The 56,281-nt window shown below is 72.7% G+C and carries 54 protein-coding genes (2 of these 54 cut by a window edge); 32 read left to right on the forward strand and 22 right to left on the reverse strand.

Annotated features, from left to right (window positions below; translation table 11 throughout):
- The 4 genes from ABUL08_RS26510 to ABUL08_RS26525 all read left to right on the forward strand — a co-directional run.
- Window positions 1-56 carry the final stretch of a Fur family transcriptional regulator gene (locus tag ABUL08_RS26510; RefSeq protein WP_350932737.1) on the forward strand. It extends 373 nt beyond the left edge of the window, so only the last 56 of its 429 coding nucleotides appear in the window; its start codon lies off the left edge, out of view; its stop codon occupies window positions 54-56.
- On the forward strand, window positions 53-1,165 hold the full coding sequence (gene ygfZ / locus ABUL08_RS26515; RefSeq protein WP_350932740.1) for a CAF17-like 4Fe-4S cluster assembly/insertion protein YgfZ: 1,113 nt from the start codon (window positions 53-55) through the stop codon (window positions 1,163-1,165). The genes ABUL08_RS26510 and ygfZ overlap by 4 nt, the downstream gene beginning before the upstream one ends.
- A gap of 127 nt (window positions 1,166-1,292) precedes the next feature.
- Window positions 1,293-2,120: a beta-keto acid cleavage family enzyme gene (locus tag ABUL08_RS26520; protein ID WP_350932741.1), complete on the forward strand. Its 828-nt coding sequence runs from the start codon at window positions 1,293-1,295 to the stop codon at window positions 2,118-2,120.
- A gap of 94 nt (window positions 2,121-2,214) precedes the next feature.
- Window positions 2,215-3,174 (forward strand): asparaginase, encoded by a 960-nt coding sequence (locus ABUL08_RS26525; RefSeq protein ID WP_350932742.1) that lies wholly within the window; start codon window positions 2,215-2,217, stop codon window positions 3,172-3,174.
- Window positions 3,175-3,392: 218 nt separating this feature from the next.
- Here ABUL08_RS26525 and ABUL08_RS26530 read toward each other — a convergent pair whose 3' ends face one another.
- Entirely contained in the window at window positions 3,393-4,190 is a 798-nt protein-coding gene (locus tag ABUL08_RS26530; RefSeq protein WP_350932744.1) for an alpha/beta fold hydrolase, read from the reverse strand.
- A gap of 110 nt (window positions 4,191-4,300) precedes the next feature.
- On the opposite strand from ABUL08_RS26530, the gene ABUL08_RS26535 reads away from it, so the two are divergent.
- From ABUL08_RS26535 to ABUL08_RS26555, 5 genes are all read left to right on the forward strand, one after another.
- Window positions 4,301-4,876 carry a helix-turn-helix domain-containing protein gene (locus ABUL08_RS26535; RefSeq protein ID WP_350932745.1) on the forward strand — a complete coding sequence of 192 codons (576 nt, stop codon included), beginning with the start codon at window positions 4,301-4,303 and terminating at the stop codon, window positions 4,874-4,876.
- Complete coding sequence (locus tag ABUL08_RS26540; RefSeq protein WP_350932746.1) at window positions 4,873-5,565, forward strand: hypothetical protein; 693 nt, start codon at window positions 4,873-4,875, stop codon at window positions 5,563-5,565. Before ABUL08_RS26535 ends, ABUL08_RS26540 begins: the two co-directional genes overlap by 4 nt.
- A 71-nt stretch (window positions 5,566-5,636) precedes the next feature.
- A complete protein-coding gene (locus tag ABUL08_RS26545) occupies window positions 5,637-5,960 on the forward strand; it encodes a DUF2516 family protein (protein ID WP_350932747.1) in 324 nt (107 codons plus the stop codon).
- Entirely contained in the window at window positions 5,957-6,844 is an 888-nt protein-coding gene (locus ABUL08_RS26550; protein ID WP_350932749.1) for an alpha/beta fold hydrolase, read from the forward strand. Before ABUL08_RS26545 ends, ABUL08_RS26550 begins: the two co-directional genes overlap by 4 nt.
- Before the next feature lie 54 nt (window positions 6,845-6,898).
- Window positions 6,899-7,813 carry an SDR family oxidoreductase gene (locus tag ABUL08_RS26555; RefSeq protein ID WP_350932750.1) on the forward strand — a complete coding sequence of 305 codons (915 nt, stop codon included), beginning with the start codon at window positions 6,899-6,901 and terminating at the stop codon, window positions 7,811-7,813.
- On the opposite strand, the gene ABUL08_RS26560 is transcribed toward ABUL08_RS26555, so the two are convergent.
- Window positions 7,804-8,823: a helix-turn-helix transcriptional regulator gene (locus ABUL08_RS26560; RefSeq protein WP_458329388.1), complete on the reverse strand. Its 1,020-nt coding sequence runs from the start codon at window positions 8,821-8,823 to the stop codon at window positions 7,804-7,806. The genes ABUL08_RS26555 and ABUL08_RS26560 overlap by 10 nt on opposite strands.
- 64 nt (window positions 8,824-8,887) lie before the next feature.
- On the opposite strand from ABUL08_RS26560, the gene ABUL08_RS26565 reads away from it, so the two are divergent.
- Together ABUL08_RS26565 and ABUL08_RS26570 are read left to right on the forward strand one after the other, a co-directional pair.
- Entirely contained in the window at window positions 8,888-9,679 is a 792-nt protein-coding gene (locus ABUL08_RS26565; RefSeq protein ID WP_350932752.1) for an EI24 domain-containing protein, read from the forward strand.
- 1 nt (window position 9,680) lies between these two features.
- Window positions 9,681-10,193: an O-acetyl-ADP-ribose deacetylase gene (locus ABUL08_RS26570; RefSeq protein WP_350932753.1), complete on the forward strand. Its 513-nt coding sequence runs from the start codon at window positions 9,681-9,683 to the stop codon at window positions 10,191-10,193.
- A 30-nt stretch (window positions 10,194-10,223) separates the two neighbouring features.
- On the opposite strand, the gene ABUL08_RS26575 is transcribed toward ABUL08_RS26570, so the two are convergent.
- The 8 genes from ABUL08_RS26575 to ABUL08_RS26610 all read right to left on the reverse strand — a co-directional run bounded on the left by ABUL08_RS26575 (window position 10,224) and on the right by ABUL08_RS26610 (window position 18,267).
- Window positions 10,224-11,120 (reverse strand): GNAT family N-acetyltransferase, encoded by an 897-nt coding sequence (locus ABUL08_RS26575; RefSeq protein WP_350932755.1) that lies wholly within the window; start codon window positions 11,118-11,120, stop codon window positions 10,224-10,226.
- 1 nt (window position 11,121) lies between these two features.
- Window positions 11,122-11,526: a RidA family protein gene (locus ABUL08_RS26580; RefSeq protein WP_350932756.1), complete on the reverse strand. Its 405-nt coding sequence runs from the start codon at window positions 11,524-11,526 to the stop codon at window positions 11,122-11,124.
- Between the two features lie 81 nt (window positions 11,527-11,607).
- Complete coding sequence (locus ABUL08_RS26585; RefSeq protein WP_350932757.1) at window positions 11,608-12,615, reverse strand: LacI family DNA-binding transcriptional regulator; 1,008 nt, start codon at window positions 12,613-12,615, stop codon at window positions 11,608-11,610.
- Between the two features lie 19 nt (window positions 12,616-12,634).
- Complete coding sequence (locus tag ABUL08_RS26590; protein ID WP_350932758.1) at window positions 12,635-14,020, reverse strand: GH1 family beta-glucosidase; 1,386 nt, start codon at window positions 14,018-14,020, stop codon at window positions 12,635-12,637.
- 59 nt (window positions 14,021-14,079) lie between these two features.
- Window positions 14,080-14,913, reverse strand: a complete 834-nt coding sequence (locus ABUL08_RS26595; protein ID WP_350932760.1) for a carbohydrate ABC transporter permease — start codon at window positions 14,911-14,913, stop codon at window positions 14,080-14,082.
- Window positions 14,913-15,896 (reverse strand): carbohydrate ABC transporter permease, encoded by a 984-nt coding sequence (locus tag ABUL08_RS26600; protein WP_350932761.1) that lies wholly within the window; start codon window positions 15,894-15,896, stop codon window positions 14,913-14,915. Before ABUL08_RS26600 ends, ABUL08_RS26595 begins: the two co-directional genes overlap by 1 nt.
- A gap of 72 nt (window positions 15,897-15,968) precedes the next feature.
- A complete protein-coding gene (locus ABUL08_RS26605) occupies window positions 15,969-17,282 on the reverse strand; it encodes an ABC transporter substrate-binding protein (protein WP_350932762.1) in 1,314 nt (437 codons plus the stop codon).
- Between the two features lie 226 nt (window positions 17,283-17,508).
- Window positions 17,509-18,267, reverse strand: coding sequence for a maleylpyruvate isomerase family mycothiol-dependent enzyme (locus tag ABUL08_RS26610; RefSeq protein ID WP_350932763.1), 759 nt, complete (start codon window positions 18,265-18,267; stop codon window positions 17,509-17,511).
- A 70-nt stretch (window positions 18,268-18,337) separates the two neighbouring features.
- Between ABUL08_RS26610 and ABUL08_RS26615 the strand changes: the two genes are divergently transcribed.
- Window positions 18,338-19,429 carry a UDP-N-acetylmuramate dehydrogenase gene (locus ABUL08_RS26615; protein ID WP_350932764.1) on the forward strand — a complete coding sequence of 364 codons (1,092 nt, stop codon included), beginning with the start codon at window positions 18,338-18,340 and terminating at the stop codon, window positions 19,427-19,429.
- A 4-nt stretch (window positions 19,430-19,433) separates the two neighbouring features.
- Here ABUL08_RS26615 and ABUL08_RS26620 read toward each other — a convergent pair whose 3' ends face one another.
- Window positions 19,434-20,225 carry a class I SAM-dependent methyltransferase gene (locus ABUL08_RS26620; RefSeq protein ID WP_350932765.1) on the reverse strand — a complete coding sequence of 264 codons (792 nt, stop codon included), beginning with the start codon at window positions 20,223-20,225 and terminating at the stop codon, window positions 19,434-19,436.
- Window positions 20,226-20,227: 2 nt separating this feature from the next.
- Complete coding sequence (locus ABUL08_RS26625; protein WP_350932766.1) at window positions 20,228-20,989, reverse strand: SDR family NAD(P)-dependent oxidoreductase; 762 nt, start codon at window positions 20,987-20,989, stop codon at window positions 20,228-20,230.
- Window positions 20,990-21,160: 171 nt separating this feature from the next.
- On the opposite strand from ABUL08_RS26625, the gene mshA reads away from it, so the two are divergent.
- The 3 genes from mshA (at window position 21,161) to ABUL08_RS26640 (ending at window position 24,133) form a co-directional block, all read left to right on the forward strand.
- Window positions 21,161-22,510 carry a D-inositol-3-phosphate glycosyltransferase gene (gene mshA / locus ABUL08_RS26630; protein ID WP_350932768.1) on the forward strand — a complete coding sequence of 450 codons (1,350 nt, stop codon included), beginning with the start codon at window positions 21,161-21,163 and terminating at the stop codon, window positions 22,508-22,510.
- A gap of 49 nt (window positions 22,511-22,559) precedes the next feature.
- Window positions 22,560-23,102, forward strand: a complete 543-nt coding sequence (locus tag ABUL08_RS26635; protein ID WP_350932769.1) for a type III secretion system chaperone family protein — start codon at window positions 22,560-22,562, stop codon at window positions 23,100-23,102.
- A gap of 77 nt (window positions 23,103-23,179) precedes the next feature.
- Window positions 23,180-24,133 (forward strand): hypothetical protein, encoded by a 954-nt coding sequence (locus ABUL08_RS26640; protein ID WP_377521836.1) that lies wholly within the window; start codon window positions 23,180-23,182, stop codon window positions 24,131-24,133.
- A gap of 358 nt (window positions 24,134-24,491) precedes the next feature.
- Here the strand turns inward: ABUL08_RS26640 and ABUL08_RS26645 are convergent, their stop codons facing one another.
- Window positions 24,492-25,751 carry an MFS transporter gene (locus ABUL08_RS26645; RefSeq protein ID WP_350932770.1) on the reverse strand — a complete coding sequence of 420 codons (1,260 nt, stop codon included), beginning with the start codon at window positions 25,749-25,751 and terminating at the stop codon, window positions 24,492-24,494.
- A gap of 80 nt (window positions 25,752-25,831) precedes the next feature.
- Window positions 25,832-27,112 (reverse strand): MDR family MFS transporter, encoded by a 1,281-nt coding sequence (locus tag ABUL08_RS26650; protein ID WP_350932771.1) that lies wholly within the window; start codon window positions 27,110-27,112, stop codon window positions 25,832-25,834.
- Window positions 27,113-27,262: 150 nt separating this feature from the next.
- On the opposite strand from ABUL08_RS26650, the gene ABUL08_RS26655 reads away from it, so the two are divergent.
- Window positions 27,263-28,030, forward strand: coding sequence for a phosphoglyceromutase (locus ABUL08_RS26655; protein ID WP_350932772.1), 768 nt, complete (start codon window positions 27,263-27,265; stop codon window positions 28,028-28,030).
- 49 nt (window positions 28,031-28,079) lie between these two features.
- Here ABUL08_RS26655 and phoU read toward each other — a convergent pair whose 3' ends face one another.
- Window positions 28,080-28,733 carry a phosphate signaling complex protein PhoU gene (gene phoU, locus ABUL08_RS26660; protein ID WP_242794632.1) on the reverse strand — a complete coding sequence of 218 codons (654 nt, stop codon included), beginning with the start codon at window positions 28,731-28,733 and terminating at the stop codon, window positions 28,080-28,082.
- A 213-nt stretch (window positions 28,734-28,946) separates the two neighbouring features.
- Between phoU and ABUL08_RS26665 the strand changes: the two genes are divergently transcribed.
- The gene (locus ABUL08_RS26665) at window positions 28,947-30,239 is read left to right on the forward strand and encodes a sensor histidine kinase (protein ID WP_350932774.1); all 1,293 of its coding nucleotides are present in this window, start codon (window positions 28,947-28,949) and stop codon (window positions 30,237-30,239) included.
- A 21-nt stretch (window positions 30,240-30,260) separates the two neighbouring features.
- On the forward strand, window positions 30,261-30,944 hold the full coding sequence (locus tag ABUL08_RS26670) for a response regulator transcription factor (RefSeq protein WP_350932775.1): 684 nt from the start codon (window positions 30,261-30,263) through the stop codon (window positions 30,942-30,944).
- 43 nt (window positions 30,945-30,987) lie between these two features.
- Here the strand turns inward: ABUL08_RS26670 and ABUL08_RS26675 are convergent, their stop codons facing one another.
- Entirely contained in the window at window positions 30,988-31,638 is a 651-nt protein-coding gene (locus ABUL08_RS26675) for an NADPH-dependent F420 reductase (protein WP_350932776.1), read from the reverse strand.
- A 169-nt stretch (window positions 31,639-31,807) separates the two neighbouring features.
- Here ABUL08_RS26675 and ABUL08_RS26680 point away from each other — a divergent pair, with 169 nt between their 5' ends.
- Window positions 31,808-32,386: a TetR/AcrR family transcriptional regulator gene (locus ABUL08_RS26680; RefSeq protein WP_350932777.1), complete on the forward strand. Its 579-nt coding sequence runs from the start codon at window positions 31,808-31,810 to the stop codon at window positions 32,384-32,386.
- A 62-nt stretch (window positions 32,387-32,448) separates the two neighbouring features.
- Here the strand turns inward: ABUL08_RS26680 and ABUL08_RS26685 are convergent, their stop codons facing one another.
- Together ABUL08_RS26685 and ABUL08_RS26690 are read right to left on the reverse strand one after the other, a co-directional pair.
- Entirely contained in the window at window positions 32,449-33,123 is a 675-nt protein-coding gene (locus tag ABUL08_RS26685) for a response regulator (RefSeq protein WP_350932778.1), read from the reverse strand.
- Window positions 33,120-34,772 carry a sensor histidine kinase gene (locus tag ABUL08_RS26690; RefSeq protein WP_350932780.1) on the reverse strand — a complete coding sequence of 551 codons (1,653 nt, stop codon included), beginning with the start codon at window positions 34,770-34,772 and terminating at the stop codon, window positions 33,120-33,122. Before ABUL08_RS26690 ends, ABUL08_RS26685 begins: the two co-directional genes overlap by 4 nt.
- Window positions 34,773-34,871: 99 nt before the next feature.
- On the opposite strand from ABUL08_RS26690, the gene ABUL08_RS26695 reads away from it, so the two are divergent.
- From ABUL08_RS26695 to ABUL08_RS26710, 4 genes are read left to right on the forward strand one after another with little or no spacing between them, the layout of a single operon-like run.
- A complete protein-coding gene (locus tag ABUL08_RS26695; RefSeq protein ID WP_350932781.1) occupies window positions 34,872-35,882 on the forward strand; it encodes a Bug family tripartite tricarboxylate transporter substrate binding protein in 1,011 nt (336 codons plus the stop codon).
- Window positions 35,879-36,655, forward strand: coding sequence for a tripartite tricarboxylate transporter TctB family protein (locus ABUL08_RS26700; RefSeq protein ID WP_350932782.1), 777 nt, complete (start codon window positions 35,879-35,881; stop codon window positions 36,653-36,655). Before ABUL08_RS26695 ends, ABUL08_RS26700 begins: the two co-directional genes overlap by 4 nt.
- The gene (locus ABUL08_RS26705; RefSeq protein WP_350932783.1) at window positions 36,655-38,160 is read left to right on the forward strand and encodes a tripartite tricarboxylate transporter permease; all 1,506 of its coding nucleotides are present in this window, start codon (window positions 36,655-36,657) and stop codon (window positions 38,158-38,160) included. Before ABUL08_RS26700 ends, ABUL08_RS26705 begins: the two co-directional genes overlap by 1 nt.
- Entirely contained in the window at window positions 38,157-38,549 is a 393-nt protein-coding gene (locus tag ABUL08_RS26710) for a universal stress protein (protein ID WP_350932784.1), read from the forward strand. Before ABUL08_RS26705 ends, ABUL08_RS26710 begins: the two co-directional genes overlap by 4 nt.
- Window positions 38,550-38,579: 30 nt before the next feature.
- Here the strand turns inward: ABUL08_RS26710 and ABUL08_RS26715 are convergent, their stop codons facing one another.
- Window positions 38,580-39,386, reverse strand: a complete 807-nt coding sequence (locus ABUL08_RS26715) for a hypothetical protein (protein WP_350932785.1) — start codon at window positions 39,384-39,386, stop codon at window positions 38,580-38,582.
- Between the two features lie 74 nt (window positions 39,387-39,460).
- Between ABUL08_RS26715 and ABUL08_RS26720 the strand changes: the two genes are divergently transcribed.
- Both ABUL08_RS26720 and ABUL08_RS26725 read left to right on the forward strand, forming a co-directional pair.
- Window positions 39,461-40,405, forward strand: a complete 945-nt coding sequence (locus ABUL08_RS26720) for a Ppx/GppA phosphatase family protein (RefSeq protein ID WP_350932787.1) — start codon at window positions 39,461-39,463, stop codon at window positions 40,403-40,405.
- A 76-nt stretch (window positions 40,406-40,481) separates the two neighbouring features.
- Window positions 40,482-41,288 (forward strand): sugar phosphate isomerase/epimerase family protein, encoded by an 807-nt coding sequence (locus ABUL08_RS26725; RefSeq protein ID WP_350932788.1) that lies wholly within the window; start codon window positions 40,482-40,484, stop codon window positions 41,286-41,288.
- A gap of 18 nt (window positions 41,289-41,306) precedes the next feature.
- Here ABUL08_RS26725 and ABUL08_RS26730 read toward each other — a convergent pair whose 3' ends face one another.
- From ABUL08_RS26730 to ABUL08_RS26740, 3 genes are read right to left on the reverse strand one after another with little or no spacing between them, the layout of a single operon-like run.
- On the reverse strand, window positions 41,307-41,882 hold the full coding sequence (locus tag ABUL08_RS26730) for a CGNR zinc finger domain-containing protein (RefSeq protein WP_350932789.1): 576 nt from the start codon (window positions 41,880-41,882) through the stop codon (window positions 41,307-41,309).
- A 19-nt stretch (window positions 41,883-41,901) separates the two neighbouring features.
- The gene (locus ABUL08_RS26735; RefSeq protein WP_350932790.1) at window positions 41,902-43,068 is read right to left on the reverse strand and encodes a glutathionylspermidine synthase family protein; all 1,167 of its coding nucleotides are present in this window, start codon (window positions 43,066-43,068) and stop codon (window positions 41,902-41,904) included.
- Window position 43,069: 1 nt separating this feature from the next.
- Window positions 43,070-43,342: a hypothetical protein gene (locus tag ABUL08_RS26740; RefSeq protein WP_350932792.1), complete on the reverse strand. Its 273-nt coding sequence runs from the start codon at window positions 43,340-43,342 to the stop codon at window positions 43,070-43,072.
- A 108-nt stretch (window positions 43,343-43,450) separates the two neighbouring features.
- Between ABUL08_RS26740 and ABUL08_RS26745 the strand changes: the two genes are divergently transcribed.
- The 7 genes from ABUL08_RS26745 to ABUL08_RS26775 form a co-directional block, all read left to right on the forward strand.
- The gene (locus ABUL08_RS26745) at window positions 43,451-44,371 is read left to right on the forward strand and encodes a proline dehydrogenase family protein (RefSeq protein ID WP_350932793.1); all 921 of its coding nucleotides are present in this window, start codon (window positions 43,451-43,453) and stop codon (window positions 44,369-44,371) included.
- Window positions 44,372-44,482: 111 nt separating this feature from the next.
- On the forward strand, window positions 44,483-45,910 hold the full coding sequence (locus ABUL08_RS26750; protein WP_350932794.1) for a hypothetical protein: 1,428 nt from the start codon (window positions 44,483-44,485) through the stop codon (window positions 45,908-45,910).
- 541 nt (window positions 45,911-46,451) lie between these two features.
- Window positions 46,452-52,748: an RHS repeat-associated core domain-containing protein gene (locus ABUL08_RS26755; protein WP_350932795.1), complete on the forward strand. Its 6,297-nt coding sequence runs from the start codon at window positions 46,452-46,454 to the stop codon at window positions 52,746-52,748.
- A 94-nt stretch (window positions 52,749-52,842) separates the two neighbouring features.
- Window positions 52,843-53,637 (forward strand): alpha/beta fold hydrolase, encoded by a 795-nt coding sequence (locus ABUL08_RS26760; RefSeq protein ID WP_350932796.1) that lies wholly within the window; start codon window positions 52,843-52,845, stop codon window positions 53,635-53,637.
- Window positions 53,630-54,199, forward strand: a complete 570-nt coding sequence (locus tag ABUL08_RS26765) for a TetR/AcrR family transcriptional regulator (RefSeq protein WP_350932798.1) — start codon at window positions 53,630-53,632, stop codon at window positions 54,197-54,199. Before ABUL08_RS26760 ends, ABUL08_RS26765 begins: the two co-directional genes overlap by 8 nt.
- Complete coding sequence (locus ABUL08_RS26770) at window positions 54,196-54,531, forward strand: YrdB family protein (RefSeq protein WP_350932799.1); 336 nt, start codon at window positions 54,196-54,198, stop codon at window positions 54,529-54,531. The genes ABUL08_RS26765 and ABUL08_RS26770 overlap by 4 nt, the downstream gene beginning before the upstream one ends.
- 771 nt (window positions 54,532-55,302) lie before the next feature.
- Window positions 55,303-56,281: the 5' portion of a hypothetical protein gene (locus ABUL08_RS26775; RefSeq protein WP_350932800.1), read on the forward strand. It continues 440 nt past the right edge of the window; only the first 979 of its 1,419 coding nucleotides appear in the window; its start codon is at window positions 55,303-55,305; its stop codon lies off the right edge, out of view.

Raw genomic sequence — 56,281 nt, forward strand, 5'->3', positions numbered from 1 at the left:
GGCACGTGGCGCTCTTCGGCGTCTGCGGCCACTGCGAGGACGGGGAACAGAAATGATCGACATCGCGGGAGCGGTGGCCGCCGAGGCGATCGACGAGGAGACCCGGGACCAGCCCGAGCCGGCCCACCGGGCGGCCGGGGTGCGGGGCGTGGCCGCCCACTACGGCGACCCGATGCGGGAGCAGCGCACCCTCTCCACCGCGGTCGGCCTGGTGGACCGGTCGCACCGGGGCGTGCTGGCGGTGCCCGGCGAGGAACGGATCTCCTGGCTGCACACCCTGACCAGCCAGCACCTCGCCGCGTTGAGCGCCGGCCAGGGCACCGAACTGCTGGTGCTCTCCCCGCACGGGCACGTCGAGCAGCACGCGATGGTCGCCGAGGACGGCGCGACCACCTGGCTGGACACCGAGCCGGGGGCCGCCACCGGCCTGCTGACCTACCTGGAGCGGATGCGGTTCTTCAGCAAGGTGGAGCCGCGCGACGTCACCGCCGACCACGCGCTGCTGTCGCTGGTCGGGCCGGCGGCCGCCGACGCGCTCGCCCCGCTCGGCGTCACCGGGCTCGCCGCGCCCGACGTGGTCGCGGTGCCGGGTCCGAAGTTCCGCGCCGGGGAGCTGCCACCACGGCCCACCGTCGTGTACGACGTACGGCCGCTGCCGATCGGCGGGTGGGCCCGCCGGGTGGCACTGGGCGTGGACCTGCTGGTGCCCCGGGCGGCGATGACCCAGGTGGTGGACGAGCTGCGGGGTGCCGGGGTGCCGGTGGCCGGGCTGTGGGCGTACGAGGCGGTGCGGGTGGCCGCCCGGCAGCCCCGGGTGGGGGTGGACACCGACCACCGGACGATTCCCGCCGAGGTCCGCCTGATCGCCCCGGCCGTCCACCTGGACAAGGGCTGCTACCGGGGTCAGGAGACGGTGGCCCGGGTGCACAACATGGGCAAGCCGCCGCGTCGTCTCGTCCTGCTGCACCTGGACGGCGTGACCACCGACCAGCCCCCGACCGCCGGTACGCCGGTGACCCTGGACGGCCGGGCGGTCGGCTTCGTCGGCACCGCCGTGCACCACCACGAGCTGGGCCAGGTCGCCCTCGCGGTGCTGAAGCGGAACGTCCCCGACGACGCCCGGCTGATGGTCGGGGAGACCGCCGCCGCCATCGACCCGGCGTAAGGATGCCGCACTGACAGCCGAAAGGCGGGAAGTTTTCCGTTTCCGGGCGCGCTGGCCAATTGTTCTTACGTGCTGACCCGGCTCCGGCCGTCGACCGGAGCCGGGTCGGGCGGTTAGGATCCCCGGCATGACGACAGGGACGTTGATCACGGTTGCCCCCACCGGCGCGGAGTCGGCCAAGGCGGAGGTGCCGGCGCTGCCGGTCACCCTCGACGAGCTGCTGCTGACCGCCAAGGAGTGCGAGGCGCTCGGCGCCGCCGTGATCCACGTCCACATCCGCGACGACGAGGCGAAGCCGACCCTGGACCAGGGCCGCCTGCGGGAGACCGTGGCGGCGCTGCGGGACAGCACCGACCTGATCGTGCAGCTCTCCTCCGGCGGCGCGGTGACCGACCCCGAGTCGGCCCGGCTGGCCGTGCTGGACGCCGCGCCGGACATGGCCTCCTGCACCATGGGCACGCTCAACTTCGGCGACGACGTCTTCCTCAACCGGTGGGAGTTCATCGTCGACCTGCACACCCGGATGCAGGAGAAGGGCATCGTGCCCGAGTACGAGATCTTCGACCTGGGTCACCTGACCGCCCTGCAACGCCTGCTCGGCAAGCACGGCCTGCCGCACGGCGGGCACGTGCACGTCGACTTCGTGATGGGCGTACCGGGTGGCATGCCGGGCACCACCGGGACCCTGGTCGCCGCCCACCAGATGCTGCGGGACCTGCCCGAGGGCACCACCTTCTCGGCCACCGGGATCGGGCGCAGCACCATTCCGGTGATGCTGGCGTCGCTGTCGGCCGGGGGCCACCTGCGGGTCGGCATGGAGGACACGGTCAGCTACGCCAAGGGTCGGCCGGTCGAGTCCAACATGCAGCTCGTCGCCCGCGCGGTCGGCTTCGCCCAGCTCGCGCAGCGTCCGCCGCTGACCACCGCCGAGGCCCGTACGCTGCTCGGCCTGTAAGGACGCCCCCACCGCCCACCCCTGTACGCGGCACGTCGACGTGCCTGGTCACCCCGCTGCGGACCGGTCCCGAGGCGTCGGTACCGTCCACCTCGTGGGAAAGACGTACGAGGGCGGCGTGCCGCTCGCCGAGGTGGTCCGGTCCGAGTTCGTGGAGGGCGTCCACCGCGGTTCGGTGGTGGTGCTCGACGCGACCGGCGCGACGGTGGCCGGGGCGGGGGACGTCACCTCGCCGATCTTCCCGCGTTCGGCCAGCAAGCCGATGCAGGCCATCGGCATGCTCCGGGCCGGGCTGACGCTGACCGAGCCGGCGGACGTCGCGCTGGTCGCCGCGAGCCACGCGGGCGAGGAGTTCCACCTGGAGCGGGTCGCCGCGCTGCTGCGCGGTGCCGGGCTGGACGACTCCGCCCTGCACTGCCCGCCGGACCTGCCCTTCGGTGAGGACGCCCGGACTGCGGTGCTGCGGGCGGGCGGCGGTCCCACCCGGATCCAGATGAACTGCTCCGGCAAGCACAGCGGCATGCTGCTGACCTGTCTGGCCGCCGGCTGGCCGCTGGACCGGTACTGGCGGCCCGAGCACCCGCTCCAGCAGGCGCTGCGGGCGGCGGTCGAGGAGTTCACCGGCGAGGAGGCGGCGGCCGTCGGCGTCGACGGTTGCGGGGCGCCGGTGCTCGCGGTGTCGTTGACCGGGCTGGCCGAGGCGTTCCGGCGGCTGGTCGAGGCGGAGCCCGGCACCGTGGAGCGGAGGGTGGCCGACGCGATGCGGGCGTACCCCGAGCTGGTGGGTGGCACCCAGGCCGACGACACCCGGCTGATGCGGGGCGTACCCGGGTTGCTGGCCAAGGTGGGCGCGGAGGGTGTCTTCGCGGCGGCGGTCCCCGGCGTCGGCGCCGTCGCCCTCAAGATCGACGACGGCGCGGTCCGCGCGCGGATGCCGGTGCTGGTCTCGGCGCTGCGCCGGCTCGGCGTCGACGCCCCCGTCCTGACCGAGTACGCCGAGGTGCCGCAGCTCGGCGGCGGCCTCCCGGTGGGCGCGGTCCGCGCCGTCTGGTGACCCGCCCGGCCGGGGACCCGGGGCGCAGCGGGGCCGACCTGTCGGCGGTCACGGAAGGTGACCTCCGTGCGACGAGGGGTCGGGTCGGGCGATATGCCTCAGCGGCATGAATATGACGCCGAGGCATATCGCTCCTGATGGCGTACGGCCGTCCGGGTCGACGCGCGGGCGGTGCCGGGCGGAGGTGGTGCCGCGGGCGGCCGGCGGGCGGCCTGCGCTCAGGGCAGGAAGTCGAGCAGGGCGGCGTTGACCGGCTCGGGGCGCTCCAGCGGCAGCAGGTGCCCGGCGTCGGGGACGTCCGGCAGCCGGGTCCCGTGCGGCGCCTCGGCGGCGATCCGGTCGGCGAGCCGACCGATGTCCGGCACGTCGGCCGCGCCGGCGGTGGCCAGCACCGGCATCCGTAGTTCGCCGAGCCGGTCGATCGCCGGCGGGTCGAGTTCGCCGGCCTCGACGGCGCTGAGCGCCAGTTCGGCGGCGAGCGCCCGCCGGTCCATCTCCTCGGCGAACCGGATCAGCTCCGGGTCCACGTCCTCCGGCCGGCGGTGCGGGCCGACCACCCAGAACCGCACCTCACCGGCGGCGCTGGCGGCGAAGTCCTCGGGATCGACCTCGCCGACCAGGGTCTCCCAGAGCTGCTCGGTCTCCTCCGACCACTGGTTGCCGGAGACGGGGCTGCCGAGGAGCGCGAGCGCGCTCACCCGGTCCGGGTGGGCCAGTGCGGTGTCCACCGCCACCTTGCCCCCGAAGGAGCAGCCGACCAGCGCGGCCCGCCCGATGCCGAGCGCGTCCAGCAGCCCGACCACGTCGTCGTGGTGGGCGAAGTCGGCGGGCGGCAGTTCCGAGTCGCCGTAGCCGCGCAGGTCGAGGGCGATCACCCGGTGCCGGGTGGCGAGCGCGGGCACCTGGGCGCGCCACATCCGCCGGTCGGCGATGCCGGCGTGCAGCAGCACCACCGGCGAACCGCTGCCGGCCTCGTCATACGCGAGCAGGGCACCGTTCACTTCGATCTTGGCCACGCCAGGACGGTACGGACCGGACGGCGGGTACGCAACGGCCTTCTGAGACCTTGCTAACTCCCGCTAGCGTTTTGCTTGCAGCAGCTAGCGGGCCGGGATACCGTCGAGTCATGGCCACCTCCAAGGACCTTCCCGACGTCGGCGGGTTCATTCGCGACCTGCGGCGCAACGCGAAGATCTCGCTCCGGCAGCTCGCCGAGCAGGCCGGCGTCAGCAACCCGTACCTCAGCCAGATCGAGCGCGGCCTGCGCAAGCCCAGCGCCGAGGTGCTCCAACAGCTGGCCAGCGCGCTGCGGGTCTCCACCCCGGCGATGTACCTGCGGGCCGGCCTGCTGGACGACAAGGAAGGCCAGGGGGTGCTCGCGGCCATCGCGGTCGACCCCGAGCTGACCATGGCGCAGAAGCAGTCGCTCACCCAGATCTACGAGACGTTCCGCCGGGAGAACGCGCGGCTCGCCGAGGCGACCGCCGCCACCGAGCCGGTCCCGTCGGCCTCCGCGCCGGCCACCGCCCCGGAGGCCCCGGCCACCGTCGCCCCCGCCGCGACCGGCCCCACGACGCCGGACGGCACCCCGACCGAGGCCGTCCTCGAATCGGTCGCCGTCACCGAGGCGGGCACCGCCCCCGCCCCGACCACCGCCGCCCCCAAGAACAAGGCCGCCGGTGCGGCCGAAGAGGAGAAGTGATGACCCAGCCGAAGACCAACCGCATCCCGGCCCCGTTCTACGCCGCCGCCGGCGCCGGCGAGCTGGCCCTCCAGCAGCTGCGCAAGCTCCCCACCGTGGTCACCGACCTCGGCACCAAGGTCGTCGCCGACCTCGGCGGCAAGGCCGTCGTCCACGGCTTCGAGCTGCGCCAGAAGGCCACCGAGACGCTGAAGACCGCCAACGTCACCGCGACCGGCCTGCGCGAGAAGGCCGTCCCGGCCGACCTCGACCTGGACAAGCTCCGCGAGGCCGCCACCCGCAACGCCGCCGTCGTGCTGGCCGCCGCCGAGGCCGCGCAGGAGCGCGCCCTGGCCGGTGCCCAGGCCGCGCAGGCGCGGGCCCTGGCCGCGTACGCCGAGCTGGTCGCCCGCGGTGAGCGGGTCGTCGGCGCCGGCGTGCTGGAGGCCGCCGACACGGTGAACGCGGACATCGAGGCGACCGAGGCCGCCAGCCCCGAGGCCGTCGCGACCCTGCCGGCGGAGCCCGTCGTCGCCCCGGCCGAGGTGCCGACCCCGGCCGAGGTGGCCGAGATCGTCGAGGCCAAGCCGGCCGCCGCGAAGACCCCGCGGACCCGGGCCACCAAGGCCACCGCGGCGAAGGCCGCCACCGCCACCCCGTCGGCGAAGCTGCCGAAGGCCACCAAGCGGACCCGCCCGGCCGCCGAGTAGTCGAACCGGACCGACGGCCCCGGAAGCGTCCTACGGGACGTTTCCGGGGCCGTCGGCATAAGCTTGCCGGCATGGCCTACGCCGCGCCGATCTTCGCCTTCGAAGTCCGCTACGTGATCGAGCTGCTCCTGCTCGTCTTCGCCCTGGTCGTTGAGGGCGTCGCCCTGGTGCACGCGATCACCCAGCGCTCCGACGCGTTCCCCGCGATCGGCACCCTGCCCAAGGGCGGCTGGATCGCCATCCTGGCGGTCTGCCTGGTGCTGACCCTGCCGTTCTTCGGCTTCGGCGGGGTGCTGAGCCTCTTCGGACTGGTCGGCATCGCGGCCGGCCTGATCTATCTGCTCGACGTCCGGGTCGGCCTGCGCGACCTGCACGACGGCAAAGGCTTCTGGTGAGAGGTTTCCGCTGGCCCCCGCCGCCGGACGGCGGGCCCCGCACCTGGGGCCCCGGCCCCGGCGGGCCCCGCACCGGTCGCCCCGCCCTGCCGGAGCCGGAGACCGAGCTGATCACCACCCCGCACGGGGTGTGCCTCGAACGACTGGTCACCGGCACCGGTGACCCGGTGACGGTGTTCGCCCACGGGCTCGGCAACGGCATCGCCACCACCCGCCCCTTCGGCAGCGCGGTCACCGGCCGCCGGATCTTCTTCCAGTTCCGTGGGCACGGGCGCTCCGACTCCCCGCCCGGACCGTGGAGCTACCTCGACCTGGCCCGCGACCTGCGGGCCGTCGCCGACCTCGGCGGCGCGAGCCGGGCCTTCGGCGCCAGCCTCGGTGCCGGCGCGCTCTGCCGGCTGCTGGTGGAGAGCCCCGACCGCTTCGAGAAGCTGGTCTTCTTCCTGCCGGCCGTGCTCGACCGGCCGCGCGGCGAGGTGGCCCGCACCCGGCTCACCGACCTGCTCGACGCGGTGGAGAGCGGGGACGCCTCGGCCGTCGCCGACGTGGTCGCGATGGAGCTGCCGCCGTCGGTGCGGAACACCCCGGCCGGGTGGGCGTACCTGCGGCAGCGGTTGGACCAGCTGCTGCGCGACGGGCTCGCCCCCGGGCTGGCCAGCCTCCCCGAGCAGGTGCCGCTGCGCGACGCCGGCGCGCTCGCCGCGGTCACCGCCCCGGCGTTGGTGATCGGCTGCGCCGGCGACGACCTGCACCCGGCGGCCGTCGCCGAGGAGCTGGCCGCCGCGCTGCCGCACGCCACCCTGCACGTGTACGACCGCCCGGGCGTGCTCTGGTCCGACCGCGCCGACCTGCGCCAGCGGATCTCCTCCTTCCTGAACGACTGACGTCGCCCGCGAATCCGGACCTCGGCTGTCAGGTATCGCTGACAGCCTCGGTGCATGACACAACCGCTGACAGGAAAGATCGCGCTGGTCGCCGGGGCGACCCGGGGTGCCGGCCGGCAGATCGCCGTCCAGCTCGGCGCGGCCGGGGCCACCGTCTACGCCACCGGCCGCAGCACCCGGGCCCGCCGCTCGGAGCTGGACCGGCCCGAGACCATCGAGGAGACCGCCGAGCTGGTCACCGCCGCCGGCGGCACCGGCATCGCCGTCGCCGTCGACCACCTGGACCCTGAGCAGGTACGCCGCCTGGTCGACCGGATCGACGCCGAGCAGAGCCGGCTCGACGTGCTGGTCAACGACGTCTGGGGCGCCGACCCGCTGATCACCTGGGAGAAGCCCGTCTGGGAGCAGCCCCTCGACGCGGGCTTCCGTACGCTGCGGCTGGCCGTGGACACCCACATCATCACCAGCCACTTCGCCCTGCCGCTGCTGATCCGCAACCCCGGCGGGCTGGTGGTCGAGATCGGCGACGGCACCCGGGAGCACAACGACGCCAACTACCGGCTCTCGGTCTTCTACGACCTGGCCAAGGTGTCGGTCAACCGGCTCGCCTTCACCCAGGCGCACGAGCTGGAGCCGCACGGCTGCACGGCGGTCGCGCTGACCCCCGGCTGGCTGCGCTCCGAGGCGATGCTGGAGCACTTCGGCGTCACCGAGGCGAACTGGCGGGACGGCGCGGCGAAGGAGCCGCACTTCGTCATGTCCGAGACGCCGGCCCTCGTCGGGCGGGCGGTCGCCGCGCTGGCCGCTGACCCGGACCGGGCCCGCTGGAACGGCAGGTCCCTCGACAGTGGCGGCCTCGCCCAGGTGTACGGCTTCACCGACCTCGACGGCACCCGCCCGCACTGGGCGCGCTACTACACGGAGATCGTCGAGCCGGGCCGGCCGGCCGACGACACCGGCTACCGCTGACCGTCCACCGGCGGGTCCGGCGCTTCGGGCGGCCCCGGCGGTTCGGCGTACCGGGCGGCGGAGCGGCGGGCCGCCTCGGCGCAGCGGGCCCGTAGCTCCGGCGGGTCGAGCACCTCCACCTCCGGGCCCAGCCGGAGCAGCACGTCGTACGCCACCGGGACGGACTCGACGGGCAGCCGGGTGACCACCCAGCCCTGCCCGTCGGGTTCGCCCGCGGCGGCCACCGCCGCCTCGTACGCGAAGGGGGCCTCGGCCACGTGCCGGAGCGTGCGCAGGCCGGCGGGGCTGAGCCGGACGGTGACCTCGGCCCGCAGCATGCCCCGCAGGAACGCCTCGGCCTGCTCCCGCCAGTACCCGCCGAGGTCGAAGCCGTCGTCCCGGATGAAGGTCTCCTCGCCCACCTCGACGCCCGTCACCCGGTCCACCCGGTACGTCCGGATGTCCGCGCCGACCCGGCCCACCAGATACCAGACCCCGCTCTTGAGCACCAGCCCGTACGGCTGCACCGTGCGGGTGACCTCCCGTTCGCCACGCCGGTAGCGCAGTTGCACCACCCGGTCCCGCCAGACCGCCCCGGCCAGCCCGGTCAGCCACGGCGGCGGTGTCGACTCCCGGAACCAGCCCGGCACGTCGAGGTGGAACCGCTGCCCGGTCCGCGTCGACGCGTCCCGCAGGCTCGGCGGCAGCGCGGCCAGCACCTTCAACTCGGCGGCGGCCACCGCGTCGGCCAGCCCCATCTCGCCGGCCGGTCCGGGCAGCCCGGCGAGGAAGAGCGCCTCCGCCTCGTCGCGGGTCAGCCCGGTCAGCCGGGTCCGGAAGCCGCCGAGCAACCGGTAGCCGCCGGCCCGCCCCCGGTCGGCATAGACCGGCACCCCGGCGGCGGAGAGCGCCAGCACGTCCCGGTAGACCGTCCGCTCGGACACCTCCAGCTCCCGCGCCAGCTCGGCCGCCGTCATCGTCTCCCGCGCCTGGAGCAGCAGCACCAACGAGATCAACCGCGACGCCCGCACCCGTCCCATTGTCCAGGCTCCGGATCCCGGCCCCCGGTGCGCCCGGCGGTTAGGCTCTGCGGTCGTGAACGCACCCCGCCTGGCCGCGCCCGTCACCGGCGCCGTCACCCGGTTCCTCGCCGGCGCCGGTCTGCTGCTGCGCGGCATCGGCCTGTACGTCCGCAGCCCCGGGCTGATGCTGCTCGGCGTCGTGCCCGCGCTGATCTCCGGCGCGCTCTTCCTGGGCGCGTTCGTCGCCCTGGTGTACTTCGTGGACGACCTCGCCGCGCTGGTCACCCCGTTCGCCGACGACTGGTCGTCGACCTGGCGCAGCGTGGTACGGGTGGTCGCCGGGCTGGCCTTCCTCGGCCTGGGCGGGCTGCTCGGGGTGCTCGCCTTCACCGCGGTCACCCTGGTCATCGGCGACCCGTTCTACGAGAAGATCTCCGAACGCGTCGAGGAGCGGTACGGCGGCACCCCCAACGCCGTCGACGTGCCGTTCTGGGCGTCGCTGCGGCGCAGCGTCGTCGACTCGCTGCGGCTGGTGGCGATCTCCGCGCTGGTCGGCGTCCCGCTCTTCGCGGCCGGGTTCATCCCGGTGGTCGGGCAGACCGTCGTACCCGTGATCGGTGCGGCGGTGGGCGGCTGGTTCCTCGCGCTGGAGCTGGTCGGCGCGCCGTTCTACCGGCGCGGCATGCGGCTGCCCGACCGGCGTTCGCTGCTGAAGGCGGACCGGCCGACCACCCTCGGGTTCGGGGTGGCCGTGTTCCTCTGCTTCCTGATCCCGCTCGGCGCGGTGCTGGTCATGCCGGCCGCCGTGGCCGGCGCCACCCTGCTCGCCCGCCGGTCGCTCGGCCAGCCCATCGAGGAGCGCTGACATGGAGATCACCCTGGTCGAGGGGGACATCACCGCCCAGCAGGTCGATGTGATCGTCAACGCCGCCAACTCGTCGCTGCTCGGCGGTGGCGGCGTGGACGGGGCGATCCACCGGCGGGGCGGGCCGGCCATTCTCCAGGAGTGCCGGGCGCTGCGCGCCTCCCGCTACGGCCGGGGTCTGCCCACCGGTCAGGCCGTCGCCACCACCGCCGGCGACCTGCCGGCCCGCTGGGTGGTGCACACCGTCGGCCCGGTCCACTCGACCGGCGAGGACCGGTCGGCCCTGCTGCGCGACTGCTACGCCAACAGCCTCCGGGTCGCCGACGAGCTGGGCGCGGCCACCGTCGCCTTTCCGCTGATCTCCGCCGGCGTCTACGGCTGGCCGGTCGAGGACGCGGTACGCCAGGCGCTGACGGTGCTCCGCGCGGCGACCCCGGCCCACGTCACCGAGGCCCGCCTGGTCCTCTTCGGCCACGACACGTACGCCACCGCCGAGCGGGTCACCGCCGGCTGACCCCGCCGACCGTGCCGGGCCGGGGCGGCGTCAGCCCAGCTCGGCGAGGCAGGACCACTGAGTGGCCACCCTTCGGTACCCGAGCCGCTCGTTGATCGCCAGCATCGGCGCGTTCGTCTCGTCGTTGGAGGTGTAGGCGACGCTGACCCCGGTGGCGCGGGCGCGGTGCAGCGCGGCGAGCTTCGCCAGCCGGGCCAACCCCCGGCCCCGGAACGCCGGCAGGGTGGCCGTCATGTCCGACCACATCCGGTCGCCGTCCCGCTTCACCAGGCTGAAGGACACCAGCTCCTCGTCGACCTCGACGGCGATGCTGGCCGCCCGGTCCAGCCCCAGGTTGTCCCAGACCTCGTAGCGCCAGTTGCGATAGCTGAGCGCGTGGTTGGGCGCGTCACCCGGCTCGTCGGCGGCGGCCGCCACGTGGGCGGCGTGCAGCCGGCGCGGATCGAGCCCGGCCAGCGGCAGCAGCCGTACCCCGTCCGGGGCGGCCGGCAGCGGCGGCGTGTCCCGCAGTTCCAGTGCCGAGTAGCGCAGCTCCCGGGTCGGCGTGAAGCCGTGCCGGCGGGCGAAGGGCAGCGACTCGGTGCGCGCCCAGGCCCGCACCCGGCGGATCCCGAGCGGGCGCAGGTGGCCGAGCGCCGCGTCCAGCAGGGCGTCGCCGACGCCCCGGCCGCGCTGCTCGGGGTGGACGTGCAGCAGGGAGACGTCCCCGGAGTCGGCCGTCGAGGTCTGGCCGTTCCGGTAGGCCGACACCCAGCCGACCACCCGATCGTCGCGCTCGGCGACGAAGGCGGTCCACTCCTCACCGGGCGGCGGTTCGGCGATCATCCGGCGGGTCGACTCGACCCCGCGTACCAGGTAGGGGTGGACCCGCGCGCGCAGCGCCACGACGGCGGGCGCGTCGTCGGGGCGGGCCGTCCGGATCAGCACCTCAGGCCTGCTCGGGCAGGGCGGCGACGGCCTCGACCTCGACGAGCTGGTCGGGATAGCCCAGCACGGTCACCCCGAGCAGGGTGCTCGGCGGGTCGTGGTCGCCGAAGGCGTCCCGGACCACCTCCCAGACGGTCACCAGGTCGGCCCGGTCGGTCGTGGCGACGTACACCGTGGTCTTGACGACGTCGGTCAGCCGGGCACCGGCGGCGGCCAGGGCGGTCTCCAGGTTGGCCATGACCTGCCGGGCCTGCGCGGCATGGTCGCCGGGGGCGACGGTACGACCGTCGGCGTCCAGCGGGCAGGCCCCGGCGGTGAAGACCAGTCGGGCCGGGGAGGCGGTCGCGGCGTACGCGTACTCGGCGACGTCGGAGAGTTCGGGCACGTGGACGAGGGCTACGGTCACCCGCCGACCGTAGTGCCGGGTGCGCCGCCGGGCGACCGGTTAACCGGGCCCCTGGGCAACGACAGGCGTTGCCCAGGGGACTCAGGCGGAGTCGCGGACGACGAGTTCGGTCGGCAGCATGAGGGCGTGCTCGATCGGCTCGCCGGCGGCGATCCGGAGCAGTTGCCGGGTCATCGCCCGCCCCAGCTCCACTATCGGTTGCCGGATCGTGGTCAGCGGCGGCTCGGTGTAGGCCGCCGTCTCGATGTCGTCGAACCCGATCACCGCGACGTCCTGCGGCACCCGCCGGCCCGCCTCGCGGAGGGTGCGCAGGGCGGCGTGCGCCATCAGGTCGGAGGCGGCGAAGACCGCGTCCAGGTCGGGGTGGTCGGCGAGCAGCCGGCGCATGGCCGCCGTGCCGGACTCCCGGGTGAAGTCCCCGTACGCGACCAGCATCGGCAGCCCGGCCGCGGTGACCGTGTCCCGGTAGCCGTCGAGCCGTTCGATGCCGGCGACCATGTCCTGCGGGCCGGCGATGGTGGCGATCCGGCGCCGACCGCTCTCGATCAGGTACCGCACCGCGCGGCTGACCCCGCCGACGTGGTCGACGTCGACGTAGGGCACCTCGGCGCCGTCCAGCGGCCGACCGCTGCACACCACCGGTATGCCGAGCCGGGCCAGTCTGCCGGGCAGTGGGTCCTCGCCGTGCAGCGAGGCGAAGAGCACCCCGTCCACGTGCCGCCCGGTGGTGTAGCGCTCGACCCGTTCGTGACCGGCCGGGGAGCCGGCCAGCATCAGCACGAGCTGCTTGTCGGCGGCCTCCAGCTCCTGGGCCGCCCCCCGGATGATCCCCGGGAAGACCTGGTCGTCGGAGAAGACCCGGGTCGCCGCCTCGGGCATGACCAGGGCGACCGAGTCGGTGCGCTGGGTGACCAGGCTGCGGGCGGCGAGGTTCGGGACGTACCCGAGCTCCTCGACCGCCCGTCGGACCGCCTCCTGGATGGATTCCGCGACGGTGGTGGAGCCGTTGACCACCCGGGAGACTGTGGCCCGCGACACACCTGCGCGTCGGGCCACCGCCTCCAGGGTCGGTCGTTGTGCCGTCGTCATCCCCGTTACCACCACCTCGTCACAGCCCGTTCCGGGCGATCACCTCCCGGTACCAGCGGGCACTTTCCTTCGGTGTGCGCCGCTGGGTCAGGTAGTCGACGTGGACAATTCCGAACCGCTTCCGGTAGCCCTCGGCCCATTCGAAGTTGTCCAGCAACGACCATACGAGATAACCCCGAACATCCACCCCTCGGGCGATGGCCTCGTGCACCGCGCGCAGGTGCCCGTCGAGGTACGCCACCCGGTCGGTGTCGGCCACCCAGCCGGTCCCGTCGGGACCCTCGGTGCCCGTCTTGTCCGGGAACGCCCCACCATTCTCGGTGATCATCAACGGCAGACCCGGGTAGTCGGTGGCGATCCGCTCCAGCAGCCGGGTCAGACCGGCGGGCTCGATCATCCAGCCCATCTCGGTCAGCGGCCCCACCGGTGGCAGGAACTCCACCACCCCGGCCGTGCCCGGATAGGCGCTGCCGCCGGCCCCGCCCGGCTTACCGGCGACGTAGGTGGGGGAGTAGTAGTTGATGCCCAGCAGGTCGATCGGGGCCGCGATGATCTTCTCGTCCCCGTCCTGGACGAAGGTCGGCTCGACGTGCCGGGCGATGTGCTCCAGCACGTCGGCCGGGTAGCCACCGCCGGTCAGCGGGTCCAGGAAGATCCGGTTGTGCAGGCCGTCGACGAGGCGTACCGCGGCGAGGTCCGCCTCGCTCTGCGGGTCCGCCGGCTGCACGTCCGCCGGGTTGACCGTGACCCCGAGGGTCTGCACCCCGGCCGCCCGCAACGCCCGGGCCGCCAGGCCGTGACCCAGCAGCAGATGGTGTACGGCCGCGAAGGCCGCCCCGGCGTCCTGCTCGCCGGGGGCGTGCACCCCGTTGCCGTACCCCAGGTAGGCCGAGCACCACGGCTCGTTGAGCGTGGTCCAGGTGCGGACCCGGTCACCGAGCCGGGCGTGCACGGCGAGCGCGTAGTCGGCGAAGTGCTCGGCGGTGTCCCGGTTGGTCCAGCCGCCCCGGTCCTGGAGCGTCTGCGGCAGGTCCCAGTGGTAGAGCGTGACGACCGGGTCGATGCCCCGGTTGCCCAGCTCGTCCACCAGCTTGTCGTAGAAGTCCAGGCCGCGGGGGTTGACCGGCCCGGTGCCGTCGGGCTGGATCCGGGGCCAGGCGATCGAGAAGCGGTACGCCTGAAGGCCCAGCCCCGCCATCAGGGCCACGTCGTCGGCGTACCGGTGGTAGTGGTCGCAGGCCACGTCCCCGGTGTGCCCCTGGAAGACCTTCCCCGGGGTGCGGCTGAAGGTGTCCCAGATGGAGTCGCCCCGGCCGTCCGCCCGGGCCGCGCCCTCGATCTGGTACGCGGCGGTGGCCGCCCCCCAGACGAAGTTCTCGGGAAATCGCAGCTCATTCGCGCTCACGCTGGGCCTTTCTTCCGTTCGCGACTGCGGGGCTCGCAGAACCGGCTCACTCCTCGCGCTCACGCCTTGACCGCACCTTCCATGATGCCGCCGATGATCTGGCGGCCGAACACGATGAAGACCAGCAACAGGGGCAGGGTGGCGATGGCCGTCCCGGTGAACACCTGTGACATGTCCTGGTAGTACCCGTCGGACAGCGCCCGCAGCGAGAGCTGCACGGTCGGGTTCTCCGGGTCGTTGAGCACGGCGTACGGCCAGAGGAAGTCGTTCCAGGTGGTCATGAAGGTGAGCAGGCCGAGCACCGCGGCGGCGGGGCGCAGCGCCGGCAGCACCACGTTCCAGTAGATCCGGGCCGTGTTGCAGCCGTCCATCCGGGCCGCCTCGATCAGCTCGGTGCTGACCGCCTGGCCGGCGTACTGCCGCATCATGAACACCCCGAAGCCGGTCACCAGGGCCGGCACGATGACCGCCGGCAGCCGGTCGTTCCAGTTCAGCTTCGTCATCAGCATGTACAGCGGGATGACGCCGAGCTGGGTCGGCACCATCATGGTGGCGACGATCGTCAGCAGCAGCGCGTTGCGTCCCCGGAAGCGCAGCTTCGCGAAGGCGAACCCGGCCAGGGTGGAGAAGAAGACCACCGAGACGGTCACCGTGCCGGCCACGATCGCCGAGTTGATCAGACCGGTGAGGAAGTACGCGTCGGTGTTCTCGAACAGCCGGGCGATGTTGGCGCCGAGGTTGCCGCCCGGGGTGACCGGGGGTGGCACCTGTCCCATCGCGTCGCTGGTGCGGCTGGCCACCACGAACATCCAGTAGATCGGGAAGATCGACAGGAACGCGGTGAGGGTCAGCGCCAGGTACGTCAGTCGGCCGGCCGACCAGATCCGGGACATCAGTCCTCCCCCTTGACGCCGCCGCCGAGCCGGCGCAGCAGCAGTACGTTGATGGCCGCGACCACCGCGATCAGCGCGAAGAGCAGCCAGGCGATGGCCGAGCCGTAGCCGAAGTTGTAGTGCGGTGCGAAGGCGTTCTCGAACATGTACATCGTCACCGTCTGCGACTCGCGCAGCGGGCCGCCGCGGATCGCGTTGGTGCCGGAGTTGAAGAGGCGGGGCTCGGTGAAGAGCTGGAGCCCGCCGATGGTGGAGATGATGACCGCGAAGACGATCGTCGGCTTGAGCAGCGGCACGGTGATCGACCAGAACTGTCGCGATCGACTCGCACCGTCGATCGAGGCCGACTCGTACAGGTCGCGGGGGATGGACTGCATCGCGGCCAGGAAGATCAGCGCGTTGTAGCCGGTCCACCGCCAGTCGACCATGGTGGAGATGGCGGTCCAGGCGGCGAGGCGGTTCGCCTTCCAGTCGATCGCGGCGATGCCGACGTGGTCCAGCAGCCAGTTGATCATGCCGAACTCGCGGCCGAAGAGCACCGCGAAGACGATCGCCACGGCGGCGGTCGAGGTGACGTTCGGGATCAGCACCGCCATCCGCCAGGTGGTCCGGGCGCGGAGCTGGCGGTTGAGCAGGTTGGCCAGCCAGAGCGCGAGGAGCAGCTGCGGCACGGTGGAGATGACGAAGATGCCGAGGGTGTTGACGACCGAGTGCCAGAAGTCCGGGTCGGCCAGCAGCTGGGTGTAGTTGTCGAACCCGATGAAGGGGTGCTCGGCACCGAGCAGGTCCCAGTCGTGCAGCGAGACCCAGAACGTGTAGATCAGGGGGTAGATCCCGAACACCCCGAAGAGCAGGAAGAACGGGGCGATGTAGAGGTAGGGCGAGTACCGGGTGTCGAACCGGCTGAGCCGGGCGACCCGGGAGGGGCGGGGGGTGCGGTGCGCCGGTGCTGCCGGCGGCCGGGCGTCGAGCTGGACTGCCATGGCCCGTGACTCCTTTCCGCCGTGCGGGCGGTACCCCGTTGCCGGGGCCCGCCCGCACGCCTGGCTTCTCCGCTACTTGGCGGCGGCCTTCTTGGCGTTGTTGACCGCGTCGGTCCAGCCCTGCTCAGGGCTGCGCTGCCCCAGCTCGACGGTGCGGACGGCGTTCTCGACCTCGGTACGGACGGCCTGGTTCTTCGGGCCCATGTAGACCGGCTTCAGGCTCTTGGCGCCGGTGGCGAAGATCTGGCCCACCGGGGCGTCCGAGAAGTACGCGTTCTTCGAGTCGACGATCGCCGGGTCGTCGAGGGCCTGCGGCGAGGACGGCAGCGGACCCTTGGCCTTGAACGCCCCGATCTGGCCCTTGGCGCTGGTCAGGAACTTGGCCAGCTCGATCGCCTCGGCCTGGTGCTTGCCCTGCTTGGGCACGGCGAGGAACGAGCCGCCCCAGTTGCCGCCGTTGCCGGGGATCTTGGCGATGTCCCACTTGCCCTTGGCGGCCGGGCCGGCGTTGCCCTCGATGACACCGGTCATCCAGGCCGGGCAGGCGATGGTGGCGAACTTCGACTGCTTGAACGCCGACACCCACTCCTCGGACCAGGAGCCGTACTTGCCGGAGAGGCCGGAGTCGATGATGTCCAGCGTGGTGTCGTACGCCTGCTTGACGGCCGGGTTGCTGTCGACGACCAGGTTGTTGCTGGTGTCGTAGTAGCTGTAGCCGGTGCTGTTGCCGGCGGTCTGGAGCAGGATGGTGTTGAAGGTGTTGGTCGCGGCGTCGAGGAACGCGGTGCCGGTGTTCTTCGCCTTGTACTGCTCGCCGACCTTGATGTAGTCCTGCCAGGTGGGCCAGAGCTTGGAGACGGCGTCCCGGTCGGTCGGCAGGCCGGCCTTGGCGAAGAGGTCCTTGCGGTAGCACATGGCCATGCCGCCGACGTCGGTGCCGAGGCCGATCAGCTGCTTGCCGTCGGCGGTGAGGCCCTGGTTCCACTTCCAGTCGAGGAAGTTGCCCTTCAGGTCGGCCGCGCCGTGGTCCAGCAGGTTGACGAAGTTCTGCGGGTTGGCCTTGTACTCGACCAGCAGGCCTTCCTCGATGGCGACGACGTCGCCGGCGCCCTTGCCCGCCGCCAGCCACTGGGTCAGCTTCGGCGAGTACTCGTCGAGGTTGCTGCCGGTGCCCCGCTCGACGATCTTCACGTTGGGGTGGCTGGCCATGTACTCCTTGTACAGGTCGTCGTAGCCGAACTGGCCGAAGACGTCGACGGTCAGGGTGACCGGCCCGTCGGCGGCGGACTTGTCGTCGTCGCCGCCACCGCAGGCGGCGGTGCCGAGCAGTGCGGTGGTGGCGATGAGGGCCACCGCCGCCAGGCGGCGGCGCGTGAAGGTAGCCATCTCTTATCTGACCCCTCTTGGTCGTACGGGTGGTGGAGGTTGTTTCGCTTGACTCAGAGAGCGCTCTCACGAAAGGGTGGTCCCTGTCTCAATTTCTGTCAAGAGAGCGCTCTCAGACCGTTACCAAGAGGTTTCCGAGCGCGCCACGACGACGAAGAGTGGCCTTCCGACGGGGGAAGGCCACTCTCCGTGGTGCTCGGGAAGGGCGGGAACCCGCCCGGTCGGGTCAGCCCACCCGGAGGCCGTCCAGCAGGCGCGGATCGCCGCTCACCCCGAGGGTGTCGAAGCTGACCCGCCCCCACAGGGCCAGCAGCAGGTCGCTGGCGGTGCCACTGACCTGCGCCCGGGCGCGGTGGTCGTCGTGGTCGAGGATGGTGGCGGTGTCCAGCAGGGCGATCCCCTCGCCGCGCAGCCGCAGGTACCACTCCTGCGCGGCGTCGGTCGCGCTCAGCTGCACCACGCCGTGCCACTGGCCGGACGCCTTCCGCCGCCCGGCCGGCAGCCAGGTGTCCAGCACCTCGCTCACCCCGTCGGCCGCGAGCTTGGCCTCGATCGGCTCACCCGCGGCGATGGCGAGCTGGGCGTCCCAGCGGTGCACGGCCGTCTCGTGGGCCATCCGACGCGGCCAGAAGCCCGCCTTCTTCGGCTGCGGTGCCCAGTTCCAGGCCGGCGCCTCCGGGTCGAGCCCCTCCAGCAGCGCGATGAGCTGGTCGTACTCCTGCCGGTACCACTCGGCGGGGGTCAGCCCGGCCGGCACGTCGGGGTGCTGGCCGCGCTCCGGCGACACCGTCGAGCCGGAGCCGGCGACGCCCCGGACCCACGCGTAGACCCGGGCGAGGTGGGTGGCGAGGTCGGCGACCGTCCAGCCGGGACAGGACAGCACGGGTGTCTCCGGAGGCGCCTCGGCGACCGCGGCGGCGAAGGCGGGGCCCTCCGTCCGCAGCGCGCCGATCCAGAAGTCCTTCGTGCCGTGCAGTCTGCTCATCGCAATCCTCCCGGGGGTGACCGGGCCACCAGTGGGTGCCGCGGCTACCCCTCAGCCTAGGGTGAAAGGCGTGTCAGACGTCTACGCCGAACCGACGACCGGAGCCGACCCCACCGACCCGGCCACCCTGGCGAGATACACCACGCTCCGCCTCGGTGGCACCGCCGGCCGGTTGGAGACCGCCACCAGCACCGAGGAAATCGTACAAAAAGTACAGGAAGCGGAACGGCGGGACGACCCGGTCCTGCTCCTCGCGGGCGGCAGCAACGTGGTGATCGGCGACCAGGGCTTCCCCGGCACGGTCGTGCTGGTCCGCTCCCGGGGGCTGCGGGTGGTCACCGAGGAGGCCGACACCGTCACCGTACGGGTCGAGGCCGGCGAACCCTGGGACGACCTCGTCGCCGCCACCGTCGCCAACGGCTGGTCCGGCCTGGAGTGCCTCTCCGGCATCCCCGGCTCCGCCGGTGCCACCCCGATCCAGAACGTCGGGGCCTACGGCCAGGAGGTCGCCGAGACCATCACCGCCGTGCAGGTGTACGACCGCCACGACGGGACCGTCGGCCGGATCGACGCGGCCGACTGCGGCTTCGCCTACCGGGGCAGCATCTTCAAGTACAGCGACCGCTGGGTGGTGCTCTCGGTCGACTTCCGGCTGACCCGCTCCCCGCTCTCCGGCCCGGTCCGCTACGCCGAACTGGCCCGCGCGCTCGGCGTCGAGGTCGGCGACCGGGTGCCGCTGGCCGACGCCCGGGCCACCGTGCTGCGGCTGCGCGCCGGCAAGGGCATGGTGCTCGACGGCGCCGACCCGGACACCTGGTCGGTCGGCTCGTTCTTCACCAACCCGGTCCTCGACCGCGAGGCGTACGAGTTGTTCCGGGAGCGCGCGGCGGACCTGGGCGAGCCGCCGTCCTGGCCGGGAGCCGGCGACATGGTCAAGATCAGTGCGGCGTGGCTGATCGACAAGGCCGGCTTCGCCAAGGGCCACCCCGGCCCGGAGGGGGTGGCCATCTCCAGCAAACACACCCTCGCCCTCACCAACCACACCGGCCGGGCCAGCACCGCGGCCCTGGTCGCCCTGGCCCGCGAGATCCGCGACGGCGTCCATGACCGCTTCGGCGTCACCCTCCACCCCGAACCCGTCCTCGTCAACTGCACCATCTGACCGGTCAATCGGGCGGGGCGGGGGCCACCGCGGGCCAGGGGAGGGTCAGTTCGCCCCGACGCCAGCGGCGGGGGCGGTCGAGGACGGGCCAGCCCTGGGCGCGTACGGCGCGGACCGTCTCCACCCAGCGGTGGCGCGGGCCGAACGGGGCGTAGCCGGCGGCGGCCTGCCAGGCGTCGTCGAGGGCGCGGATCAGGTCGTGCACGCGCTCACCGGGCACGTTGCGGTGGATCAGCGCCTTGGGCAGGCGTTCGGCGAGCTGGGCCGGGCTCTCTAGCGTCCCCAGCCGGGCGGCCAGGGTCAACGTGCGCGGGCCCGCCGCGTCGAGCAGCACCCAACTGCCCAGCCGGCCCAGCTCGTCGCAGGTCCCCTCGACCAGCAGCCCGCCCGGCGCGAGCCGGTCGGTGACCGTACGCCAGGCGTCGGTGACCTCGGACTCGTCGTACTGGCGCAGCACGTTGAACGCGCGGACCAGGGCGGGACGTCGCCCGGCCAGCTCGAACCCGCCCCGGTAGAAGGTCAGCCACGGCGGGTCGGCGGCGGGCTCGGCGGCGGCGACGCGTACCGGATCGATCTCTAGCCCGACCACCCGGACGTCGGCGCGGACCCCGGCCGCCAGCCGGGCCCGCAGCTCGACGGCGGTGACCGGGGTGGCGCCGTAGCCCAGGTCGACCACCAGCGGGTCGGCCGCCGACCGCAGCGCGTCCCCGCAGGTCTCGACGATCCAGTTGTCCACCCGGCGCAACCGGTTGGGGTTCGTCGTCCCCCGGGTGACCACCCCGAGCGGCCGCTGCACGGCTAGACCCGGTGCACCTTGTGCTGGGCGGCCTGGGCCAGCGGGCGCACCACCAGCCGGTCCACATTGACGTGGTGCGGACGGGTGGCGCACCAGGCGATGCAGTCGGCCACGTCGTCGGCGACCAACGGCTCGGCCACCCCGGCGTAGACGGCGGCGGCCCGCTCGGCGTCGCCGTCGAATCGGACCAGGCCGAACTCGTCGGTCTTCACCATCCCGGGGTCGATCTCGATCACCCGGACCGGTCGGCCGGAGAGTTCGAGCCGCAGCGTCCCGGCCATCGCCGTCTGCGCGTGCTTCGCGGCCGTGTAGCCGCCGCCACCCTCGTAGACGGTGAAGCCGGCGGTGGAGCTGACGATCACGACGGTGCCGGCGCCGGAGGCCACCAGTGCGGGCAGCAGCGCCTGGGTGACCCGGAGCGTGCCGAGCACGTTCACGTCGTACATCCACTGCCAGTCGCCCACCGAGCCGGACTCCACCGGGTCCAGGCCGCGGGCCCCGCCGGCGTTGTTGACCAGCAGCGTGACCGGGCCCGGCGCCGCGGTGGCGGCCTCGGCCAGGCCGGCGACCGACTCGTCGGAGGTGACGTCGCAGGCCACCGCGGTCGCGCTGCCGCCGGCCGCCTCGATCTCGGCGACCAGCGCGGTCAGCCGGTCGGCACGCCGCGCGGCGGCGAGTACGTGGAAACCCTCGGCGGCCAGCCGGCGGGCGGTGGCCGCACCGATCCCGCTGGACGCCCCGGTGACGATAGCGACTGAGCTCATCCGGCCATTCTCTCCCGGCCCTGTTCCCCGTGCCGTGATGAGGTCCGTCACGCCCGGGGGCCGGCGGCACGCATTTCCGAAGCCCGATGGGGAAGATGACATCCGGCGCGGAGGTTGACCGAGGAGCGCCGGTCGTGCGGGACGGCATCAACCGTGACAGAGGGAGCGGACGTGGCGGAGTTGCACACCGGTGTCGGTCGTCAGCGAGGTGCCCTGCCGTGGCCCCGGCCCCGGCGGATCGCCACGGTCTCCGTGCACACCTCGCCGCTGCACCAACCCGGCACGGGCGACGCCGGCGGGATGAACGTCTACATCCTGGAGGTGGCCCGCCGGCTGGCCGAGGCCGACGTCGAGGTGGAGATCTTCACCCGGGCCACGTCCGGTGACCTGCCCCCGGTGGTCGAGATGGCACCCGGCGTGCACGTCCGGCACGTCACCGCCGGCCCGCTGGAGGGGCTGACCAAGGAGGAGCTGCCCGGCCAGCTCTGTGCCTTCACCGCCGGCGTGCTCCGCGCCGAGGCGGCCCGCCCGCCGGGCCACTACGACCTGATCCACTCGCACTACTGGCTCTCCGGCCAGGTCGGCTGGCTGGCCAAGGAGCGCTGGGGGGTGCCGCTGGTGCACACCGCGCACACCCTGGCCAAGGTGAAGAACGCCCAGCTCGCCGCCGGTGACCGGCCCGAGCCGAAGGCCCGGGTGATCGGCGAGGAGCAGGTGGTCGCCGAGGCCGACCGGCTGGTCGCCAACACCCGGGTGGAGGCCCGCGACCTGCTCGACCGCTACGACGCCGACCCCGCCCGGGTCGCCGTGGTGGAGCCCGGCGTCGACCTGGACCGGTTCCGCCCGGCCGCCGGGGATCGGCAGCGCGCCGCGCTCGCCGCTCGCCGCCGGCTCGGGCTGCCCACCGACGGTTACGTGGTGGCCTTCGTCGGCCGGATCCAGCCGCTCAAGGCCCCCGACGTGCTGATCCGGGCGGTCGCCGCGCTGCGCGAGCGGGATCCCGCGCTGGCCGACGAGCTGACCGTGGTGATCTGCGGCGGCCCCAGCGGCACCGGTCTGGACCGGCCGACCGCGCTGATCGAGCTGGCCGCCTCGCTGGGTGTCGCCGACCGGGTGCGGTTCCTGCCGCCGCAGACCGGCGACGACCTGCCGGCGCTCTACCGGGCCGCCGACCTGGTGGCGGTGCCGTCGTACAACGAGTCGTTCGGGCTGGTCGCGCTGGAGGCGCAGGCCTGCGGTACGCCGGTGCTGGCCGCTGCCGTCGGTGGTCTGGTCACCGCCGTCCGGGACGACGTGAGCGGGGTGCTCATCGACGGCCACGACCCGGTCGACTGGGCCCGTACGCTCGCGAAGCTGCTGCCGGACCGGGTGAGCCGGGCGGCCCTGGGCCGCGGTGCCGAGCGGCACGCGCGCGACTTCTCCTGGCACCGGACGGTCTCCGGCCTGCTCGCCGTCTACGGCGAGGCGATCGCCGAGCACCGTGGCCGGCTCGCCAACCGGCTCGCTGCCTGCTCCTGGTGAGCGACGGCGTGCGGGGCGCGGTGGGGACACCGGTCGTAGAGTGGGTGCGATGAGCCGTAGCAGTGAGGTCGCCGCCCTGATCGAGTCCGTCTGCGCCGAGCGGGAACTGGAGTGGGAGTCCACCGGCGAGGCGTCGTACGCGGTGACCCTGCCGGGGACGCACAAGCTCAAGACGATCTGCAACCTGATCGTCGGCGAGCACGCGCTGCGGGTCGAGGCGTTCGTGATGCGCCAGCCCGACGAGCGCCGCGAGGAGTTGTGGGCCTGGCTGCTGCAGCGCAACGCCCGGATGTACGGCGTCTCCTTCTCCATCGACACCGTCGGCGACGTCTATCTGACCGGCCGGGTCAACCTGGCCGGGGTGGACGAGGCGGAGCTGGACCGGCTGCTGGGCGCGGTCCTCACCTACTCCGACGAGTCCTTCGACACGATGCTGGAGATCGGCTTCGGCAGCTCGATCCGCCGGGAGTGGGAGTGGCGGGTCAAGCGGGGCGAGTCGACGGCCAACCTGGCCGCGTTCGCGCACCTCTTCGAGCCGTCGGGGCAGGCGCAGAGCGTTCCGACGCCCGCCGGAGGTTCGGACCCGTCCTGACGGGTATGCCGCACCGCGCGGTGCGGCACTGGGATCCACCGCGCGCCGAGGACGGACTGTCGAGGAGCGTGTGTCCCATGGCTCAGCGCAACAGCTCAGGTCGCGGCGCGACTGCGACCAGGACCAAGCGGCAAGCCGGCAACCAGACCCCGGGCACGCCGGGGGTCTCCGAGTCCGAGATCTCGCGGATGAAGGTCGACGACATCCGGGGCCAGCTCCGGCGCCGCGGGGTGTCAGGCATCTCCGCCCTGCGCAAGCCGGAGCTGGTGAAGACCCTGGCCCGATCGCTGCGGTCGGAGGGTCGGGCTGGCGGGGCCGCCCGCGGGAGCAGTGGTCCGGCGGGCCGGGCGTCCGCGACGAAGAAGACGACCGCGGCGAAGAAGACCGCGGGGGCCCGCAAGAGCGCGCCGTCCCGGGCCAAGGCGGCACCCGCCGCGAAGGCGTCCGGGGCGCGGGCCAAGGCCACCCCGGCCGCGAAGGCGTCGGGCGCGCGGGCGAAGGCCGCACCGGGCCGCAAGGCCGCCCCGGCGAAGAAGGCGGCCCCGTCCCGGTCCCGCACCGCGACGACCGCTCGGACGGCCTCCGCCAGGGCCGGGGGTACGCGCGCCGCGCCGGCGAGGGCCGCCGCACCCGCGACGGCAGGTACGGCGATGCGGACGCCGGTCCGGACCGGCCGGTCCTCCGCCCGTTCGGTGTCGTCGTCCCAGCAGATCACCTCCCTGTCCGATCGTCCGGAGCGTCCGGGTCGGAGCCTGGTGACGGCGAACCACGAGGTGATCCAGCGCTGGGCGCGGGCCCGGAACGCCAAACCGGCCACCATCGCCGGCACCGAGCGGGAGGGTCGGCCGGGGGTGCTGACGTTCAACATCCCCGGTTACCGGGAGAGCAGCCGGATCCGGGAGATCAGCTGGGACGACTGGTTCCGCACGTTCGACTCGCGCGGACTGAACCTGATCTACCAGGAGCAGCTGCGTGACGGTCGGCAGAGCAACTTCTTCCGTACCGAGAACCCGGATCGCGAGGACGGCTGAGGTTTACCGGAATGGTCGACGGGAACCCGCTGTTGGCAGACGCGAGGCCCGGAGCAGGAACAGTCGGATCCCGGACACCGGTGCTGTGACGGGCGAGACAGCGATCTGGGTTGAATCCGGAAACCGGGCGAACTAACTTTATTGCACCGCGCCACGCTTGTAATCGTTCGGGGGAGCGGCGGATCGATCAGATCCGCGCAAGCGAGGTGCGAAGGAACGAGTGGGGCACGCCGTTGGGGGACGGTGCCACTCGTTGAACCGGCGGCGCGAGCGGGCGACGCTTACGGGGGTGAGGGTCGCCCGCCGCCGCCGGGTGCACGGCGCGAGCGCCCACCACGACGGGGGTCGAGGTGGGCGCTCAGCGCCGTCCAGACCCGGACACCGCTTCGGGCCGCTGCGGCCGTAGCGCGTGGCGGGTGGCGACCCGGCGTTCGCGGGCCGGGCCGGCGAACAGGTGGCCGACCGCCGCCACCACGCCGAGGCCGCCGACGACGAGCCAGTGCCGTTCGCCGAGGTGCTGGAGGCTGAGCCCGCCGAGCGCCGGTGCCACGAACGAGGCCGCCGGGAAGGTCAGATAGAAGACCGACTGATAGCGGGCGCGCAGTTCCGGCGGGGCCAGCTCGGCGTTGATCTGGGCGTTCGGCGGTGCGGCGAGCATCGAGCCGATCGTCCAGACCACCGCCGCACCCAGATAGACCGGCAGGTCGTCGGCGAGCGCCAGCGCGCCGAAGCCGAGCGCCATCAGCCCGGTCGAGACCGACAGCACGGTCGCCTTCCGGTACCCCTCGATCAGCCGGGGCACGAAGAGCTGCCCGAGCACGATCAGCGTCCCGCCCAGCGCCACCACCACCCCGTACGCCGAGGGGCCCAGGCCGTCGGCGCGCATCGCCAGCGGCATGATCGTCGACGTCTGCATGGTCAGCACGGCCAGCACGAAGGTCAGCGCGACGAAGACCAGGAAGGTGCGGTCGGTCAGCGCGGTGGCCAGCCCCGGCCGGCGAACCGCCGCCGGGGCCGCCGGGCGATGGCGGGGCAGGGTCTCGGGGACCTTCACCGCGATGATCACGGCGGCGGCGAGGGTGGCGGCGGCGTCGACCAGGAAGAGCGCCAGGAAGCTCGCCTCGGCGAGCACCCCGGCCAGCAGCGAGGCGACCGCCATGCCGAGGTTGAACGCCCAGAACTGCAGGTTGAACGCGCGCGAGCGGCGGCTCTCCGGCACCACGTCGACGATCGCCGCCACGAAGGCGGGGCTGGGCATCGAGTGCAGCACCCCGACCAGCGCGGCGAGCACCGCGATCACCCCCAACTGCCGGCTGAAGGCGAGCGCGGTCATCAGTCCGGCCGCGCCGAGGTGGGCGGCGAGCAGGGTTGCCCGGCGGCCCCACCGGTCGGCGAGCACCCCGCCGAGCAGCACCCCGACCGCCCCGCCCGCCCCGTACGCCCCGACCACCGCCCCCGCGAGGGACTCGGACGCGCCGCGCGCATCGGTGAGGTAGAGCGAGAGGAAGAGCACCGCGAACGCGCCGGCCCGGTTGACCAGCAGGCCGGACCAGAGGTACCAGAAGGGGGCGGGGAGGCCGCCGGCCGTGTCGTCCCACCAGCGCCGCAGGCCGCGCACCCGTCCTCCAGGAAGGTTTGTTGACTGTTACGCCTCCGACGGTAGAGCGGGCGGCCGGTCCGCGCGACGGCGGGGCGTACTCAGGAGGCGGCCGGGACCGGTGCGGGCGCGGCTGCCGGCGGGACGACGGCGACCGGGGCGGCCGGGGCGCGCAGTGCGGTGGCCCGCCGTTCGCGGGCCGGGCCGGAGACCAGGTGGGCGACCGCCGCGAGGCCACCGATCACGGCGCAGCCCAGCCAGAGCGCGCTGTTGCCGGCGTGCTCCCGGACCAGGCCGCCGAGGACCGGGCCGACCGCTGCGGCCGCCTGCCAGGAGAGGGAGAAGACGCCCTGGTAGCGACCGCGCAGCGCGGCCGGGGAGAGTTCGGCGATCAGCGTCGCGTTGGAGGGCGAGTTGAGCATCTCGCCGACCGTCCAGATCAGCACGGTGAGGCCGTAGAACCAGGCGCCGTCGGCGAAGGCGGTCAGGCCGAAGCCGACGCCCATCACCACGGAGGCCAGCGCCAGCACGTGCGACCGGCTCCGACCTCGGATGAGCCGGGGTACGAAGAGCTGGCCGGCGACGATCAGCACGCCGTTGAGCGCGATCACCGAGCCGTAGGTGGCGGGGGAGAGGCCGGAGTCGCCCATCGCGATCGGCAGCATCGAGATGTGCTGGAGGAAGACCAGTGCGGCGAAGAGGTTGAGCAGCACGAAGCCGAGGAAGACCCGGTCGGCGAGGATGGTCCGCAGCGCGCCCGGCTCCCCCGTACGGACGGTCACCGTGGCGGTGACCGTCCGGGTCTCCCGTACCCGGGTGAAGATGATCAGCGCGGTGACCAGGGTGGTGGCCGCGTCGACCACGAAGAGCAGCAGGTAGCCGGCCTGAGCGGCGAGCCCGGCGAGCACCGCGGCGCAGGCGAAGCCGAGGTTGATCGCCCAGTAGTTCAGGGAGAAGGCGCGCAGCCGGTCCTTCGCCGGCACGACGTCGATCATCATGGCGCCGAACGCGGGGCGGGCCGCCTCGGCGAAGAGCCCGAGCAGCAGGGCGCCCGCCGCGACCGTCCAGAGGGGTCGGGCGAAGCCGAGGGCGAGCATCATGGCCGCCGCGCCCACGTGCGCGGTGAGCAGGGTGGGTCGCCGTCCCCACCGGTCGGTGAGGGTGCCCCCGACGGTGGTGCCGACCGCGCCGCCGACGCCCCACAGCCCCAGCACCAGGCCGGCCTGGGAGGGGGAGAAGCCGCGTTCCCGGGTGAGATAGATGGCGAGGAAGACCAGCACGAACGAGCCGAGCCGGTTGACCAGGGTGCCGGTCCACAGATACCAGAAGGCCCTGGGCAGGCCGCCTGTCGTGTCCCGGAACCAGCTCCGTACCGTCCGCATCCGACGCCCCCGCTTCGGTAATGACCGATGTAACCCCAGCGCCTTACAACCTAGTGCCGGGGCGGATCGGCGGTCACCGGCTTTTCCACGTGGTGGTCGTCACGACCGGTCCCCGCGTGTCCGCCGACGACGTGCGGCAGGATGATCGGCATGACTGCGAGCGAAGGGCCCACCGTCGGGACGCTGGTCCTGCTGCGGCACGGCGAGAGCGACTGGAACGCGAAGAACCTCTTCACCGGCTGGGTGGACGTCGACCTGACCGCGAAGGGCGAGGCGGAGGCGCGGCGCGGCGGCGAACTGCTGCGCGAGCACAGCCTGCTGCCGGACGTGGTGCACACCAGCGTGATGCGCCGGGCGATCCGCACGGCCGAGCTGGCGCTGAACGCCGCCGACCGGCACTGGATCGCGGTGCGCCGGTCGTGGCGGCTCAACGAGCGCCACTACGGCGCCCTCCAGGGCAAGAACAAGAAGCAGACCCTCGACGAGTACGGCGAGGAGCAGTTCATGCTCTGGCGCCGGTCGTACGACACCCCGCCGCCGCCGATCGCCGACGACGACGAGTTCTCCCAGGTCGGCGACCCTCGGTACAAGCTGCTGCCCAGCGAGCTGATGCCGCGTACCGAGTGCCTCAAGGACGTCGTCGAGCGGATGCTGCCCTACTGGTACGACTCGATCGTGCCGGACATCCTGGCCGGCCGGACGGTGCTGGTGGCGGCGCACGGCAACTCGCTGCGCGCCCTGGTCAAGCACCTCGACCAGATCTCCGACGAGGCGATCGCCAAGCTCAACATCCCCACCGGCATCCCGCTGCGCTACGACCTCGACCCGCAGCTGCGCCCGCAGGTCCTCGGCGGCACCTACCTGGACCCGGAGGCCGCCAAGGCCGCCGCCGCCGCGGTCGCCAACCAGGGCCGCTGACCCGTACGACGAAGGCCCCCCGGACGTCCGGGGGGCCTTCCTCGTGGCGTCAGCCCGCCGAGGGCGAGGTCTCGCCGGTGATCAGATAGACCACGTGCTCGCCGGCGTTCACCGCGTGGTCGGCGAAGCGCTCATAGAAGCGCCCGAGCAGGGTGCCGTCGATCGCCGTCTCCACCCCGTACGGCCAGTCGTCGCCGAGCAGCACGGCGAAGAGGCTCTTGTGCAGGTCGTCCATCGCGTCGTCGTCGCGGTCCAGTTCGGCGGCGAGGTCGGCGTCGGGCTTCGCCAGCACCGTGCCGATCTTCTCGGCCATCCGGTCGGCGACCGCGGCCATCTCGGTGAAGATGGCCCGCAGCTCGGCCGGCACCGCCGGGGACGGGTGCCGGCGCAGCGCCGTCTTGGCGACGTGGTCGGCCAGGTCGCCCATCCGCTCCAGGTCGGCCGCGACGTGCAGCGCGGTGATCATGGCGCGCAGGTCGGAGGCGACCGGCGCCTGCCGGGCGAGCAGGTCACAGACCCGCTCCTCGACGTGCCGGTACAGCTCGTCGATCTCGGCGTCCCGCTGGATCACCGTCTCGGCCGCCTGCCGGTCGGCGGTGAGCAGCGCGCGGGTGGCCTGGCGCATGGCGGCGCGGATCGCCTCCGCCATGTCCACCAGCAGCTGGCTGACGATCTGGAGATCGGCCCGGAACTCGTCGCGCATCATCACGTCCTGTGGTCGGTGGCCGCCGGTCCGGGGGCTCCGACGCCGGCGCACGGGTTGAGCAGGTGCGCGACAACCGTAGGTCGGGGGAGCGGGACGGGAGGTGAACCCCGGTGAACGACGCGGGGCCGCCGAGTGAACTTTCCCGGAAGTGAGGGTGGTTCGTCCCCTTCTGGGCGATAGCCAGGTTAACAATGACCCTACGATCGCCAGGTGGAATGGGCGGTGGCGGCCACGGTGGCCGTGGCTCTGGTGACCGGACTGGTCGCCGGACTGTTGCTGTCCGGGCCCGTCAGGGCGTGGCGGCGTCGCAGGGCGTCGTCGGGGAGCACCGGCTCCCGCCGGAGCTCAGGGAGGCTCGCGATTCCCGACGACCAGCAGGGCGGGCTCTCCGGGCTCGGCCGCAAGACGATCGCCTCGCTCCGCGCCGGCGTGGTGGTGCTGGACCCGGACGACGTGCCGGTGCTGGTGAACCCGGCCGCCCGGGCGATGGGCCTGCTGCGTACCGGTGCCGCCCCCGGCTCGATCGCCGCGCACCCGCTGATCCGTACCCTGGCCGGCCAGGTGCGGCGGACCGGCGTGCGGCGCGAGATCGAGCTGGACCTGCCGCGGGGCCGCGACAACGCCGGCGACAACCCGCTCGGGGTGCACCTGCGCGCGATGGGGCTCGGCGCCGGCTTCATCGCCGTCGAGGCGGCCGACGTGACCGAGTCCCACCGGCTCGCCCGGGTCCGCCGCGACTTCGTGGCGAACGTCAGCCACGAGCTGAAGACTCCGATCGGTGCCCTCCAACTGCTCGCCGAGGCGCTGGTCGACGCCACCGAGCCCGCCGACGAGGACACGGCCGGTCTCTCCGAGGACATGGTCGCGGCCCGCCGGTTCGCCGAGCGGATCCAGCACGAGTCGACCCGGCTGGGCCGGCTGGTGCAGGAGCTGCTGGAGCTGACCCGGCTCCAGGGCGCGGAACCGCAGCCCGCGCCGGAGCCGGTCGCGGTGGACTGGGTGGTCGCCGAGGTGCTCGACCGGACCCGGACCGCGGCCACCGCCCGCCGGGTGGAGGTCGCGGTCGACGGCGAGCGCGGCCTGACCGTGTACGGCAGCGACAGCCAGCTCGCCACCGCGGTCGCCAACCTGGTGGAGAACGCGATCAACTACTCGGGCGAGGACACCTGCGTGCGGGTGACCGCCCGACGGGTGGAGGACGTCGTCGAGATCGCCGTCGCCGACCAGGGCATCGGCATCGCCCCGACCGACGTCGACCGGATCTTCGAGCGCTTCTACCGGGCGGACCAGGCCCGCTCCCGCTCGACCGGCGGCACCGGCCTCGGCCTGGCCATCGTCAAGCACATCGCCAGCAACCATGGCGGTCGGGTGGACGTGTCGAGCACCCTTGGTGGCGGGTCGACGTTCACCCTGCGGCTGCCCGCCAGCCCACCGGACGACCTGGAGACGACACTCGCCTCCGCTGGGATCGAGGCCGGCCCGGCCGAGTTCCGGCAGGTCTGAACCACAGGAAAGGAACACCCGTTGAGCCGCGTACTGGTGGTCGAGGACGAGGAATCGTTCTCCGACGCCCTGTCCTACATGCTCCGTAAGGAGGGCTTCGAGGTCTCCGTCGCCGCGACGGGGCCGGACGCCCTCACCGAGTTCGACCGGACCGGCGCCGACATCGTGCTGCTCGACCTGATGCTGCCGGAGATGTCCGGCACCGAGGTCTGCCGGCAGCTCCGGCAGCGCTCGCACGTCCCGATCATCATGGTCACCGCGCGGGACAGCGAGATCGACAAGGTGGTCGGGCTGGAGATCGGCGCCGACGACTACGTCACCAAGCCGTACTCGCCGCGGGAGCTGGTGGCCCGGATCCGGGCGGTGCTGCGCCGGCAGACCGCCGAGGCGGCCGAGTCGGGCGCGCCCACGCTGGCCGCCGGCCCGGTCCGGATGGACATCGAGCGGCACGTGGTGACCGTCGAGGGGGCGGCCGTGCAGCTGCCGCTGAAGGAGTTCGAGCTGCTGGAGCTGCTGCTGCGCAACGCCGGCCGGGTGCTGACCCGGGGGCAGCTCATCGACCGGGTCTGGGGCGCCGACTACGTGGGCGACACCAAGACCCTGGACGTGCACGTCAAGCGGCTGCGGTCGAAGGTCGAGCCGGAGCCCTCCACGCCGCGCTTCATCGTCACCGTCCGCGGGCTCGGCTACAAGTTCGAGCCGTGACCGGTCGGGGCCCGCGCCGAGGTGTGCGGGCCCCGACCGGCCCTCAGCGCACGACCTTGAGGTTGAACAGGGCGGTGCCCAGCTTGCCGTAGAGGCGCAGCCAGAGTGGCAGCAGCATCTCGGTGCCCCGGGCGGTGCTCAGGTCACCCAGGTCGATCACGTCGGTGTGGCCGAAGCTGGTGAGCAGCTCGGTCACCACCTTCTTCGCCGCCGGGTCGTCGCCGGAGACGAAGACGCTGTGGTCACCGTCGGCGAGCTGCCGCGGCTGGACCATCAGGTCGGCGGTGAGCGTGTTGAGCGCCTTCACCACCCTCGTACGCGGGAACGCCCGCTGGATCCGCTCGCCCAGCGAGTCGTCGTTGAGCACCGAGAGGGTGGGCGGGAAGCCGTTGCCGAAGTCGAGCGGGTTGGCGATGTCGAGCAGGACCTTGTCGGCCAGGTTCTCCTCGCCGGCGGCGGTCAGCGCGGGCAGCGAGCCGTCGCCGCTGGTCGCGTTCACCACCAGGTCCGCGCCGGCCGTGGCGTCGGCGTAGCCGGCCAGGGTCACGGTGGGGTGGGTGGCGGCCCATTCGGTCCAGTCGTCGCGGGCGGCGGTCGCGTCCCTCGTGCCGACGGTCACCTCGTGGCCCAGTTCGGCCGCCCGTCCGGCGATCGCGCGGCCGACCATGCCGGTGCCCAGTACTGCGATGCGCATGTCGATCCGTCCTCCGGTTGATCGCGCGACGCCGATGCCTCGCGCTCGTCTGACGGCGACACTAACAGACAGGTCTGTCTACTAGGTCTGTGAGCGCGGTCACGCCCGGATGAACCGGCAGACCGACCGGTCTGTAGGCTTGGCCCGACCTGCCGAGGAAGGACCGCCGATGCCCACGCCGCGCACCCCCGCCGGCTCCGCCCGGGAGCGCATCCTGGACACCGCGTTCCGGCTCTTCTACGCGTACGGGCCCCGAGGGGTCGGGGTGGACACGGTGATCGCCGAGTCGGGCGTCGCCAAGGCCACCCTCTACAAGCACTTCCCCAGCAAGGACGACCTGGTCCTGGCCTACCTGGACAAGGTCGACCAGGCGTGGTTCGGGGCGCTGCGGGCGGCCGCCCGGGACGCCGGGGACGAGCCCCGGGCACAGCTCGTCGGGATGTTCGACGCGCTCACCGGGGCCTGCCGTCGGGAGGGCTACCACGGCTGCGCGTTCATCAACACCGCCGCCGAGTCACCCGCCGGCAGCCCGGTGCACGCCCGTACGGTCGAGCACAAGAACGTGGTCCGGGCCTGGGTGACCGACCTGGCCCGGCGGGCCGGCGCGGCCGAACCGGAACTGCTCGCCCGGCAGCTCACCCTGCTGCTCGACGGTGGCCTGGCCGGTGGGGTGCTGGACGCCGATCCCGCCATCGCGGAGGCCGCGAAGCGCACCGCCCGCGCCCTGGTCGACGCCGCCCTCGGCTGAGCCCCGGCCGATCCTCGCGGTGTCCGAGCCGGCCGACGGATCCGATCGACCGGCGGCCGACCTCAGGCCAGCCAGCAGTAGCGGCGCTCCGGACGGCCGGCGGCGCCGTATCGCAGGGTCACCTCGGCCCGGCCGGTGCCCGAGAAGTGCTCCAGGTAGCGGCGGGCACTGACCCGGGAGATCCCGACCCGGTCGGCGCACTCGCTTGCCGACAGCGTGCCGTCGTGCTCGCGCAGGGCGCGCTCGACCAGCTCGGCGGTCTCCGGGCTGAGGCCGCGCGGCAGGGCGGGGGCGGCGGCCACCGAGCCGCTGCGGGAGAGCACCCGGTCGACGTCGGCCTGGTCGCTGACCACCGCCGTACGCAGCGAGCTGCGCCGGGTGGCGTACTGCTCCAACCGGGTCCGCAGCTCGTCGAAGCCGAAGGGCTTCAGCAGGTAGTTGACCGCGCCGTAGCGGACCGCCCGACGGACCGCCTCGGCCTCCCGGGCCGCGCTGATCACCAGGACGTCGCAGTCGTGCCTGGCCGCCCGGAGCCGGGTCACCACGTCGAGACCGAACATGTCCGGCAGGTAGAGGTCGAGCAGCACCAGGTGGGGACGGACCTCGCCGACCCGGGCCACCGCCTCCTCGCCGGTGCTCGCCGTGCCGACCACCCGGAAGCCGTCGATCCGCTCGACGAACCCGCGGTGGATCCGGGCGACCATGAAGTCGTCGTCGACCACCAGTACGTCGATCATCGGGTTCCCTCCAGCAGGTCGGCCACCGACATCCGGGCGGTGAACATGGCGCCCTCGTCGGTGTTGGTCACCGCGATCTCGCCCCCGCGACGCTTGCAGACCAGCCGGGTGAGCGCCAGCCCGATACCCCGTTCGCCGCCCTGCGCGGCCTTGGTGGTGAAGCCGTGGGTGAAGACCTCCTGGGCCAGTTCGGGGGTGACCCCGGGCCCCGAGTCGCGCACCACGATCTCCACCGACGAGGCGTCCCGACGCAGCTCGACCTCCACCCAGGCCGGCCGGTCGGGCGTGCCGTCCGGCGCGGCCTCCCGTCCGGCGACCGCCTCGACCGCGTTGTCGACCAGGTTGCCGAGCACCGTCGCGACGTCCGCGGCGACCTGCGGCGGCAGCCGGTCCAGGCCGGTCCGCTCGGAGACCCGCAGCTCCACCCGGCGTTCCGCGGCCACCGCCGACTTCGCCATCAGCAGCGCCGCCACCGCCGTGTCGTGCACCCGGCTGGTGACCGTCAGGTCGAGCGAGGCCCGGTGCCGACTCAGCGCGTCGACGTAGCGGACCACCTCGTCGTGCTCGCCGATCTGGATCAGGCCGGAGATGGTGTGCAGCTGGTTGGCGAACTCGTGGGTCTGCGCCCGCAACAGCTCGGTGGTGCTGCGGAACGAGCCGATCTCCTGCTCCAGCCGGGCCAGCTCCGTCCGGTCCCGCAGGGTGGTCACCGAACCGAGCGGACGGCCGTCCTTGCGGACCGTCATCCGGTTCATCACCAGCACCCGACCGCCTCGGACGACGACCTGGTCCCGGGTCTCCGGGCCGCTGCCGGCGCCGGCCAGCACGTCCCGCAGCCGGCCGGAGATCCGCAGCTCGGCGAGGCTGCGGCCGAGGCAGTGCTCGGGCAGGTCCAGCAGCCGCCGGCCGACCGCGTTGACCAGGGTGACCCGATGCTGCGGGTCGAGCGCGATCACCCCCTCGGCGATGCCGTGCAGCAGCGCCTCGCGGTGCTCGGCCAGCCCGGCGATCTCCCGCGGTTCCAGGCCCAGGGTCTGCCGCTTGATCCGCCGGGCCAGCAGCCAGGACCCGACCACCCCGAGCCCGCTGGCGATCCCGAGATAGGTGAAGAGGTACGACGAGGCCCCCACCAGGCGTTCCGACCAGGTCGGCGACGCCTCGCCGACCACCACCACGCCGAGGTAGCGGCCCAGGTTCGTCTTCTTGTCGCCGAGCACCGGCACCTGCGCCACCAGCTCCCGCGAGCCGTCGACCTCCAGCGCCCCGAACCAGCTCCGGCCCTGCGCCACCCCCGGGTCGCCGAGCACCACCGGGCTGCCCACCAGCGTTGGGTTCGTCGAGCTGACCACCCGGCCCCGGGCGTCCGCCACGGTCACCGAGGTGACCCCGGAGCGGGTGAGTGTGCTCTGCACCAGCGGGGCGATCGCCTCGGCGGGCGCCGGCTGAACGAGCTGGTCGCGCAGCAGCAGGCTGCCGGCGAGTTCCTCGCCGAGGGCGGCGACCCGGCGTCCCTCGACCCGGTTGAAGGTGGCCGCCGACTGGGCCAGCGACACGGCGGCGACGGCCGCCAGCACCACCACGATGATCGCGAGCTGGAGGACCAGCAACTGCCCGGCCAGGGTACGGCGGCGGGACGTGATCGCGACCACAAAGACCTCAATTTCCGCTGGTGACAGAAGGCAGACGCGGGGTCCGCGCCGGGGTCATCATCTTGCCGCCGGACTCATTCGAAACGGAAGAGAAACATGATGGCAACTCGAAGGAACCTGCTGGTCATGGGCGTCGCCGCCGCCACGGCGATGGCGCTGGGCGCCTGCGGTGCCACCGCCGGGAAGAACGAGAGCGGCTCCTCCGGCGGTGACGGAAAACCGGTCACCGGGCTGCGGCTGATGGTGCCGAACACCCCCGGCGGCGGCTACGACACCACCGCGCGTACCGCCGCGAAGGTGATGGAGGACGCCAAGATCGCCACCGGTGTGCAGGTCTTCAACCTGCCCGGCGCGGGCGGCACGGTCGGCCTCCAGCGGACCGTGAACGAGAAGGGCAACGGCAAGCTCGCCATGCAGATGGGGCTGGGCGTGGTCGGTGCGTCGTACACCTCGAAGTCGTCCGCGACGCTGACCCAGACCACCCCGCTGGCCAAGCTGATCGAGGAGGCCGGCGCCATCGTGGTGCCGAAGAACTCGCCGTACCGGACGATCAACGATCTGGTCACCGCCTGGAAGGCCAACCCGAAGGGCATCGCGGTCGGCGGCGGCTCCTCGCCCGGCGGCCCCGACCACCTGCTGCCCATGCAGCTCGCGAAGACCGTCGGCATCGACCCCCGCCAGGTCAACTACGTCTCGTACGACGGTGGCGGCGAGCTGCTGCCGGCCGTGCTCGGCGGCAAGGTGGCCTTCGGCGCCAGCGGGTTCGGCGAGTTCCTCGACCAGGTCGAGGCCGGCCAGGTCCGGGTCCTCGCGGTGACCAGCGAGGCCCCCATCGAGGCGCTCAAGGAGGTGCCGACGCTCAAGTCCGCCGGCATCGACCTGGTCTTCACCAACTGGCGCGGCATCGTCGCGCCGCCCGGCATCAGCGACGCCGACAAGCAGGTCTGGATCGACGCGCTGACGAAGATGCACGAGTCGGCCGAGTGGAAGGCCGAGCTGACCAAGCGCGGCTGGACCGACGCCTTCGTCACCGGCGACGCGTTCGCCACCTTCCTCACCGAGCAGGACAAGTCGGTGGCCGACCTGCTCAAGCAGCTCGGGCTGGCATGACCGGCCGGACCACCCGACCGGACCGGGGCGACGACCCGCCGCCCCGCCCGGCGGGACCCACCCCACCGGGGACACCGACGGCAGCGGCCGACCCGCTGACCGCCACGGCGGCGGTCGACCCCGTGCGCTCCACGGCAGGGGCCGGGCCGGTGGTGTCACCGGCAGCGGCCGGTACGGCCGGGCCACTGGTACCGGCGCAGCCGGGCGCCGGGCGTACGCCGGGCGAGCCGGCGGCGGAGACGGCCGGGACCGGGCCGGCGGCCCCGCTCGACGCGGACGCCGCGCCGAGCCGGCCGGACCGGGCGCAGTACGGGGTGTGCGCCTTCCTCGCCCTGGTCGGCGGCCTGGTCCTGGCCGACGCGGCGCGGACCGGGCACGCGATCAGCAGTGCCGACCCGATCGGCCCGAAGCCGGTGCCGATCCTGCTCGGCGTGCTGCTGCTGATCGTCGCCGCCGTCTACGCGGTGGACGTGGCCCGCGGCGGCACCGGTGAGCCGGAGGCCGGCGAGGACGTCGACCTGAGCAGCCCGATCGACTGGCGGACCGTGCTGCTGCTGATCGGCGCGTTCCTGGTCAACGCCGTGCTGATCGAACGGCTCGGCTGGGTGATCAGCGGAACGTTGCTCTTCTGGGGTTCGGCCTTCGCCCTCGGCAACCGGCACCACGTGCGCAACCTGCTGATCGCCGTCGCGCTCTCCCTGATCACCTTCTACACCTTCGCCATCGGGCTCGGCGTCAACCTGCCCGCCGGCGTGCTGCAAGGGATCCTCTGATGGACAACCTGGGCAATCTGCTCGACGGGTTCGCCAACGTGGTGACCCCGATGAACCTGCTGATCGCGCTGCTCGGCGTGACCATCGGCACCGCCGTCGGCGTGCTGCCCGGCATCGGCCCGGCGATGACCGTGGCGCTGCTGCTGCCGGTCACCTACGGCATGGAACCCACCCAGGCGTTCATCATGTTCGCCGGCATCTTCTACGGCGGCATGTACGGCGGCTCCACCACCTCGATCCTGCTGAACACCCCCGGCGAGTCGTCGTCGGTGGTGACCGCGATCGAGGGCAACAAGATGGCGAAGGCCGGCCGCGCCGCGCAGGCCCTGGCCACCGCCGCGATCGGCTCGTTCGTCGCCGGCACCATCGCCACCCTGCTGCTGGTGGTGGTCACCCCGCCGGTGGTGTCGTTCGCGATCAGTCTCGGCGCGCCCGACTACTTCGCGCTGATGCTGCTCTCCTTCGTGGCGGTCACCGCGGTGCTCGGCGCGTCCCGGGTACGCGGCTTCGCCTCGCTCCTGCTCGGCCTGGTCATCGGCCTGGTCGGCATCGACACGGTCAGCGGCCAGCAGCGGCTCACCCTGGGCGTCCCGCAGCTCGCCGACGGCATCGACGTGGTCGTGGTGGCGGTCGGCATCTTCGCCGTCGGCGAGGCGCTCTGGATCGCCGCGCACCTGCGCCGCCGGGCCGCCGAGGTGATCCCCGTCGGCCGGCCGTGGATGGGTCGGGACGACTGGAAGCGGTCCTGGAAGCCGTGGCTGCGCGGCACCGCGTACGGGTTCCCGTTCGGGGCGCTGCCGGCGGGTGGGGCGGAGATCCCGACCTTCCTGTCGTACGCGACGGAGAAGAAGCTGACCAGGCACCCGGAGGAGTTCGGCTGGGGCGCGATCGAGGGCGTCGCCGGCCCGGAGGCCGCCAACAACGCCTCGGCCGCCGGCACGCTGGTGCCGATGCTCGCCATCGGCCTGCCCACCAACGCCACCGCCGCGGTGATGCTGGCCGCCTTCCAGCAGTACGGCATCCAGCCCGGCCCGCTGCTCTTCGAGCGGGAGTCCGGCCTGGTCTGGACGCTGATCGCCAGCCTCTTCGTGGGCAACCTGCTGCTGCTGGTGCTCAACCTGCCGCTCGCCCCCGCCTGGGCGCGCCTGCTGCGGGTCCCACGCCCCTACCTGTACGCCGGGATCCTCTTCTTCGCCTCGATGGGCGCGTACGCGGTCAACGCCTCCCCGTTCGACCTGTTCCTGCTGCTCACCCTCGGTCTGCTCGGCTTCGGGATGCGGCGCTTCGGGCTGCCGATCCTGCCGCTGATCGTCGGGGTGATCCTCGGGCCCCGGGCCGAACTCCAGGGCCGCCGCGCGTTGCAGCTCTCCGGCGGCGAGCTGCACGGCCTGGTCGGCGGTTGGGTGTCCTGGCTGATCTATGCCGTGGTGGCGGTGGTGCTGTGCTGGCCGCTGCTCGGCCGGTTCGTGGTGCGTCCGGTGTGGGAGAGGATGGTGACCGGATGACGGTGCTGGTGGGATACGTGCCCTCGCCGCTGGGCGAGGCGGCGCTGCGGGCCGCCGTCGAGCAGGCGCGGTTCCGGGACGAGCCGGTCCTGGTGGTGAACACGTCACGCGGCGACGCGTACGTGGACCCGCGGTTCGCCCAGGAGCCGGAGCTGGACCGGGTGGGTCGGGAGCTGACCGCCGCCGGGGTTCCGCACGCGGTGCGGCAACTGGTCCGGGGGCGGGACGCGGCCGAGGAGATCCTCGAGATCGCCGAGGCGGAGGACGTGTCGCTGGTGGTGATCGGGATCCGGCACCGGACCCCGGTCGGCAAGCTGATCATGGGTTCGACGGCGCAGGAGATCCTGCTCCGCGTCCCCTGCCCGGTTCTCGCGGTCAAGTCCGACTGACGGTGGGCAGGGGCCCCGCGGGGCCCCTGCCTACTCGCTGGCCGGGTGCGGGGCGACCTGGCCCTGGCGGAGCCGGGCGGCGCAGAGTTCGGCCAGCTTCGCGTACGCGGGAGCGCCGATCAGCGCGGTCAGCTCCGGGCCGTACGAGACGTACATCGGCTCGGCGCCGACGTGCGCGTCGGTGGAGGAGGTGCACCACCAGTCCAGGTCGTGCCCGCCCGCACCCCAGCCCCGCCGGTCGAACTCGGTGAGCGTGGAGATCAGCACCTTGGTGTTGTCGGGTCGCTTGTGCCAGTCCTGGTCCCGGCGGATCGGCAGCTGCCAGCACACGTCCGGCTTGTATTCCAGGGGATGCACCCCGTCGCGCAGCGCCTGGGCGTGCAGCGCGCAGCCACCCCCGGCCGGGAAGTCGGCGTCGTTGAGGAAGACGCAGGGCGCGTCCACGGCTCGGGTGGCCGTCCGCCGGGCCGGGCTCTTGCCGTCGATCGTGTCGTTCTCGGTCCAGTTCTTGAAGCCCTTGCGGAAGTGCTGCCAGGTCTCCGGCGTGAGCCGCTTGACCGCCGCCTTCACCCGCTTCTCGTCGTCGGCGTCGGTGAAGAAGGCGCCGTGCGAGCAGCAGCCGTCCTGGGCCCGACCGGCGACGATGCCGTGGCAGCCCTTGCCGAAAACGCACGTCCAGCGGGACAGCAGCCAGGTCAGGTCGGCCCGGACCAGATGCTTTCCGTCCGCCGGGTCGGTGAACTCGATCCACTCGCGGGGGAAGTCCAGCCCCACCTCGCGGCTACGCGGGTCGTCGGGGTCGTCCACCAGCACCTGCAGCTCGATCCGGCCTGTCACCCGGCCCAGCGTACGCGGGGTCACCCGCACCGGCTGGCGAGCCGTGGAAACGTGTTGGCCCTAGGGTCATCAGCATGCGACTGGGTGTCCTCGACGTCGGTTCCAACACGGTGCACCTGCTGGTGGTCGACGCCCACCACGGTGCCCATCCCTGGCCGGCGCACTCCGAGAAGGTGGTGCTCCGGCTCGCCGAGCAGATCGGCCCGGACGGCGCGCTGACCGAGGCGGGCGCGGACGGGCTGATCAAGGCGGTCAGCATGGCCCGGGCGGCGGCGGACGGGCTGGACGCCGACGACCTGCTCGCCTTCGCCACCTCCGCCGTCCGGGACGCCACCAACGCCGCCGAGGTGCTGGCCCGGGTCCGCGACGAGACCGGCGTACGCCTGGCGGTGCTCTCCGGCGCGGACGAGGCACGGATGACCTTCCTCGCGGTCCGGCGCTGGTTCGGCTGGTCGGCCGGGCGGCTGCTGGCGATGGACATCGGCGGCGGCTCGCTGGAACTCGCGGCCGGCATCGACGAGGACCCGGCGGTGGCGGTCTCGCTGCCGCTCGGCGCGGGGCGGCTGAGCCGCGAGCGGCTGCGGGTCGACCCGGCCGGCACCCTGCCGCCGGCCGCCGAGGCCGTCGAGGAACTCCGGGAGTACGTCGACGGAATGCTCGACCCGGTGCTGGAGAAGCTGACCGAGGTGGGCTGGGAACGACCCGTCGCCACCTCGAAGACCTTCCGGATGCTGGCCCGGCTGGCCGGCGCGGCCCCGTCGAACGCCGGCCTCTGGGCCCGGCGCAGCCTCACCCGCACCGGCCTGCGGCAGGTGCTCGGCTTCATCCGGCACATCCCCCCGGCGCAGCTGGCCGAACTGGAGGGGGTCAGCACCGGCCGGGCCCACCAGCTGCTGGCCGGGGCGGTGGTGGCCGAGGCGGTGCTGCGCCGGCTGGACGTGGAGACCCTGGAGATCTGCCCGTGGGCGTTGCGGGAGGGAGTCATCCTCCGCCGGCTCGATCAACTCGCGCCGATGTGATCCCGGTCGTTCGGTCTGGGCGCTTTGCGGGTGCTCGTCCGGATGCTCCGCGACGGGGGCGGCTACCCTGAGGGGTGTGACTTCCCGCGTCCCGGTGCTCCTCTCCAGTTCCTCGGTCTTCCCTGAGCGGACCGCGGCGGCGTTCCAGCTCGCCGCGGCGCTCGGCTACGACGGCGTCGAGGTGATGGTCTGGACCGACGTCGTCAGCCAGGACCCGGGCGCGCTGCGCGGGCTCTCCGAGCACTACGGCGTGCCGGTGCTCTCCGTCCACGCGCCCTGCCTGCTGGTCACCCAGCGGGTCTGGAGCCCCGACCCGTGGGAGCGGCTGCGCAAGGCCGCCGAGCTGGCCGAGACCCTGGAGGCGCCCACCGTCGTGGTGCACCCGCCGTTCACCTGGCAGCGCGACTACGCGCGGAACTTCGCCGACGGCCTCGACAAGATCGCCGGCCAGTTCGGCGGGCTGCGCTTCGCGGTGGAGAACATGTACCCGGTCCGGATGGCCGGCCGGCAGTTCGTCCCGTACGTCCCCGGCTGGGACCCCACCGACACCGGGTACGCCTCCTACACCCTCGACCTGTCGCACTGCGCCGCCTCACACACCGACGCGCTGGCGATGGCCGACCGGATGGGCGCCGGCCTGGCGCACGTGCACCTCGGCGACGGCACCGGCGAGGGCCGCGACGAGCACCTGGTGCCCGGGCGCGGCAGTCAGCCCTGCGCCGAGCTGCTCCGGTCGCTCGCCGGGCGCGGCTTCACCGGCTCGGTCGCGGTGGAGGTCACCACCCGGGGCGCGAAGAGCCGGGCCGTCCGCGAGGCCGACCTGCGCGAGGCCCTGGAGTTCGCCCGCGCCAACCTGACCGCCCCCTCCCCGGTCGACGCCTGACGCGCCCCGGGGGCCGGGTCAGCTGACGGTGGTGAGGGCGTCGGCGGTCGCCGTGGCGGTGACCTGCTCGCCGACGGCGGCGCGCTTGCGCGCGCGGTGCGCGGCGACGTGCGAGCGGGTGGCGCAGCGTTCCGAGCAGAACCGCCGGCAGCAGTTCGACGACGTGTCCAGATAGACGTTGCCGCAGCGTTCGTCGGCGCAGACCCCGAACCGGGCGCTGCCGTACTCGCAGAGCCAGACCGACAGGCCCCACGCCGCGCCGGCCAGGTATTCGGCGCTGACCGACGCGCCCCGGCTGGTCACGTGCATGTGCCAGTCGCTGGAGTCGTGGCCGGAGATGCGCGGCTGCACCGGGAACGCCTCCAGCAGCGCGTTCAGCTCGGCAACCGCCTGGTTGTCCCGCCCCGAGGTGCCGTACTCGAAGACGTCGCGGAGCCGCTTCTGCGCCCGCCGGAAGATCGCCAGGTCCCGCTCCGCCACCTCGTCGCGCATCCACGCGTTCTCGTCGGGGAAGAGGGCCCGCAGGTCGTCGAGGTCGTCCAGGCGGGCGTTGACGAGGTCAACGCCGGTCCGGGCGTACGCGTCGAAGTTCACGGGACCAACGGTAGACGACTCACGGGGTGCGCGGCGTGTCGATGTAGTGCGGTAGGAACCGCGCGTAACCGTCCGTGATGAGGCTCTCGCTCTCGCGTACGCCGAGGCCGGCCGATTCGCCGTCGACGATCCAGCTGCCGAGCACGGTCCGGTTGCCGGCGAACTCCGGCAGCGCCCGGAACTCCTGATAGCAGAAGCCCTCGTCGCCGTAGATGCCCGGATTGGTGACCTCGGTGTCGGCGGTGACGATCCGGACCGAGCCGCCCTCCCGGCCGAGCAGCGGCTTCGCGACGTACTCCGGCATGCCCCGCGGCGAGTCCAGGTAGGCCGGGAGCAGGTAGTCGTGGCCGGGGAAGAGCTCCCAGAGCACGGCCAGCAGCGCCTTGTTCGACAGCAGCAGCTTCCAGGCCGGCTCGATCCAGGTGGTCGGGGTGCCCGGCTCCAGCGCCAGCGGCCCGTACGGCTCGGCCAGCATCCACTCCCAGGGATAGAGCTTGAAGCAGGTGGTGACCGGGCGGTCGGTCGCGTCGGTGAAGCGCCGGCCGTCCCAGCCGATCTGCTGGATCGGCAGCAGCGTGACGTCCAGCCCGGCCTGGCGGGCGGTCTCGGCCAGATAGCCGGCGGTGATCTGGTCCTCGCCGGACTCCTCCTCGTTCGACCAGGCCACGTGCACCCGCCGGTCGTGCAGGCCGGCGCCGATCTTCGCCCAGGCGCCGACCAGCCGCTCGTGCAGGCTGTTCCACTGGTCCGCCGCCGGCCGGGTCTCCTCCAGCCAGTACCACTGGACGATGCTCGCCTCGACCAGCGAGGTCGGGGTGTCCGCGTTGTACTCCAGCAGCTTCGGCGGCCAGGAGCCGTCGTACCAGAGGTCGAAGCGGCCGTAGAGGGTCGGTGGCACCTCCCGCAGCGAGCGCGCCACCGCCTCGGCGGCCCAGGCCGGAATACCGAACTCGGCGTACCGGTGGCGGGCCACCACGTGCTCGGCGGCGGCCACCGACATCCGGTGCAGCTCCTCGGTCGCCTCCTCCAGCCGCAGCACCTCGTCCAGCTCGAAGGCGTACGCGGCGGTCTCGTCCCAGTACGACATGATCTCGCCGTCGGGCAGCTCGGTGTCGACGTACACCAGGCCCTGGGAGCGGATGGTGGCGTCCCAGTCGGGGCGGGGGGTGCTCGCCTCGCGCCGCACCTCAGCCGCCGCAGGAGGCGAGGTGGGTGCCGAACCCGCCGCGCTCGGGCACCGCTGCGGCGACCGGCGCCGGGGCGGTCCGGGCGGCGGCCGGTGCGGGCACCCGGAGGGCCAGCGCCACGGTGTCGCCGCCGCCGCCGGCCGGCCCGAGCGCGCAGTCGTCATCGTCGTCGTCGTAGCCGTTGTTGCAGCCGGAGAGGGCGAGCGCGAGAGCGGTCAGCGCGCCGAGCTGCACGGTGGCCGACCGGAGTCGGCGTCGAGGGCGTGGTTCCACGTGAACGTTGTAGCCGATCATCGCCAGCCGCGGGGTCCCACCTGACCGTGGGTCACGTTCGTCGCCGCCGCCGGGCGGGGGCGCGTGGGCGGGCGTTACGCTCGGCTCATGCTCCGTTCCGTCATCCTCGCCGCCTCCCGGTCATCCCAGGTCGAGCGGCTCGTCGCGACGGCTCCCTTCACCCGGGACGTCGTCCGCCGGTTCGTCGCCGGCGCCGGCACCGACGACGCGTTGCGCGCGACCCGCGAACTCGTCGCCGACGGCCTCGCGGTCACCCTCGACAACCTCGGCGAGGACACCGTCACCCCCGAGCAGGCCAACGCCACCCGGGACGAATACCTCAAGCTGCTGTCGCTGCTGCACGGCTCGGGCCTGACCCCGGCGGCGGAGGTGAGCGTCAAGCTCTCCGCCCTCGGGCAGAAGTTCGACGAGCAGCTCGCCTACGACAACGCGCGGGCGATCTGCGCGGCGGCCGACGCGGCGGGCACCACGGTCACCCTGGACATGGAGGACCACACCACCACCGACTCGACGCTGGACGTGCTGGCCAAGCTGCGGAAGGACTTCCCGGCGACCGGTGCGGTGCTCCAGGCGTACCTGCGGCGGACCGAGTCCGACTGCCGGGAGCTGGCCGGGGCGGGGTCGCGGGTGCGCCTGTGCAAGGGCGCCTACAAGGAGCCCGAGTCGGTGGCCTACCAGTCGACCCGCGAGGTGGACAAGTCGTACGTGCGCTGCCTGAACGTGCTGATGTCCGGCGACGGCTACCCGATGCTGGCCACCCACGACCCGCGCCTGATCGCCATCGGCGAGGACCGGGCCCGCTGGTTCGACCGCGGCCCGGACCGCTTCGAGTTCCAGATGCTCTACGGCATCCGCCCCGAGGAGCAGGCCCGCCTGGTCGGCGAGGGCTACACGGTCCGCACCTACCTGCCGTACGGCGAGGACTGGTACGGCTATCTGATGCGCCGGCTGGCCGAGCGCCCCGCCAACCTGATGTTCTTCGGCCGGGCACTGGCCTCGAAGAAGTAGCTCGACAGGTCGGCTCGTCTGCCCGCGCCGAACCCGGGACGGGCAGACGAGCCCACCCCCACCGTGTCGGTTGTCCGCCGTACGATGCGGCCAACCTGACGAGGAGGGTCCATGGGGGAGCGGAGCACCTCGACGTACGCGGGGTACCTGGCCGGGCTCGCGCTGCGCGTCGCGGAGCTGCGGGAACGGTTTCCGGACGCGCTCGTCTCCTGTGACGTGCGCGGTGAGTTCCCCGGGCCGGACCTGATCTGCTGGAACGGGGACCCGGAGGAGATCTGGGTCTGGCTGTTCGAGCCGGACGGCCCCGACGGGGTGGCGCGGGCACGGGAGCGCCTGCGCGAGTTCCTCGCAGATCCGCGCGAGGTCACGGGGGTCGTGGCGAAGCGAGTGGTCGCGGGCCCCAATTCGGCCTTTCCGGCGGTGTCTGTGGAGGCGGCCAGCCCGCTCGACAGCCGCCAACGGGTCGAGGTCCGGCACGGTCCGGTCGACGGTATTCAGCTGCACCGGGATTTCGACGTCGAGAAGAAGACGCCGCAGGCGGAACGGACCGCCATGATCGATGCGGTCGAGGCAGCCACCGATGCGGATGCCGAGTCCCGGGAAGCGTTGGGATTCCGACGCGCGGAAACTGTTCCGGCGGATTTTACGGAAGCCCCTGCGGCGGAAAGCGGAAGCACCTGGCAACGGCCGGAAGTCATTCACCTGCAACTGACGGTCGAACTTCCCGGGGGAGCGGGACAGGACGGTGGTCGGGTTGCCCGGGAATGGTTCGAGTCGGCCTGGCGCCTCTTCCACGATCTGCTGCCACCCGACGTGCTTCCCTCGGATTCGCGGGTGGATCGCTCGCCCGCGGGCGTGCTGATCGGTGCCGTTGACCCTGAGGACGAGGAGCGGTCCTGGGAGGCATGGTTCAGCAACGACAGCTGGGAGCAGTTCCGTGCCGGCCTCGGCCGGCGGGCGGCGAGCGTCGAATTTCTGCGCGTGGATCTGACCCGGCAGGAGTGGCTCGCGACGCTGATGCCACTGGACAACGCCGGCCTCGACATCGACCTCTGGCATTATCAGGTCGATGATCGGCAGCTGGCCGTTCTCGGGATCGAAATACCGCGAGCCCTCTTCGTTTCCGGTGAGTCGGCCGCGCTCGCTCTCCTGCGCCGCGCCGCAGAGGAAGCCGGAGTCCTCTTCGGCCTGGTCGGAATCGACTACGGCGTGCAGTTGATGACCGGGCTCGAATACGCGCTCTACCTGCACCCCTGGGACACAGTGCGGTCCGTGGACCGTACCCTCCGGGGCTACTCCTGGGTCACGATCGTGTCCGAGGCGCAGACGGCGCGCCTGGGCGGCGCGGAGCAGCTCCGCGCGAGCGGCGCGTTCGCCAGGGTGGAGCAGCTGGCCGGTGGTGGTTGCTGGCTCCAGGCCACCGAGACCTTCGCCGGATACACCGATGTCGAAGCCGAGGCGGTCTTCCGGGCGTTACGTCCGCTGCTGCCCGAGGAGGCCTACCCCTCCACGTTCAAGAACGAGTGGCGAGACGTCTGAGCGAGCGGCGCTCCCCTCACTCAACGTCAGTAGCTCCCCATTTCCACAGGTGAGGCCCACGCGGTCTGCTCACCTTCCGTGACCTGTTGACACTGATCGTGACCGGCCCTACGTTCAGCGCGCAAGCTGGCACGCGGGGGCGGAGGCTGGTGTGGACGGTCATGGTCGACAGGGACGGGCTCGGGTGATTCCGGGTCCGATGAGCAGCGCTGCCGGGTCACCGGACGGCGTCCGGTCATCGTCCGCACTCCCGTACGCCACCGTTGGTCCGCGTCACGTTCCGGAGTCGAGTCTTCCTCCGACTGTCCGCTGACCCTTCCCATCGCCTGACGGCCGGACGCCGCCTCTGTGGCCGCGTCCGGCCCGCGTCTCAGCACGTAACCGCTCCTTGGCCGGACCCGCCGGGTCCCGGCTCACTTCATCGCACTCCAAATGTCCCTGGGAGGGATACGTGGCAGGTGTACGGCGGCTGTCCTCGCGCCTCGGCAATACAGCAAGACGGACAAAACCACCTGGCGGAGACGGGCGAGCCGGCCGTCGGATGATCTCCGCCACGATGGCGGCGGTCCTGGCCGGGACGCTTGCCGGTCAGCTTCCCGTGCAGGCCGCCCAGGCGGCGACGGCGCAGAAGCTGACCACGCAGCGCTACCCCTCGGTGTCCGGCAAGCCGGCCAGAGCCACCCGGCCGGGGCCGGACCGGACGGCAGCGGCGGCCAAGGTCAAGCGTTCGGCACCGGTATGGCCGGCGGCCGGCTCCGCCGAGGTCACCCTCTCGGCGGCCGCCGTCGGCGCCCGGGCAGGCGGCGCGACCGCCGTACGGGCGGGCACGCTGCCGGTGACCGTACGCCCGGTGGCGGGTGCTGCCGGGGCCCGAGCCGCGGCGAGTGAGGTGACCCGGGTCCGCGTCGAGGTGCTGCCGAAGGCCAGGGCGCAGGCCGCAGGGGTGAACGGCCTGCTGGTCCGGGTCGGGCGGACCGACGCGGTGTCCTCGGCCGGGCAGGTGGAGGTCGGCGTCGACTACGCCGCCTTCGCCTCGGCGTACGGTGCGGACTGGTCCTCCCGTCTGCGCCTGGTCCAGGTTCCGGAGTGCGCCCTGACGACGCCGAGCGCCAAGGACTGCCAGCCCGTCCCGCTGGACTCGCACAACGACGTGCGGAGCCGGACCCTCTCGGCTTCCGTGTCGGCAGCTCCGATCCGGTCCGCGGTCGCCGCCACGGACGCCGGGCGGTCGCAACTCGGCTCGACGGCGGCACTGACCGGGACGCTGGTCGCCGCGACCAGCGGGCCGTCGGGTGGAGCGGGCGACTTCACCGCCTCCAGCCTGGCTCCCGCCTCGACGTGGGGTCACAGCGGCTCGACCGGCGGCTTCCAGTGGTCGTACCCGATGACCGCCCCGCCTGCGGTGGGCGGACCCGCGCCGGACCTGAAGCTCGCCTACTCGGCGCAGTCCGTGGACGGGCTCAACGCCGCCACCAACAACCAGCCCGGACCGATCGGCGAGGGCTTCGACCTCTCGCCCGGTTTCGTGGAGCGGCGCTACAAGCCGTGCGCGGACGACATGGGTGGTGACGCCAACAACACCACCAAGACCGGCGACCTCTGCTGGGGCACCGAGAATGCCGTTCTGTCCCTCGGTGGCTCGACCGTCGAGCTGCTCAAGGGCAGCGACGGCAGGTGGCACCCGCGCAAGGAGGACGGCTCGAAAATCGAGCTGCTGACCACGCCCGCCTACAGCAACGGTGACAACGACAACGAGTACTGGAAGGTGACCACCGCCGACGGCACCCAGTACTGGTTCGGCCGGCACCAGCTCCCCGGTTGGTCCTCGGGCCGTCCGACCACCAACTCGGTGCTCACCGTGCCGGTCTTCGGCAACAACCCCGGTGAGCCCTGCTACGCGAGCACCTTCGCCGCCTCCGAGTGCGCGGGCAAGCGCCAGGCGTGGCGGTGGAACCTGGACTACGTCCAGGACGTCCACGGCAACACCATGTCGCTGTGGTGGACCAAGGAGACCAACTACTACGCCAAGAACCGGGCCTCGGCGGCTCCCGTCGCCTACGACCGGGGTGCCTACCTGACTCGGATCGACTACGGCACCGACAACCGGGACAACAACGAGTACGCGGCGACCAGCCCGTACATCGAGAACGCCCCGGCCCGGGTCGAGTTCACCAACTCCGACCGCTGCCTGGCCACCTGCACCACCAAGAACGCGACCACCTGGCCGGACACCCCCTGGGACCAGGAGTGCACGGCGACCACGAATCCGTGTGTCAACGGCTCCCCGACCTTCTGGTCGGCGAAGCGGCTCACCGTGGTGAAGACCCGGGTCTGGAAGGGAGCCGCGTATCAGGACGTGAACTCCTGGACCCTGCGGCACACCTTCCCCGATCCGGGCGACGGCACCCGCGCCGGCCTGTGGCTGGCGGGTGTCACCCGACGTGGCCTGAACGGGACGACCGTGACGGTTCCGGAGGTGACCTTCGCGGGCATCCAGATGCAGAACCGGGTCGACGCCGCCGGCAGCGACTGGGCGTTGGCGATGAACTGGTGGCGGGTCAACTCGATCCGCACCGAGACCGGTGGCGAGATCTTCGTGACCTACAGTCCCCGGCAGTGCGTCAAGGGCGGCACCATGCCGACCAACCTGGACGACAACGGCCTGCGCTGTTTCCCGGTGAAGTGGACACCGCAGGGGTACACCGACCCGGTCACGGACTACTTCCACAAGTACGTGGTGACCGAGGTCCAGCAGATCGACCACACCGGCGGCGCCCGGCCTCTCATCACCGCCTACGAGTACCAGAACCCGGCCGGTCTTCCGCTCTGGCGCTACTCCGACGACAACGGGCTGATCCCGGCGAGCCGGAAGAGCTGGAGTGAGTGGCGCGGCTACCCGACGGTGATCACCCGTGTCGGCGAAGGCGCGGATCAGACCAAGACGGAGACGCTCTACTTCCGCGGCATGAACGGGGACAAGCTCGCCGCCGGCGGCACCCGGTCCGTCACCGTGCAGGGCCTGGAGGGCGGCGCGGCCACCGATTTCGACGCGTTCGCCGGCATGCCCCGTGAGCAGATCACCTGGCAGGGTGCGACGGTCGTGTCGGCCAGCGTCAGTGACCCGTGGCAGTCGAGCGCCACCGCGTCCCGCTCCGGCACGCCGGCCGTCGACTCCCGGTTCGTCGCGGTGGGGACCGTCCGTACCCGTACCGCGCTGGACGGCGGGGCGTGGCGGCGGACGAAGACCGTCACCACCTATGACTCGTACGGCATGCCGGTGTCGCTGGAGGACCAGGGCGACGAGTCGGTGAGCACCGACACCCGCTGCTCCACCACCGAGTACATCCGGAACACCACGGGCGCGAACTGGCTGCTCAAGTCGTTGAAGCGCAGCCAGGGGTGGGCCGGCCCCTGCGACACCGCTCCCACCAGCGAGGCCCAGGTCACGGCGGACACACGGTACAGCTACGACAACCAGGCGTACGGCACCGCACCGACCAAGGGCGTCGTGACCGCGATCGAGGAGATCAAGGACTTCAACGGCGGCAACCGGCTGTACCAGCAGGTGGCGACGATGAAGTACGACGCCCAGGGCAGGGCGACCGAGACGACCGACATCACCGGCAAGGCCACGAAGACCGCCTACACCCCCGCGGCGGGCGGGCCGCTGACCTCGATCGTCGCCACCAACCCGCTGCTGTGGACTGAGACCACCGACCTGGACCCGGCCACCGGAGCGACGGTCAAGAAGACCGACGCGAACAGTCGGGTCACCGAGGTCTCCTACGACGCTCTCGGCCGTACCACCGCCGTCTGGCAGCCGGACCGGCCCCGGGCCACCTACCCGAGCAACCCGTCGAACCGGTACTCCTACACGTACTCGACGACGGCCGCTTCGAGCGTCAAGAGCGAGCAGGTGGACGCCAGGGGCAACTACCGGGTCGGCTACCAGTTGGTCGACGCCCTCGGCCGTGACCGGCAGACCCAGGAGTTGTCGTACGGGGGTGGCCGCGTCATCACGGACACCTTCTACGACGCCGCGGGCCGGGTCTACAAGACGAACGCGCCGTATTACAACAGCGGCACCGCCGGGGCCACCCTGTTCCTCGGGCTGGACCTCGACATCCCGCAGCAGACCCGGACGCTCTTCGACGCGGCGGGCCGCGCCATCCACTCGATCCAGTTCTCCCGCAACGTCGAGAAGTGGCGCACCTCCACCACCTACCACGGTGACCACGTCGACACGACGCCGCCAGCCGGCGGCACCGCCACCACCACCTGGACCGATCCGCAGGGGCAGACCACGAAGTTGTGGCAGTACCACGGCCCCACCCCGACCGGCGCCTACGACGAGACCAGGTACGCCTACGAGCCGACCGGCCTGCTCAAGTCGGTCACCGACGCCTCCGGCAACACCTGGTCCTACCAGTACGACGTCCGGGGTCGGAACACGATCACCGACGACCCGGACAAGGGGCGGACCACCACGGTCTACAACAGCCTCGACCAGGTCGAGTCGGTGACCGACTCGCGGGGGAAGACCCTCTTCTCGACCTACGACGACCTGGGTCGACTCACCGCCATGCGGGACACCTCCGCCACGGGCCCGCTCGTCTCATCGTTCGTGTACGACCTGCCGGTCAAGGGCGCACTCCGATCGTCCTCACGCTGGGTCGGCACCGACGAGTACAAGACCGAGACCATCACGGTCGACGCACGGTACCGGCAGACCCAGATGCGCTACACGATCCCCGCGGTCGAGGGCGCCCTGGCCGGTACGTACAGCGTCAAGCAGACCTTCAACCCGGACGGTTCGCCGAACACGATGACGTTGCCGACCGCCGGCGGGATGGCGGCGGAGATCCTCACCTACGGCTACGACAGCACGTACGCGTTCCCCGAGATGCTCAAGACCGACTACGGTGACGCGACCCACTACGTGATCCAGGCGTCGTACTCCAACCTCAACCAGCCGAACCTGGTCACCCGGGCCACGGCGTTGACCGGGGCACCGTTCGTGCAGTCGGGGCAGTACTACGACGAGACCACGGGTCGGGTGGACCGGCGACCGGTCATCCGGTCGGTGGCACCGTCCTACATCGCCAACGCCAGCTTCGGCTACGACGACGCCGGCAACATCACGTCGATCGACGACAACCCCGGCGCCAACCGGGACACGCAGTGCTTCAGCTACGACCACCTCCGTCGGTTGACGCAGGCGTGGACGCCGGCGTCGTACGACTGCAAGCAGGCGCCGACGGCCGGGCTCGGTGGCCCGGCGAAGTACTGGACCTCCTGGGACTTCGGCGCTCCCACCGACGCCAAGGGCCGGGCCGGCAACCGGCTGGCCCAGGTGGAGCACGGCACCCCGACCGGCGACGTGACCACGACGTACGGCTACCACACCCCGGGCACCGCCCAGCCGCACGCCGTCTGGTCGACCAGCCGCACGGACAACACCGGCACGGCGACCGGCACGTACGACTACGACAACGCCGGAAATCTCACCTCCCGACCCGGGCCGAACGGCCAGCAGTCGCTGACCTGGACCGTGGACGGGGAACTGGCGAGTGTGTCGGATTCGGCGGGCACGAGCAGCTATGTGACCGATCCGGCCGGGGGCCGGCTGGTGTCCCGCGACCCGAAGGGCACGACCCTGCACCTCGGCGCCACCGAGGTGCGGTTGGACAAGTCGAGCAACGGGGTCACGGCCACCCGCTACTACGAGTTCCTCGGCGAGATCGTGGCCCAGCGGAGCACGACGGGTGGCATCACCTGGCTGGCCGCCGATCATCAGGGCACGGGTCAGGTCGCCGTGGCGGGTGACGCGACGCAGGCGGTGACCCGGCGACGCCAGACGCCGTACGGCACCGAGCGGGGCGGGCCCGCCAGCTGGCCCAATGCGCGGGGCTTCGTCGACGGCTACCGGGACAGCACGGGACTGACCCAGGTCGGGCAGCGTGCGTACGACCCGGGGTTGGGACGATTCGTCTCGGTCGACCCGGTGCTGGACCACAACGACCCGCAGCAGATGAACGCCTACTGCTACAGCAACAACAGTCCGGTGACCTTCAGTGATCCGTCGGGTCAGCGCTGGGAGGAGGAGACCCAGAAGGAGGGTCTCGACAAGCTCGCCCAGGATGCCAAGCGGCGGCAGACCGAGTACAAGAAGGACATCGGTGACACGCTCGCGCACGCGACGGCGGTGATCCTTCGTACGGCGAACCTCAAGAGGAACTACCCGCATGCCCACATCACCAGCGACCCGGCCGGACGGCTCCACGGTGGCGACATCATCTGCTGGGACTGCAAGCAGGGTGAGGTATGGGTCTGGGAGGTGAAGCCCTACACCAAGGAGGCCCTGGCCGAGGCGGATCTGAAGAGGCACATCGAGCACGCCCAGAGGGACATCCGCGGGAAGAACAAGCGTGTCATCGCCGGGCCGAACAGTGCCTTCAATCCGCCGGAGGACGAGTCGCCGACCCTGGGGGACCTGAGAAAGCGCACCCGGGTCTACAACGGCAAGAACGACGGGGTCCAGCTCTATGAGCAGAAACAGACGGAGGAGAGGGCGCCGCGGAGCGAGGCGGACGGGCTTCGGGAGGCCGAAGAGATCTCCAGCGACGCCAATGACGAGTCGAAGAAGTGGAAGCTGACCCTCCTCGACGACCACGTCGAGAGTGGCAGCTTCGCCGGGGACGTCGTCCTCTTCACGCCCTTCACCTTCGCCGGTGTGCTCGCGGTTCGCTTCGGTGGTGCCGCCGCGGTGCCTGTCGTCGTGAAGTTCTTCAAGGGTGCCCCCAAGGGCTGCCGGGCCGACTACGAGCTCGTCTGCTGACAGCGGGCGGGCGTCCTCAGGGTGGCCGGCTTCTGCCGGGCCGGCCACCCGGGGCGGCTTGACGCATTAAGCTAATTGCATTAGCCTTTTGGCTATGACGATTAGCCAGGTGGCACGGGACGGCGGAACCATCGCGTACGAGGTGCACGGGGAGGGGCCGCTGGTGGTCCTCTCGCACGGCATGGGGGAGAACCGGCGGTCCTTCCGCCACCTGATCCCGCTGCTGGTCGAGGCCGGTTACCGGGTGGCCTCGGTGGACGTCCGGGGGCACGGCGACTCCAGCCCGCACTGGCCGACGTACGCCCCGGCCGAGGTCGGCGCGGACCTGCTGGCCGTGGTCCGCACCCTCGGCGGCGGCCCGGCCACCCTGGTCGGCAGCTCGTCCAGCGGAGCCGCCGTCGTCTTCGCCGCCGCCGACGCGCCGGACCTGGTCAACGGCATCGTGCAGCTCAGCCCGTTCGTCGCCGAGCCGAAGCCCAACCCGGTCCTGCGGGCCCTCCAGGCGGCGGTGCTGCGCAGCCCCCGGCTGTTCGGCATGTTCCACAAGACGCTCTTCCCCGGCCCGCGCCCCGCCGACGACGCCGCGTACCGCAAGGAGATGGTCGCGGCGCTGCGCGGCCGGATGGACGCCGTCCGCGGGGTGGTCGCGCCGGTCGCGCCGCACTGGACCGCCCGGGCCGGCGAGGTGCGCCAGCCGGTCCTGGTCCTGATGGGTACGAAGGACCCCGACTTCCCGGACCCCGGCGCCGAGGCGCGGGCCGCCCGCCGACAGTTCACCACCGCCGAGGCGCGCATGATCGACGACTCGGGCCACTACCCGCACGCCGACCAGCCGGCGGCCACCGCCGCCCAGCTCGTCGAGTTCCTGGCGGTGACGTCCGATGCCTAGGGCCGGCCTGACGCCGCAGAGCGTGGTCCGCGAGGCCGCCCGGCTCGCCGACGAGGTCGGTCACGACCGGCTCACCCTCGCCGCCCTCGCCGGCCGGCTCGGCGTCGCCCTGCCCAGCCTCTACAAGCACGTCCGGGGCGTCGACGCGCTGAACCAGCGGCTCGGCGCGCTGGCCCTCGCCGAACTCGCCGACGAGATGACCACCGCCGTCGGGGGTCGGGCCGGGGTGGACGCCCTGCGCGGCGTCGCCACCGCCTGGCGCGACTACGCGCGCCGGCACCCCGGCCGCTACCCGGCGGCCCAGCAGGTGCCCGAGGCCACCGATCCCGACCACGTCGCGGCCGGCCGCCGCGCCCTCGACGCGATCTACGCCATCCTTCTCGGGTACGGCCTGACCGGCGACGACGCCGTCGACGCCGCCCGGATCTTCCGGAGCGCGGTGCACGGCTTCGTCACCCTGGAGGCGGCCGGCGGGTTCGGCCTGCCCCGCGGCATCGACCGCTCCTTCGACCAACTCGTGTCCTCGCTGGACACCGCGTTCCGTGACTGGAGTCCCGCATGAAGGCCCTGCTGTTGACCCTCGTGTTCCTGCTGGAGCTGGCGATGCTCGCCGCCGCCGGCTGGTGGGGTTTCACCCTCGACGCCGGATGGCCGGTACGCGTCGCCGCCGGCATCGGTGCGCCCCTGCTGATCGCCGTCGTCTGGGGCGTCTTCTGCTCGCCCCGGGCCGCCGTGTCGCTGCCGGCGCCCGCCAAGCTGGCCGTGCAGGTCGCCTGCTTCGTCACCGCCGGCCTACTCCTCGCGCTGGCCGGGCACCCGGTGCCGGCGGTTCTGCTGGTGGCGCTCTGGGCGGTGGACACGGCGGTGCTCCGCCTCTCCGGCGAGCCCGCCTGACCTGGCCACCGCTCGGCCCGCCCGCGCACTGGTCTGTCCCGGCCTGCCCGTCCCGGCCTGCTCGGCCTGGGCTGCTCGGTCCGGCTTGTTCGGGCTCGACCCGGATGGCTGGGCCCGGTTTGCTCGGCTCATTCCGCTGCTCCGCTGCTCCGCTGCTCCGCTTCGGTCGGAGGAGAGGGACGGTGCCGGTCGACTGGCTACGAGTTGGATGACGTCGATGAATCACTCGATCACAGGTCTCCTCGCTGCCGACCGTGGTGGGGTGATTCATTCATGCGTTCAAGCTCGTAGGCAGTCGGGCGTGACTGGTCAGGTGGCCGCCCGCGCCAGACGTGTCCGACCCGCGGGTGGGTCTGGACCGGATCGCCCGATTGGTCGTACCCTTCGCCGGTGACTGACGGCGACCGGCAGCCCGGTGAGGTGACCACGGACGCCGCGCCGCCCGCAGCCGGTGCCCCGACCGAAGGGCGCGAGGAGGCCGCAGGTTCCGCCGCGCGCCCGAGCGGTGAGCCCGTCCCCACCGACAGGGACGATCCCTGCCCGCACCCGGCACCAGACCCTCGGCCCGCTTCATCACCCGCCCCGGCCTCGGCCGCCGAGCCAACCCCGGCCCCCGCGCCAGACCTGGCCCCCGAGCCAGCCCTTGCCCTGGCCGCCGAGCCAACCCCGGCCCCCGAGCCGGCCCTGACCCCCGAGCCGGCCGTGGCCCTGGCCGCCGAGTCGGCCCCAGCCCCCGCGCCGGTCTCAGGCTCGGCCCCGACCGTCGAGTCGGTGCCGGCCCCCGCGCCGACCCCGGTCGACGAGTCGGTTCCCGTCGAAGAACCCGCTCCGACCGAGAACGTTGAGCCGCAGCCGCAGCCGCAGCCGCAGCCGCAGCCGCAGCCGCAGCCGCAGCCGCAGCCGCAGCCGCAGCCGCAGCCGCAGCCGCAGCCGCAGGGGCGCGGGCGGGTCCGGCGACGGTGGGTGGTGTGGGGGGCGCTCGCGGCGGTCGTGCTGCTGGTGACCTGCGCGCTGCCGGCCGTACTCCTGGTGGGGCTGGTGGGGGACGCGGCCGGGCGGTCGGCCACGGGCGACGACGCGGCCACGGCCGCCGCCCGTCGCCTCGGCACGCGGATGGCGGCGCAGCTCGACCAGCAGGCCGCGGCACTGCTCGGCGGCGACCGGACCGGGTTCCTCGCCGTCGCCGAGCCCGCGGCCCGGACCGACCTGACCCGCCGGTACGCGGCGCTGCGGGCGCTCCGGGTGACCGTGTGGCGGCCGGCGGTGGACGACGTGCCGCGTGCGGTCGCCGGCCGGCCGGGGGAGTGGGAGCTGCCGGTCAGCGTCGGGTACTGCTTCGTCGTGCCGGGCTGCACCCCGGCGACGGTGGTGCTCGGCACCCGGTGGCGGGAGGTCGGCGAGCAACCCCGGCTGCTCGCGTTCGACGCGTCCCACGCCACGCCCGCCGGCGCGCGGCCCTGGGAGGTCAGCGACCTCGCGGTGGCGTTCGGCAAGCGGACCGTCGTCGCCACCACGCCCGCGCTGCGCGGGAAGCTGCCCGACCTGCTCGCCCAGGCCGAGGCGGCGGCGCAGGTCGCCGACCTGTACGCCGTGGGCGCCCCACCCCCCGACCGCTACCTCGTCTTCTATGCCGGCCGCGGTGAATGGTCCCGCTGGTACGGCGGCGGTCGTCCCTCGTGGACGGCCGGCTACGCGGTCGGCGTCGGCGGTGGCCACCACGACGTGGTGCTCAACGCGGCGAGCCTGACCC

Origin of the sequence: Micromonospora sp. CCTCC AA 2012012 (assembly GCF_040499845.1) — a bacterium.
In the GTDB taxonomy this organism is placed as follows: Bacteria; Actinomycetota; Actinomycetes; order Mycobacteriales; family Micromonosporaceae; genus Micromonospora; species Micromonospora mangrovi.

Bases quoted from the DNA above. Each gene is read 5' to 3' on its own strand.
- phoU (WP_242794632.1), bottom strand. From the start codon at position 28,733: ATGCGCGACGAGTTCCGGGCCGATCTCCAGATCGTCAGCCAGCTGCTG.
- ABUL08_RS26675 (WP_350932776.1), bottom strand. From the start codon at position 31,638: ATGCGCATCGCAGTACTGGGCACCGGCATGGTCGGCCGCGCGATCGCC.
- ABUL08_RS26695 (WP_350932781.1), top strand. From the start codon at position 34,872: ATGGCAACTCGAAGGAACCTGCTGGTCATGGGCGTCGCCGCCGCCACG.
- ABUL08_RS26570 (WP_350932753.1), top strand. From the start codon at position 9,681: ATGGAGATCACCCTGGTCGAGGGGGACATCACCGCCCAGCAGGTCGAT.
- ABUL08_RS26745 (WP_350932793.1), top strand. From the start codon at position 43,451: ATGCTCCGTTCCGTCATCCTCGCCGCCTCCCGGTCATCCCAGGTCGAG.
- ABUL08_RS26555 (WP_350932750.1), top strand. From the start codon at position 6,899: ATGACACAACCGCTGACAGGAAAGATCGCGCTGGTCGCCGGGGCGACC.
- ABUL08_RS26685 (WP_350932778.1), bottom strand. From the start codon at position 33,123: ATGATCGACGTACTGGTGGTCGACGACGACTTCATGGTCGCCCGGATC.
- ABUL08_RS26770 (WP_350932799.1), top strand. From the start codon at position 54,196: ATGAAGGCCCTGCTGTTGACCCTCGTGTTCCTGCTGGAGCTGGCGATG.
- ABUL08_RS26655 (WP_350932772.1), top strand. From the start codon at position 27,263: ATGACTGCGAGCGAAGGGCCCACCGTCGGGACGCTGGTCCTGCTGCGG.
- ABUL08_RS26720 (WP_350932787.1), top strand. From the start codon at position 39,461: ATGCGACTGGGTGTCCTCGACGTCGGTTCCAACACGGTGCACCTGCTG.
- ABUL08_RS26600 (WP_350932761.1), bottom strand. From the start codon at position 15,896: ATGGCAGTCCAGCTCGACGCCCGGCCGCCGGCAGCACCGGCGCACCGC.
- ABUL08_RS26680 (WP_350932777.1), top strand. From the start codon at position 31,808: ATGCCCACGCCGCGCACCCCCGCCGGCTCCGCCCGGGAGCGCATCCTG.
- ABUL08_RS26535 (WP_350932745.1), top strand. From the start codon at position 4,301: ATGGCCACCTCCAAGGACCTTCCCGACGTCGGCGGGTTCATTCGCGAC.
- ABUL08_RS26640 (WP_377521836.1), top strand. From the start codon at position 23,180: ATGGCTCAGCGCAACAGCTCAGGTCGCGGCGCGACTGCGACCAGGACC.
- ABUL08_RS26710 (WP_350932784.1), top strand. From the start codon at position 38,157: ATGACGGTGCTGGTGGGATACGTGCCCTCGCCGCTGGGCGAGGCGGCG.
- ABUL08_RS26605 (WP_350932762.1), bottom strand. From the start codon at position 17,282: ATGGCTACCTTCACGCGCCGCCGCCTGGCGGCGGTGGCCCTCATCGCC.
- ABUL08_RS26610 (WP_350932763.1), bottom strand. From the start codon at position 18,267: ATGAGCAGACTGCACGGCACGAAGGACTTCTGGATCGGCGCGCTGCGG.
- ABUL08_RS26765 (WP_350932798.1), top strand. From the start codon at position 53,630: ATGCCTAGGGCCGGCCTGACGCCGCAGAGCGTGGTCCGCGAGGCCGCC.
- ABUL08_RS26750 (WP_350932794.1), top strand. From the start codon at position 44,483: ATGGGGGAGCGGAGCACCTCGACGTACGCGGGGTACCTGGCCGGGCTC.
- ABUL08_RS26545 (WP_350932747.1), top strand. From the start codon at position 5,637: ATGGCCTACGCCGCGCCGATCTTCGCCTTCGAAGTCCGCTACGTGATC.
- ABUL08_RS26625 (WP_350932766.1), bottom strand. From the start codon at position 20,989: ATGAGCTCAGTCGCTATCGTCACCGGGGCGTCCAGCGGGATCGGTGCG.
- ABUL08_RS26760 (WP_350932796.1), top strand. From the start codon at position 52,843: ATGACGATTAGCCAGGTGGCACGGGACGGCGGAACCATCGCGTACGAG.
- ABUL08_RS26520 (WP_350932741.1), top strand. From the start codon at position 1,293: ATGACGACAGGGACGTTGATCACGGTTGCCCCCACCGGCGCGGAGTCG.
- ABUL08_RS26595 (WP_350932760.1), bottom strand. From the start codon at position 14,913: ATGTCCCGGATCTGGTCGGCCGGCCGACTGACGTACCTGGCGCTGACC.
- ABUL08_RS26755 (WP_350932795.1), top strand. From the start codon at position 46,452: ATGATCTCCGCCACGATGGCGGCGGTCCTGGCCGGGACGCTTGCCGGT.
- ABUL08_RS26650 (WP_350932771.1), bottom strand. From the start codon at position 27,112: ATGCGGACGGTACGGAGCTGGTTCCGGGACACGACAGGCGGCCTGCCC.
- ABUL08_RS26705 (WP_350932783.1), top strand. From the start codon at position 36,655: ATGGACAACCTGGGCAATCTGCTCGACGGGTTCGCCAACGTGGTGACC.
- ABUL08_RS26635 (WP_350932769.1), top strand. From the start codon at position 22,560: ATGAGCCGTAGCAGTGAGGTCGCCGCCCTGATCGAGTCCGTCTGCGCC.
- ygfZ (WP_350932740.1), top strand. From the start codon at position 53: ATGATCGACATCGCGGGAGCGGTGGCCGCCGAGGCGATCGACGAGGAG.
- ABUL08_RS26700 (WP_350932782.1), top strand. From the start codon at position 35,879: ATGACCGGCCGGACCACCCGACCGGACCGGGGCGACGACCCGCCGCCC.
- ABUL08_RS26585 (WP_350932757.1), bottom strand. From the start codon at position 12,615: ATGACGACGGCACAACGACCGACCCTGGAGGCGGTGGCCCGACGCGCA.